This window comes from Cryobacterium sp. TMS1-20-1, assembly GCF_004402355.1.
Classification (GTDB): domain Bacteria; phylum Actinomycetota; class Actinomycetes; order Actinomycetales; family Microbacteriaceae; genus Cryobacterium; species Cryobacterium levicorallinum.
Window position 1 is genome coordinate 1 of record NZ_SOGF01000049.1, and the last position, 57,671, is coordinate 57,671.

A 57,671-nucleotide genomic window follows, 5' to 3' on the forward strand; every position below is an offset into this window, starting at 1 on the left:
CGCTTCGACTCCGAACGCGGCCAGCTGTGGCTGCTCGCGCAGGCTGCGTTTGAGTTCGGCAAATCCTGGGAAGCGTGCCAGAGCGACGACGTGGTCCCACAACTCGACTGCTGAGTCCTCGTGCGGCAGGCGGCTGATCACCGGTCCGAAGAAGGCCGCACCGGTGGGTGGCTCGAAGTGGATGATGGGCGTGCCCACGTCTTTTCCCGTCAGCGAGAGTGCCTCGTCCGTCTCCTGCTGGATCTCGATGTCCCATGATTCGTCGTCGAGAGCTTCCACCAGCTCGAGCGGTAGGCCCGCCTCGGCGAGGATCGGCTCCGCAAACGCACGCGTCCCGCGGAGCTCACGCACCTCGCCCTCGCTCCGATGATCGTCTGGACCGGGGGCGGTGTCGAAGATGTGGGCCCCGAAGGCTGCGTACAGCGGCGCCATCGCCTCGCGGCCGTGCTCGGCGCGCGCGCGGGCGGCTACCCGCAAAAGCCGGAGCCCGGCGGTATGTCCTGCTTCGTACTCGGGAGGGAAGTGCGCGTCATAGTCGACGTGGGCGTTGATCAGGCGTAACGAGATGAACCGCCAGTCCACGGTGTAGTCGCGCTGCGCCTGCACCTGTCGCACCCACTTGCTGGTCATCCAGGCGAAGGGGCAAACCGGGTCGAAGTAGAAGTTGATGTCAGCGCCCATGCGTCCACCCTAGGTCAATGCCGGAAGCACGCCCAAGATGGACCGGGCGAGGTGGGCTCGACGGGCGCCTCGGGATGACGGATCGCTCGTAGCCCGCATTCGTTGTCGTGGTGCCTACACGGTAAGCGACCCGCTCCTCCACCTCGGGGAATGTCGTGCGAATGCGTTGGCGATCAGTGCCGACTGTGTCGCTACGTTAGATGAGGACGGGTTCGGGGCAACCGGTAGACTGACCGGGTCAAGCATCCGCTATCTCGGGGAGAATTCCACACGTGACCGCTGTTTCCAACACCTCTTCCCACGGCGTCGCCGACACCGTTTCCAATGCCATTGCGACGCCAGGGAAGGAGCAGCCCTACGGCGCGCTCGGGCTCAAGGCCGATGAGTACGCGAAGATTCGCGAGATTCTGGGCCGCCGCCCCACGTCGGGCGAGCTCGCCATGTACTCGGTGATGTGGAGCGAGCACTGCTCCTATAAAAGCTCGAAGATGTACCTGCGCCAGTTCGGCGACAAGGTCACCCCCGCCATGAAGAAGAACCTCATGGTCGGCATGGGCGAAAACGCCGGTGTGCTCGACGTCGGCGAAGGCTGGGCGGTCACCTTCAAGATCGAATCGCACAACCACCCCTCCTACATTGAGCCGTTCCAGGGCGCCGCGACCGGCGTCGGCGGCATCGTGCGCGACATCATCTCGATGGGCGCCCGCCCGGTCGCCGTGATGGACGCCCTCCGCTTTGGCGATATCAACGATCCAGACACAGCCCGTGTCGTGCACGGCGTCGTCAGCGGCATCAGCTTCTACGGCAACTGCCTCGGCCTGCCCAACATCGGCGGCGAAACCGTGTTCGACCGGGTCTACCAGGGCAACCCGCTGGTCAACGCGCTCTCGGTCGGCGTGCTGCGCCACGAAGATCTGCACCTCGCCAACGCCCGCGGCGTCGGCAATCAGGTCGTATTGTTTGGAGCCCGCACCGGCGGCGACGGCATCGGCGGGGCATCCATTCTCGCCTCGGACACGTTCAGCGCCGGCGGACCGACCAAGCGCCCCGCGGTGCAGGTCGGCGACCCGTTCGCCGAGAAGGTACTCATCGAGTGCTGCCTCGAGCTGTTTGCGGGCAAGCTCGTCGAGGGTATTCAGGACCTCGGCGCGGCCGGCATCAGCTGCGCCACTTCTGAGCTCGCCTCGAACGGTGACGGCGGCATGTTCATCGAACTCGAGAAGGTTCTGCTGCGCGACCCGACGCTCACCGCCGAAGAGATTCTGATGAGCGAGAGTCAGGAACGCATGATGGCGATCGTCACTCCCGAGAAGCTCGCGGGTTTTCTCGCCGTCACGAAGAAGTGGGACGTCGAGACCAGCGTGCTCGGCGAGGTCACCGACACCGGCCGACTGATCATCAACTGGCACGGCGAAGAAATCGTCAACGTGCTGCCGCGCACCGTGGCCGTCGACGGCCCGGTCTACGAGCGCCCGCTCGCCTACCCCACCTGGATCGACGCCCTACAGGCCGACACCGCCTCCGTGCTGCCCCGTGCACTCGACGGCGAGACCCTGCGCGAGCAGTTCCTCGACCTGCTCGGCTCGCCCAACCTGGCCGACCCGAGCTGGATCACCGACCAGTACGACCACTACGTGCAGGGCAACACGGCGCTATCCTTTCCCGACGACGGCGGCATGATCCGCGTCGACGAAGAGTCGGGCCTCGGCTTCGCGATCGCCACCGACGCCAACGGCCGCTACTGCCAGCTCGACCCGTACCGCGGCGCGCAGCTCGCCCTCGCCGAGGCGTACCGCAACGTCGCCGCGACCGGCGCCGTTCCGGCCGGGGTCAGCGACTGCCTCAACTTCGGCTCGCCCGAGAACCCCGAGGTCATGTGGCAGTTCCGTGAGGCCGTCACCGCCCTCGCCGACGGATGCCTCGAGCTGGAGATTCCTGTCACCGGCGGCAATGTCTCGTTCTACAACCAGACCGGCGACCAGCCGATCCACCCGACGCCGGTCGTGGCCGTGCTCGGCGTGATCGACGACGTCGCCCGCCGCATCCCCAGCGGCTGGCAGGACGACGGCCACAACATCTACCTGCTCGGCGAAACCCGCCTCGAGCTGGACGGCTCGGCCTGGGCCGGCGTCGTGCACGACCACCTCGGCGGCCGTCCGCCCGTCGTTGACCTCGGCAAGGAGAAGGCCCTCGCCGGCCTGCTGCACGCCGCGTCGAAGGAAGCCCTGATCGACAGCGCGCACGACCTCAGCGAGGGCGGGCTCGCCCAGGCCCTCGCCGAAGCCGTCATGCGCTTCGGCGTGGGCGCACGGGTCTGGCTGGGTGACATCTGCGGGCGCGACGGGGTGGACGCATCCACTGCCCTGTTCTCGGAGTCAGCCGGGCGAGTCATCGTCAGCGTGCCGCGCGAAGACGACGTGAAGTTCCTCGGCCTGTGTGCCGGCCGCTACATTCCGGTGCTGCGCATCGGCGTGACGGACAATACCCTGCACGCCCTGGAGGTGCAAGACGTCTTCACCGCGACTCTCTCCGAGATGCGCAATCGTCACCAATCCCGTCTCCCCGCCGCCTTCGCCTAACTCCCCAGCTCGCGAGAGCGCAAAAAGTGCCCGATTGAGAGGTTCAATCGGGCACGTTTTGCGCTCTCGCGAACCTTGCCAGGGGCTTGGGGTGTGGATAACTCTTGGGACTCGTTGAAGTTGGGTCACACTGTGGGCATGAATCGGTCTCACAGACTTCCACCGGACTTTGACGGACGTCCATTCAGCACGGCCGAGGGCAGTGGCGCCGGCCTATCCAAGAAGCGGATGCGGGCGTCCGACTTGGCGCATCCCTATCCGGCAACGCGCACCCCGCGTGGAAAGAACAACTCGGTAGACCTGCTCATCCACACCTACGCCCACCGCATGTCCGAATCAGACTTTTTCAGCCATGTGACTGCTGCTCGCGTGCACGGGCTCCCACTGCCGGACGCCGTCGAACGCACCAAAACCATTCATGTCTCAACCGAAGCACCCGCGCTGCGCGACCGGGTACGCGGGGTTCGCGGCCACCACGTCGCCCCCCAGACAGTTACCGTGGTTGACGTTCAGGGCCTGCACGTCACGAGTGCGGTCGACACCTGGTGCCAGCTGTCCACCATGCTTGGACTCGACGACTTGATCCGGATCGGCGACGCACTCATGCGCCGCAAGCATCCGTTCGCAACGACGCGCGACTTGCTCACCGCCGTTCGTCGCTATTCTGGCCTTGCCCCCGGTTAGTGGACACGGGTTAAGCGGCGAGTTGAACTTCCGCGGTCTCTGACGAGTATTGCAGTTCGAAGGTGACGGGGCTGACATCGCCGATCGAGGNAGGGCAGACGGGGTCGAAGTAGAAGTTGATGTCGGCATCCATACGTCCACCCTAGGTCAGTGCTGAAAACACGACCGAGATCGAAGTTTGGTCATCGCCGTGCCGGTAATACGGGCTCTGAGAGTCGTCACACGCTTCCTGACACCGTAGCCCTGATTCGAGCCTGCTTGGCGCGGATTGCTGGCGCGGACCTTGGATCGCCGTGCCCGCAAGGGGGACGACCTCCAGGCATCCCCCCGGGAAGCTGGCGGTTCCGACCGGGCGGAATTGCAACGGTGCCCGTTTGACTGTCCCGACATTAAGCGCGATGACCGGGCGTCATACGCACGAGGTCGAGGACGGCGTATCTCCACCGACGCAGGCGGGAGCCCTACGCGTGCACTGGCCGCCATGGAGGCCTCGGCGAACTCACGTATTCGGGTGCCGTACTTGAGCAAACGCCGGTCGTAGCAGGGGCGCGAGACCGAGCCCGAAGAGTCATCCAAAGTCTATGATTCTCAGATGTTCGAGGTCAGCCCAAGTGAATCGAAATGGATCGAGCACCACAGTAACGGCCGACGGGAGCAATCAACCGCCGCGGAATAAACGTTGGATAAATGTTGGATAAATGTTGAGTGCATCAAGTCCTGGCTTTTCCGCGTGAATTAAAGTCTTGATCAAAACAATTTAAGAGCGCGGAAATGGGAATTGAACCCGAAACCTACCGCCTACAATCGCTCCCCCGCGGACCTAAGTACCGCAGAATTCCGGACGTCGAAGGTCGCGTTTCCAGGAGAATTGCTCATTAAACGGTGAATAAACGGATAGTGCGTCAAGTCTTGCCCTTTCGGTACAGACAAGAAACCCTGATCAGATCAAATTTACAGTAGGGCGGCCGGGACTTGAACCCGGGACCGACGGTCTACGCCGGGGCCTTTTTGGCGCGAACCAATCGCGGATCCATACCTCGGCTGATCTCGACTTATCTCGATCTGATCAGGACCTTCTTGTGTGAGATGTCTGCAACATTACCTCAACACCTCGGCCCATCTCGGTGTGTCTCGAGGCAATAAACGTTGAATAAGCGTGCGCGCGTCAAGTCTTGAACGACAGCTCCGTCCTTCCTGTCGCACAACTCAGGGCGACCGCAGCAATAGGTGCACCTGTTCAACCACCAGATCGAACGCGAAGTCGTCGACGATCACCAGATCGACGGCGGTCATGGCGATCCGCCCGGGGTCTCGCAGCTGCACGGTTCAACCACCCAACACACGAAGGATCCCCCATTCCCGGTTGCGAGACACCGCCCTTTACTCGGCACATACCGCCCCCGTCGCAACCCGTAGCAAGCACAGCGCTAGGCTCTCCCCGTGACTGACGCTCATGACACCACAGGAGTCGCCGCATTCAATTCCAAGGTTCCGCCGCCGATCTGTACCGAATGTGAGCTGCCGATGGAGGAAGTCATGCACGGCCGCATCCATGAGTGGGCCTGCGTGCGTGACACCTGCCCCAAGCGTTTCCACCCCACGTTTGAGGAGCTCATCGACCCCGACCTGCTGATCGTCATGGGCCGGCCGGACTGCTACCGCTGCCATCCGCGACATGGCGCGTGTCGGGAACCTCGTGCGCTTTGAGTGCTCGAACCCGAATTGCAACGAATTATTGCGCCTGATCAGCGCCAAGAACAAGCGCGCCCGAGCCATCGCTGCGCAGGGCGCAGCAGCCGCCGTACTGCCTGGGGGACCCCGGCGTCACAGGAAGAGTCCGAAGCACGACGACCGCCCCGCGATCGACGGTCGCATCTGCACGCCACCCTGCCGCTCGATGACCCGCCGCTTATCAATCGATTCTATCTAGCAATACAGGTTGATACGGAAAGCCTTTGGCACTTCCGAGGGCTTATCGCACCGACAGGGCACCGTCACGGATTCTCTACGGCAGTGTCGAGCTGAGGTGGCCCATGCAATCACTCTCCCCCATCTTTCCGCCGACGAAGGTTTCGTCACCACTCAGGTCGTCAGTCAACCCAGATATCCACTTGAGAACGCACACCATGCAGCCCCAACTGAACCTGCACGAAAGATCCCACCGCGGCCGCAGCGGACTAAGACGTTTCGGGCCCGATTGGCACCAGCAGCGATCTCCCACCGAGAGCGGAACGCGAGAACGTCCCGTGGTCAGCTTCCCTCTGCACTAGATGACGTGTCAACGCATTTGCCGCCCCCATTCTTGGGATGAAAGCTCGAGGGCGAGCCCGCACCGCATCCCCGTTCCAGTTTTTGGCCAACTGCGCGGCCATCCGCAGTAGCTCATCCCAGACATCCACGAGTGCCTCACCCGCAGCGACTACACGAGGCATGTCGGCATACTCCGTCCTATCTCCAGAAATGTACGCAGATGAGAGTCGGAGAGGTCTCTTCCGCTCCGCTATCCAGGCCGTTGTCAGAGGTGCGTAAACGCGGTGGACGCTCGGGACTAGAACGCCCACACTCAATTGCAAGTCGCCCGCAGAAGTCGCGACCGCCTCTTCTGGTTTGAAATCGCCGAGTAGAGCGCCACAGATGTTGGCGGCGACAACGAGAGCGTCGGATTCGCACCATCCCCAGCCGTACCTCGCAAAGCCAAGCCATTTTTGTTCGGGATGCCCGGGGTTGAGGCAATATTTTCTTACCTTCACCTCAGTAGCTAAGAGATCGGGGTACTGATACGTGAGGTTGGGCAGGGTATAGGACGCGGTTTCGGTCGCGACGTCATAGCCACTTCGTCTCAACACGGTAGTCGTTCCAACTGCTTCCACGATCCGTTGAAGGGGCGTGAAAGGGGGATCAACCATGATTGAGGGTACGAGGTCGACTGGTATCCGCAACGTGCTGAGCGCCGGCTCGACGTAAATATCGCCTCCCGCCTCGAAGAAGAACCCGTCTGCGGTCTCGGACGCGCGAGTAGGCGCCCACACGAATTGGTTTCCATCGAAATGTGCGTTGTCTGGAAACTCCTCGTAGTCAGTGAGCACACGACCGTCAGCAATGATCTTCTTGAGAGGAAGTTGCTTCCACAGCATCAATCCGGCATGGGCGTCGAGCAACCCCCACCGCCAGGCTCCGATCAGGGCGTCGTACGATTTGCATAAGGCGATGAGGCAGTGCGCGACGTCGTCGGTGATATCCGAGAGAGATGTGCATTCGGCGCGGAGCACGTCGACGTAACTCAGGGCTTCAATCCCATCGACGGCCCTCACCTCACTGATCAACCGCCGTAGCGTGAGCAACTCTTGCCCTGGCAGCGTGCTTCGTTGCTCTGATCGAAGGCTTCGCCCAAACTCATTGTCGAACTGGGACATCGAAATCGCAGACCGTCGGCCGTTGGCGCCGAGTACTAGCCCAACTCTGACTAAACTGTCGCTACCTGCAGCCCCGCATTCTCGAGCGATCTGATCAATAAGTTCCCAATAGTCGACCTTCGATAGATCCACGAGCAGGCTTAAAGGCTCGCTCTGCGCAGTCGATCCGGTCGCTTCGATTGCTGGCTCCAAAATATTAACCATCGCTGATTCCCCACGTGTCTCCGCCAGAGGATGAAGGCCTCTGAACGCGACCTTAGAGGATAATCTGATCCCCGGAAGGACTTCGCCGGCGCCGACCGCCTCGCCTCCTACGCCATACTCCGCGCCGCCGCGAGGCCGACCATCGTCTCGCGGCTTGAAACACCAGATGAGGGCACCCCCGAACTGGCTTCACTGCTTCTGGTCTCTCCGCTCATTACCGCATGCCCCTGCCCCCGTACGTCGATAGGCTCGATCAGACGGCAAAGCCGTCATATATTGGGGAGAGTCTGTGCATATCACAAAGGTCGCTATTTCTGGTTTTCGCGGGCTAGAAACCGCTGTGGAGCTTGCAGATCCCCTGAGCTTGGTCGTGGGTGCAAACAATGCTGGAAAGACATCGTTGATCGATGCGCTGCGCTCAGCGCTCCAACCGTTTGCCGACGGGCATGGGAACCGCTGGATTGTGCCGAGTGATTTCACCAGGGTTCCGGGCGGCCAATCGCCAGCGGAAATAAAGATCAGTATCCAGTTCGCTGGCATCGAGCCGGGTGATAGAGGCCGACTCATTTCTATCCTGGCCCCTTCTCTGGGCGTAGGTGCGGCACGATTAACTCTCAGGTCGACTCTCAAACCAGATGGACGTCCAGCGACGAGATGGCTCGGCGGCGACTTAGACGACAACGAGGTCGAGACAATCGCACGCGAGGCGATTCGCTTCATATATATGCCCGCACTTCGCGACGTTTCGTCAGATCTGCGACCGGGACAGAATAATCGCCTTGCCAATCTCGTTTCGGCAAATGCGCCCGCAGGTGACAAAGACCGCGACGAGCTGATTGACATCATGACCACTGCCAACATCGAACTCGGAAAGGTTGATTCCATTGTGAAATCAGCCGCAGCAATCCAGGCCCGACTATCAGGCGTAACCGGGGACGGACCCTACTCGCAAGTTTCAGCGCTCAAGTTTGCCGAGCCCAAATTCGAGAAGATTATCTCAGGTTTGCAAGCGCTCGCTGGCGGCACTGATCCGATGACGCTCGCTGAGAACGGGCTCGGATACAACAACCTTCTCTATGTGTCTGTGCTTCTCGCTGTGCTCGAGACAGACACCAACGTCCCATTAAACGTACTTCTTGTTGAAGAGCCCGAGTCTCACCTGCATCCTCAGCTGCAGGCGTTACTCCTCCAATACCTGCAGAGCCTCACGGACACGAGGACTCAGGTAGTGGCGACTACGCATTCCCCCCAGTTCGCATCGTCGTCAAAGGTTGAGCGAATTACAGTCATGCGGCGACCGCGTGGCGAGGATAGCCCCACAGCGCACCCGCTCAAGGATGCACCGTTGACTCCACTCGCATTCGGGCACCTCCGCCGTTTCCTCGACGCGACGAAATCAATGATGCTCTTTGCGGAATCTGTAATTCTCGTCGAAGGCGTTGCGGAGTTGCTCCTGATGCCAGCTCTGGCGGCAAAGGGCGGAGTCTCCTTGGCCACACAAGGAGTAACAGTCGTCAGCGTGGATGGGCTCGCGTTCGACCCTTTCATTTCGGTATTCGAAGAAGGAGGGCTTCCGATTCGATGCGCCGTGATTTCAGATTCTGACCGCAAACCGGTTGAGAATGAGCCACATGACCAATTGCACGCAGACGAAGCAGACGAAGCTGACGAAGCTGACGAAGCTGGCTGGAAGATTTCAAATACCGCCGCGTCCCTTCTGAAACGAGAGTCTGGCCGGATATCAATACACCTTGCGGAACAAACATTCGAATGGGATCTAGCTCTTGCAAATTTCGCAGCGCCCACGACATTGCTACGTGCAGTCAAGAAGGTGAAGCCAGTTCTCGGCAAACGAATAGAAAAAGGGACTTTCGTTGACGGCGCCAAATTCGCGGACGCGGTCCTCGCCGCGGTGAGAGATGTCAAGGGCAGATTTGCCCAGGAACTCGTTGCAATCCTTGACGAGGAACCAAATGCCATGTTCACGGTCCCGAAGTATATTTCCTCTGCCATAGAGAGCGTGACGGTACCCGCCGATGGTATCGACGAGGCTGACGCAGCCGTTGAGGCTATCGATGAGTGACCGCGAACCTGGCAAATCCGCACCCTTCACTCCTCGGTTGTCCAAGGAGCAGACGGAGGCTCTGATCGGCGGCTCTAACCTATTCCTCAAAGCGTGTCCTGGCTCAGGGAAGACTCGAACGGTGGCAGCGCGAGTCGCTGCCGAGCTCAGCAACGACAAGACTCTCGCGATGCTTTCCTACACGAACGTGGGCGCCAGGGAAGTAGCCGCTGCGGTAGTTATCGACCACTCTGTAGTGCTGAAGGTCGAAGATTTTGTTGGCACGGTCCACGCATTCCTGAACAAATTCGTTCTCCATCCATTCGGACACCTGGTCACTCGGTCAGACGTATCGATGAGCATCGACCCTGACGAGGCCCAGGCGCGTATGCCTGTCGGGGTCAAGTCAGCGATGTTTGAGTTTCGCATGGATGGAACTATTCGTCACACGAAAGACAAGTACGTAAGTGATGCCCAACGAATGGCCATTACCAAGGCAAAACGCAAAGCGGGGCGAGAAGGCTATGTCAACTACAGCGACAGCATTTTTGTCTGCCGGCTGGTTCTGTCCCGTTACCCTGCCATCGCGGAGGCATTAGCCAAGAGGTTCGACGAAATTATTGTCGACGAGGCCCAGGACACCAGCGCAATGCAGCTTGAATGCCTGCGGCTCATCGCCCGCGCTGGATTGAAATCGCTCGTTCTAGTCGGTGATTATGATCAGACAATCTACGAGTTCATTGGTTCAAGCCCCGGGGGCTGCGACGGCCTTGCAACTGAGCTTGGTCTCAAAACCGTGGCGCTAAGTGAGAACTACCGCTCCTCCCAACTGATATGCGACATGACGGCGCGAATCAGAGGAGGTGGCCCGGCCGACAGGGCCACCGGCGAACACGCCTCCCTGCAAGTTGCTCCTAAACTCTTGCTCTATAAGGAGGGAGGCGAACGCCAACTGGTAGAGCAATTTGAATCGATCATTGTTGCGGCGGGGATTGCTGCAGAGTCGAAAGCCATTCTGATACGAACGGGTGCTGCTGCGAGCAAGATCAAGGGAACAGCTATTCGAACACCACTCGACTCACCGTTCAAGGAGTTCATAGATGTCGGCGCTACCGAGTTGGTCACCTTTGAGCAATACAAGAGCTTGGAGAGAGTTTTGGTCAAGCGAAGCTTCGGTCGCAATCATGGGCTATCGCTGGATCGTTCGCTAGTCCGCTCGCATGTTGCCGAGTTTGTGGATGATCTCCCCGAGTTGGAAGGGGACTTATTCACCTGGCTCGCTGAAGCTTCACGCTCACTTGATGCGCACGCGCAGGCACTCTCTCCCGCTACCACGACCCCCGTATCCACAGTTGAACCTCCCGAATCTTCAAAAGGGGTGACCGCTGATTTGTGGGTGGTTCCAGAGAACCCTGCGATCGGCGTCGACACCATCCACTCAGCAAAAGGACTGTCTATTGATGCAGTTATGCTCGTGGGCATGCCGAGGATGTACCAGTGGCCGACCGATGCCGAGAACTGGGCGGCCGGAATCGACGCCGTCGTCGGATTTCGACCGAACGAGGCCCTGCGCGTCGGGTACGTCGCACTGACTCGGGCGCGGCAACTAAACGTTCTGGCGCTTCCCTCCGACACCGACGAAGGGCTCATTGCGAGGTACGAGAGCGCCGGTTTTGAACGAACCAAATTTTGAAGTGATCAGCGACAACTTGGTGACTCACGAGGCGGTATTCCTTAACTGATTGCCGTCGGCGCGGCCATGAACAGGCCTGCCGACGTTTGAGGCAGCAGGTATGCGCAGGATAATCTGGCCTGAGCAATCGATCAGGCTGGCGTGCAGGACGGGCCCGATCGATTACGTACTGAATGACAAGTCAGCACTCCCCCTGCGCCCGAGCGCTTCACCTTCTGGTGCTCCGTCGTCGCCCGAAACGGCGTGCCGGCGCCATGATTCCTAACTTCGTCAGGTTTGGTAGGGCACCGGTCGTCTAGCGAATGGACAGCCGGTGAGTTCTCACTATCGCGTCCGGAGGAGCTTGGCGTGACGGCGCAATGTGTGACGCCGCCGCTCGGAGAACCTTTCGAGCACCCTCGATCGTCAGACTGGTCGTGGGCAAGTCCTCGAGGACGTCCTGCAGCGCCAGCTGCACGACTATCGACTCGACTGGCTCACTCGTCCGTCCTCGACGAGCCCGTGCCCGGCTCTCCATCGCCGCGTCGAGGTCATAGCGCGCACTATTGCGGTGCACATACACAACGACCGTTTACACGAAATGGTCAAACTGGCGTTGGCGCTCGTCGCGCCGCATCTCGGCCTTCGTGCTTCGCACAGCGGCTGCGACGTCATGGCTGGTCAGGAGATCGATGCGGCGCATCCGTTCTGTGACGATCTCGACGCCTCGGGCGTACAAGATAGTCTCGACCGGAACGGGCGGGAGCCCAATGCGCGCCCGGGTCTCCACGTAGGCTTTGGCGAACTCGCGCATGCGAGCGCCGTTCTTGAGCATGTGCTCGGTCAGTGATTCGGCGAAAACCGTGAACTGCCGTAGGTGCTCGGGCCGCGACAGGTCATTGAAATAGACGTCGGCCTCGCGCTCGTGTACACGCCGCTCGGCGGCCGTCGTCGGATGGAGTCGCTTCGGCGGGAGGCCGGCCCGCCTCAGACTGCGCTTGAGTCGTCTCGCCGCGGCGTTGACTTCCAGTTCCGACTGGTAAGTCCCCGGGTCGCTACGCCGGGTGCGCTGCAACTCAGCACGGCGCTCCTTGTTGCGGGCGGCCCACTCCTTGCTGATCTGCTTCGTGCGGTCGGGGTCCGCATCCCGTCGGGCTGCGGCCCGGGCATTCACCTCGTCGCGGTGGGAGTCGTAGTAGCGGTTGTAATATTCCCTGACTTTTGCGCGGTTCTCATCCATCCACCGCTGCTGGTACTGGCGCCGGCGATCGGGGTGCGCTTCCCGCCAGCGTTTCGCCCGCTCTCTCCCCCGGGCACGCCGTTCCGACTCGCGGTGTCGCCGCGCCGTAGCCCGACGCACCGAGTCGCGATTGATCTGCCGAGCGCGCTCAAGGTGGTCCGCCCGCCACAGCCGATTCATCTCCCGGATCCGGTCCCGATTCGCTGCCACATACTGACGCCGCTTGTCAGCCTCGTCATCGACAGACGGATGCTCCGCCAGCGACTTCCTCGGTGCCGCGCCTTTCTCAGATAAGTCGTTCATGATCATCACTACGCATCAGGCGACGGGGCCAGCTCGATGACCAGAGCAAGGAGTTCCGAGCGATGCGCCGACGGATTCGTAATCACACGCCCGAGAACGACTCGAAGCCGTTCGGCGTCCTCGTCGGAGACCCCAGCAACCGGCTCCAGGCAATACGCGATGTCGTTCTCAAGGCTGTAGTCGCCATCGTCCACCGCGATCTCCGGATAGTAGAAGAGCGAAGCGAGCGCGGTGCGACTGAGCAGATCATCGAACTGTTCTTGGGGGATCGTCATGCTGAAGCCTCCTACTGGTCGACGTGTGTGAGCCAATACTGCCCGAACAAGAGGTACGCCGCTGGTGACTGGCCGAGCGAACCTGACCGAGTTCTGTGCCAGCTCAGGCTCGACGCGACGTGAGCACCGGCTCCTCAAATCGCTCCCGACCGACACCTTCGCCGAGAACCGCCCGCGCCGCCCGACGCCGCGCGTTGGCCTCGCGTCCAAGCACCCACAGCAGACGAATCAAGGTCACGGGTCCGGCGACGAGAAACTTCAGCGCGTTCCACACGAAGATCAGCACGAGCAAGTTGAACCAGCCGGAGCCGCCGTCTTCGGCCAGGCCGGTGCAGAACACGGCAGCGAGTGCATACGGCACCGCGAGAAGCATCGCCGGTACGCCCCACTTGAGACCGCGTCGAGTGCGGAGCGCGTCGAGCAGGATGTTGGTCGGCATCAACCCGCGCAGCGCGTAGTGAATGCGGGCAGTGACGCCCAAGATGAGTCCGAACATGATGCAGCCTTCCAGAAGTTCAGCAACAAGAAACTTGAAAGGACTGCCCGCCGAACGGGAGTCATGCCATCACACCGAGCGATGGCGCGAATAGAGGTTGCCTGACACCATTTTAGAACCGGATGCCCGCCCGCGGAAGCCCTAAATTGACGGCGGGTCGGGGCGCGTCTTGGGTGTGGCGTTTTTCCGTGACGCGCTGCGCAGCCTCGAGCGCCGCACGCGCATGGGCAGCGTCGAGTTTCTGTGCCGTCGATTCCGGTACCGCACCGAGCGGCCTGGCACCAACGATGCCGTAGCGATCCCGGTAGGCCGCGACCGCGCATCGGTTTTGGTGCCACGCGACGGCTGCCGCCCCCGCGTGGCAACCCGAGCGCTCGAGTCCACGGCTCCCCCGCGAGCAACGCCTCGTCAAGCACGGCGCTCGCTCGCGACTCGATCAGGTCGCTACGCTCAACCAACGCCTGGTGCATGGCGGCATCCATTGGCCCGATCGCACGAGGGATCAGCCCGGCGACCAGGCACGGCGCGCGACGCCACCGTCCCGAGACACGACCGCTGCTACTCGGGCTCGCAGGACCGCCGCGATGTCCTGGGCATCCTCAAACCCGTGCGCCTCAACCACTGTTGTCGCCGGGCTTCCTCCCTGCCAGCACACCCGCGTCGCGGAGCTTGCGCCATTCGGTGATCTGCGAGGAATAGATCCCCTGTTCCCGCAGATACGCCCCGCCCGGCTGTTCTGAATGGCGGCCTCGTGGGCGGCCAGATGATCAAGTTTCTGTGCCGGGGTGAATGACTTTCTCGAGGTCGGACCGCCGGCTCGGGGTCCGGGAGGACTCACATGACTATCGTCGCGCGCGGCGATCAAAGACGGGCTGGACATCGTGGGTGATTTCCTGGTTCACGCCCTTCGTCATGCGGCGGACTTGCTGTTAGCTACTGGCCTCACCCAACCCTGACGGAGGGGATGCGGGGACTCAGCCTCTCAACCGGACCGACCATCAGCCAGCGCACCCAGATTGACGCCAAGTGTCTCCTCGACAAACGCGATGGTCTTGGGCTGGGCATCAAGTGATGCCCGTACGAGCTGCGATGTGAAAAGCCCGCTTCGTGGTAGCCATTTGGCGCCCTGCCTGTCGACTGTTGCTACCCAATCCACTGCAACTAGGTACTCACAAATCGCGAAGTCACTGGCGTCGTGTGCAATATTCGGCTCAGCGAGTTCACATTCGGCAAGCAGGATGCCTTTGCTCCGATAATCGGCGTATGGAACTGCCGGTGACCGCACGACGCCCACACCCACGTAACCCGCACCTTTGAGATAGGCGACGACCACGTCACCTACTTCGAGCCCGCGAATTGGATCACTCCACTTTGGATCGCCACCGGCGGCAAGAAATCCGAACTGTCGGCAATCATCCCAGTTGCGGGTCTCACCCTCGCCAACATTGATGTAGTAAATACCGTTTTCGAAGTCGAAACGCGCGAGTCTCTTGTGGAACGTATCCGGTGGTCGAAATCGGCCAACATATCGACCAGACGCAACATTAGTAAGTGTCCGGCCCAACTTCCAAATAAGCGTGGTCTCAACCATCAGCGCTTCCTCCGAAGTGAGCCCTTTGGCGATAATCCGAATAATGGGCTCCAGCCCTTCTTTCTGGATCGCCTTGATACGGGCAACCTTTACAGAATCACCGACATCTTGAAGGTGCGCGTGGCTCCGAGACCCTGTTCCTTTGCCGTAGTAGAACTCTTCGAAGTTGCGCGGATCAATGTACACGTAGACGTAAAAGCGATCGGTCACATTCACAGTATTCACCCTTCCCGTTACAAGCCACGACATTGCATACATCCGATGAGGAAACTGACGCCGAGTGGTGATGAGGGGCTCGTTGCAGCTGTCACGTCCCCCGTCGTGGTGGAAATTCTCGACACCGTATATTCAACCAAACTCACGATCTGGTTACCCATTCCGTCGCCTGGGTCGTGAGAGTCGGCCTGGGTGCCTCGTAGACTCGGCCTTCTGCGGCGAGCCGTTGCGCTGCGGCGAGAGCGGCATGAGCGCGAGCGGCATCGAGCTTCTGTGCCGTCGATTCCGGTACCGCACCAAGCGGCCTGGCACCAACGATGCCGTAGCGGTCCCGGTATGCCGCGACAGCGCATCCGCTTCGGTGCCATGCGACAGCAGCTGATCCCCGCGGCGCGGTACCGAGGGCTCGAGTCCAGGGCTCCACCGCGAGCAGCGCTTGATCGAGCACAGCGCTCGCTCGCGACTCGATCAGGTCGGCGCGCTCAACCAACGCCTGATGCATTGCGGCGTCCATTGGCCCGATCGCACGAGGGATCAGCCCGGCGACAAGGCGCGGAGCGCGACGCGATCGCCCTGCTCCGCCGTCCCGAGACAGGACCGCTGCCACTCGGGCTCGCAGAACCGCCGCGATATCCTGGGCGTCGTCGAACCCGCGCGCCGCAACCACGCGCGGCAGCAGGTTCACAATGTCGACAAAGTGCGCCTCGGCTCGCCGGAGCTCCGCGGTGAACGGCCCGAAGGCATCCGAGCGGATGACCGCGTCGGCCTGGCCGGGTGAGAGCCCGCACGCGCGCACCACCGACACCCACCGGTCGTGCTGCGCAGCCGCCGCAATCGTCTCGTACTCCGCAGCGAGTTGCGCCACAGATCCCCACGCATCTTGCTCAGCAGCGATCGTCTCGTGCGCAGACATCTCGGCACCGACGTGCCGCAGAATGCCGAAGAGGATGCTGCGCACGGTCACGTCGCCATCGTCACCGCGGCGCGGCCCGACGTGGGCTACATCGGGCCGGTCAACGGCGACGTAGGCGGTGTTCGCCTCGCGACCCCGCGTCATCGAGACGTAGAGGTTCTCGCGCGGCATGCTCGACGCGACGACGACGTGCGCGGTATCAGTCGTGATTCCCTGCGCTCGGTGGGAGGTGACCGCGTAGCCAAGTTCGACGTGGTCTCTGACGTACTCGGCGGGAAGCCGCACCGTGCTCCCCCACCGACGACCGTGCCGCCGTACTTCAACCGACCCGTTCCGATGCACGTCGATAACGGCCCACCTGTCCCCGTTGCGCACCCAGGTTCGGGACGCATAGAGCCGGCGATCGTTCCGGCGGGTGATCACCGTGTCCCCGGCTGCGGCCCGGGTTCCGTCATGAAGCGCGACTTCGCGCAGCGCATCGACCTGACCCTCCAAAATAAGTTCCGTTCGAGCGCGCACATTCAGTGATGCAACCGCCTCGTTCGAGTCGCTGATCAGCACGGTCTCCTTGCCGGCCCGGGTGTCTGCGCGCCAGGCCTCGTAGGCGGCATCCGCCATCGCTTCGGTGGTGCCATCGCGCAGGCGGTCGTGCACGCCATAAAGGTCGATCACCTCGGGGTTGCCCTGACGCAGCCCGAGGGACGCCGTCTTCTCCCACTCGTGCACGAACCGGTGCACGTCAATGAGCTCGGGCGCATCCGGTCGATCATGCACCAGCATCGAAAACGCGCCGCCAGCATCGACCGACTGTAGTTGGGCGTAGTCGCCCACCAGCAAAACTTTCGCGCCGGCATTCGCGGCAAGCGCGGTGATTCGATCCAAGGGCAGCGTGCCCGCCAGCGATGCTTCGTCGATGATCACGAGCTGACCGGCTCGGAACGTCTCTCCGTGGTCGAGATGGGTCTGCCACCATTTCGCCAGGTTCTCAGTCGTGATTCCGAGGTCCGTCGCCAGTACGGTCGCGGCGGCAGCCGAGGGTGCAAGGCCGACCACAGAGCCCGCACTGTGCGCCTCCTCCCAGGCCAGCCGAAGCACGCACATGGCCGTCGTCTTGCCTGCGCCAGCCGGCCCCACGAGCACATCAATCACTCGACCCGAGCCGACGATCGACACCAGCGCCGTGAGCTGGTCGTCGGCGAGCACTCCCCCGCCCGGCAGCTTCGTGCGGGCGGCCGACCGTAGTGTCGTCGCCGCGACTCGTGGTCCGGTCGTCTCAGCGGCCCGCTCGAGCAGCCGAGACTCCGCGTCGAGCAACTCAGTCGAGGTGAACACGATGGAATGCTTCGGATGAAAGACAGACGTGAGGTCATCACGTTGGAAGGCGGCAGGGCTCGAGGCGAGCTCGGGTGGCGTAATGCGCAAGGATGCGCGCTCGGCGGCATCCGTTATGAGCCCGACGACAGCCTCTCGATCCGAAGCAGATGCGAAGCGGTACTGCATCGTTTGGCGCGCGGCCTCGGCCGTCAGGTTCCAGTGCCGCCAGGTGGCGCGCTTCTCACTGACGGCCGTCGTCACGCTCAACGCCAACGCATCAATCGCCTCGCGCGGCACGTCCTCTGCGCGCAGCACGCGCACGGGCGGGTGAGCGGATGCCGCACTCGCCAACGCCGACGCATCGCGCCCAAGCACGAGCCTGGCGCGTTCTCGCCACGCCGCCGTGAGCTCCGCCAGTGAGTGCACTTGCTTGACCGGTCGAGTGGAAAGTGTGGCCTGCGCGCGCAGCTTCATGATGGTTACCGGGTTCGGACGACGCCCGTGGCTCGCCACGTATGCCTCGATCAATCGGTCCGTCTCCACATCGATGTGCCGGGACCTCGACGAGAATTCCGCAACAAGCGCTTCCGGAACATAACGGATCGCCCACGCGGGGTGGCGATCCCGACCGCGCTCCCGCTTCTCCCACTGCACGCCGAGCGAACGCGTGAGCGCGTCGGCGAACAGGGTCTCGTGCAGTTCGGAGAGCGCAACCACGGCCTCATGCATCGGTCGACCATCGAGCGAGCGCCACTTGCCGTCGAGCACGGTCTGCACCTTGTTGCTGATCACCACGTGCGTGTGCAGATGAGGGTCGCCGGCCCGACTGTCGAAGTGGTCGAAGGCGGTCGCGATCAGGCCGGTCACATCGACTTGCGCAACGGCGCCGCCCTGCGCCGTCGTGCCGGTGCGCGTCGCCGCAACCTCGCGCTCCATGAACGCGATCACCTCCGCAACCGCCGCGTGGTGAGCCTCCGCGATCCGCGCCTGCGTGGGTGCGTCGGTAATACCCCAGAGCACGCTCGCCGACTTCGGAATCGAGAACGTGAAGTCGTAGCCGGCCACGGCGCGCCGCCGCCGACCCGCTGATTCCTCCGGGGCGCGTGAGGCGGAAGCTGATGTTCCCTCGCTGAGGTCCTGCTCGACACGGTCCTGACTCCGGCCGAGGGCGGCTCGATCTCCGGCGGTCCGATACACCGGGTACGCCCGCCCGAGAGCTTCACCTGTTACCGGGTCGCGGCCCAATCCGATTAGAAGCTGCAGCTGCTCTTCCGTGACGACGTCGCCCTCGATGACGAGACCGCCGCCGAGACCCGGAAGTCCACTGCCCATCCACCGGCCCGGCGGCGTTCCCTGCGCGGTGTAGTACCGAGTGAGCGGCGTCGATAGCGAGCGATTTCCGTCGCCGGCAGCCACGGTGCGCAGCAGATACTTGTACCCGTTGCCGGCACTCATTACCCGCATCGACACCGTCACCGCGCGCACCTCCGCTTTCGTCACGGAGGTGCGCCGCCTCGATCTGCAAGAGGCGTGGTGATTCAGGATTGGCAGATCACTCGTCTAGCGCCTTGAGAAGCGCGTCCTGGGCGTCGCTGTAGAAGATGAATGAGACCTTCGTCGCGACTTCGTCGCTGACGTCCAGGAGTTGACGGCGTGCGGACACCGGTAGCAGAAGAGCTGAGGCGCCCTTCTCCATCGCGTGCTCGGCGAGCGCCGCGGCGTTTAGTACCGTCTCGACCCCACCGCCGAGGGTCAGGTTGCCGACTGTAATCAGCCCGCCACGCACCGACCGCTGAAGCATCGCGGAGGCAAGCGCGAGGAGGATCGGGAGGCCGAGGCCGGCTCCGGTCTTGGCAGCATCGAGGGCTCGGACCTGAGCAGTGAGGTTGTGCTCTCGGGGGTCGCGATCGCCCACGAGTTGTCTCGCTTGGGCGACGAGGTTCTGCTCGGCGACCTTAAAGCTCTCGCGGAGCGTGGCAGGCGCGGCCTGGTTGAGCAGCCCGCGTGCGCCCGAGCCGGGCGTGTCAGCCGCCTCGATCCTGTAGAGCCCGGGGCCGGCATCGCCGCTGCCTTCGGAAATGGCCCAGACTTGACCTGGCGGCAGCGGGTCGATGCCGATCGAGTCGGGACTCGCCAGCTCGGGGGTCGAGACGAACTGCTCGACGCCCTCACCGAGGCGGTAGCCGAACTGCGTGTTCCGGAATTCGGCGGCACCGATACGCCGCTGCTGCTCCTTGACGCGACGACGGGACTCTAGCGCGATGCGCACCGCCCATTCGAGGTCTTCGTCGGAGATAGCGGACTCCGCGTCGGGATACAGTAGCTTGAGCAGCCCGTCGACGGTCTTGTTCACCGCCGAGAGGTCACGGCCAGACAACGCGTCGGAGTAGTTCACGCGACCTTGGATCGACGTAAGCCGCGACTGCTCCCGGAGTCGCGACCAGCACTCGGAGAGAAAGTCGCTCACGAGTCCGAAATGGTGGGTGAAGTACGTGGGATTGAGCTGCGGCACGTCCCAGCCCGGTAGGTAGGCGTGGATGCGGTCCATGAACGCTGTGTCGTCTCGCATCTCCGGCGGCAGGGGCGAGAGCAAATGGCCGATGCGCTGCTGATGAGCGACATCAACGTCGAAGTTGCCAACCAACACGATCGAGCCGTCAGCACGGATAGACTCACGGCCGCGGGAGAACTCGCCCGACTCCATGTAGCCCTTCATGATGTTGACGCCGTCCTTCTGATCGAAGGAGACGCCGGAGACCTCGTCGAAGCAGACCACGTCGTACTGCGCGACGAGGCCGCGCTGGCCCGTCGCGTTATTTACGAACATGCGGGCGACAGTCGCCTTGCCGCCTGAGATCAGATGCGCGTAAGGCGATACCTGCTGGAACAGGTGCGACTTGCCCGTGCCGCGCGGTCCCAGTTCCACCATGTTGAAGTTTCGCTGCACAAACGGAACCATCCGAAGCAGGAGCACGTCCTGCTCACGGTCGCTGAGCTGCGCGGGCTCGAATCCCACCGATCGAAGCAGCAGGTGCTTCCACTGCTGGGTCGTGAACCGTGAGCGGCCTTCGGCCATGCGCGAGAGCGTGTCACGAGTCGAGAGCTGGATGGGGCGCAGCGAGCCGATGGCGAAGGGTTTGCCGTTATTCTCCTCCGCGATCGCAGCGTCGTAGAACAGGTCGACCTCGGCGTAAAAGCCACCAGTAAGCATGCGCTCGTTGTCGCGGACGACGGCGTCGTCGATGCGCACGTCGCGGAGTCCGAGGCTCGGCAATTCGGCGACGTAGGCGTTCGACTTTGCGTCGAGCCGGGCCTTGACGAGATCGATGAGCTTGACGGTCATGCGCTCGCGAGCGCGTGACTTGAACAGTTCCTCCTCGCCCGCCCTCACTGTGCGGTCAGCGAGGAGCCGTCGCACGACCTGGAGTCCCTCTTCGATCTCCTCCGGATCAGTCGTGGCGCAGTAGCGCCCGATGAGGAACTCGCCCACGTAGGTTGGGACGGGATACGCCCCCTTGAACTGTTGCGCAAGATCCTTGCGGACGACGTACCCCTCGAACGCCGAACCTGCGATCTCATCGATCTCGTCTAGCGTGATCGCCTCGGTCATTCGGTGCCTCCCACCGTGGTTTGTCCTTGGGCTAGAACCCCACCGTCTGAGTCGAGAAGCACGACCCACGCGGCTGTCCCTCCGGGGGCCTGTTCTTCATCGACGAGCACTTTGACCTCGCCCGGCTCGGCGGGCGATTTCGGACCGCCCACGACGCTTGAAGCGTCGGCGGGGCGGAGCCGGATCTCGGCGACGATGTCGGCCTCCGCAGGGCTGTAGTCGAGGCGGCATCGCTGTCCGGTCCACCGGACGGCCTCAACCTTGACGGGCGTAACGGCCGTATCGCCGCGCGTCACCGTGACGACCGGAATCACACACTCTTGGAGGCTCAAACCACCGTGCTCGTAGAGGCGGCCCGCCTCGAACGCAGCGGCTCCTGGCGCGCTCGCCATGTCAACGGACGAGTCCCAGGTCCATGGCAGGGTCGGGAAGTCCGGGCGCGCCGCTGTGGCCTTCAACCGAGCCACACGCGGCTTGCGCGCCGCGTCCCCTTCCGTGACCTGCAACGGCAGAGTGACTTTCTGCGCAGCCTGGCCTGACAAGAGGAACCCGTGATCGGTGACTATGACGACCTTCCGCCACCCCGCGTCGAGCAGCCCGCGAACACGCTCCGCAACGAGGTCGAGCTGCCGATCGACGAGGTCCGCGAGTGCATGTCCGTGGGAATGGCCAAGCGAGTCGATCGAGTTTGTCTGTGTCCATGCCTTTCTGGTCGGATCTCCGACCTCGGCGGCGTCCCATTCGAGGAACTGAACACCCGCACTCGCGAGTGCCGAGCGCAGGACCGCGCCCTTGAGGGATCGGCCCTGGTCGTCGGCCGCGTCGAAAGCGGTTCCGCCGCTCACGGTGATTGCGATGGGGGCGACCGCCGGCTGCCCGGTCGGCGTCACGCTGGGGAATGCGGCCAACCGAGTCTCTACGGCGGCGTCGAGCGGTGACAGCCGCCGAGCGAGGCGTGTAGCCAGGTCGAAGCGAAGCGCGTCGACGTAGACGACGGCAGTTCCCGCTCCGATGTCGAGGCCGGTTCGCCCGTGATAATTGGTCACAGCCGCCTTCTGGAAGACCCGCGCGGACTCGTCGACCCAGGGGTCGTAGAGCGCGCCAAGCGCAGTGGCCACTGCGGCCCGGTCTTGCGCGGTCTTGGCCGCCGCGATCGCTCGCAGAGCGAGGTCGTCGATAACGTGCCCTTCATCGCAATACCATGCAACCTGAGCCTTGAGGTCTGACGACGACGCGGCGGTCGCTACACGATCAGCCAGTTCGGCGAGGTGTCCAACAGCCAGCGCGAGCGATGCCTGCCCGAGGGCCGCCCAGACGTTGTCTTCACGCGCCGAGTGTGCGGCAGTGAGTTCGACGATCCGGCCATGCGGGTCTTGATGAATCGCGAGCACTCCGAGCGCATTACGCAATGCCTCTTCCTGGTCGCGATTCCATGAGGGCCACGAGTCAGGATGCGGGTCGGTGTCTCCGAATAGCGGCACGACAGAGGGGCGTGTCTGGTCGAGCAGGCCGGGGATGTTCGGATAGCGCGCTGGGTTCTCCGCGAACCGCTGCCAGACAGCATTCCATTCGCCCGCCCGGCCTCCGAGCTGGCTGGCCGCGGTGAGCGCGCCGTCCTTCTCAGGGCTGAACCCGTAGACGGACTTGCAGGAAGCAATCAGAGCCTGCCATCGCGCGCCTTCGAGCGAGGCCTGCACCGCGTAAGGCTCATTCATCCATTCGAGGAGGGTACGCACCGAGTCATCGAGAACGAAGTGGTGCAGGCGCGACGAGTCGAGTCGGCCCATGCGCTTGAGGTCGTCGATGTCCTCGAAGAGGAACTTGTCCAGTACCTGCGTGAGGGCGGATCTCGTCGCGGCGTCGCCAGCGAGGTCGAGCCCTGCACCCTGCTTTGACGTGAGGAACGAGTGCGGCGTCCACGGCGTCTGGCCGTGGGCGGAGGGCCACCAGTTGGAGCGGATCGCGACCTCGGCGAGCGGCGCCAGTGAGTCATTGAGAGCCGATGCCTCGGCCACGGAACTTCGGCTGACACCAGGCAGGTAGATCACCCACGGGTTACGTTCGTCCCGTTCGGCGAGATGAGCCGGTAGTTCCGCTAACTCGGGCGAGGCAAGAACGGCTCGAAGCCAGAGCGCCGGGCCCTGCGCAGAGTCGGGGTCATACTCGCCGAGCACGAGGATGGGCACCGCCTCCTGAAGGCTGCGGATCACCGGTTCCCATGTGCGCTCGGGGTCGGCCCACAGAACGGCTGCAGGAGCGGAGTTCGCCCCCGCGTTGAAGGCTGCGGCATCACGCAGGGCTTTGGCGACCACGGCACGAACGAGCGTCATTCGGCAACCTCCGTCTGTCGCCGAGCTGCGCGACGCTCATCGAGCGTCGGGTGCAAGTCGTTGTCACGCTCTGAACCATCCGGGTTTGTTCCTCGGTCCTTCCGCCAGTGAACGTTGACCTTCGTGCGAAGCACATCAGCGGTCACAAACGGACGGATGTTCAGGCGGACTCCGTCGTCGACGTCGGGCTCCCACCCAAGAGTCTGCTCGGCCATCGCTTTCCATCGGACGTACACGTCGTAAGGCGGCGCTCCTTCGAGGATGAGTTTGAGCCTGCGCTGGAGGTCCTCAGCGGAGGCCAGGCGTGCATCGGCACCCGCCCTTTCTGCAAGGGCCTCATGCTTCTGTCGGTCGATCCACGCGCCGAGAGATGTGAAGGTCAACTTCTCCAGCATCCGTCGGTCGAGCTTGTGATAGTTGACGATCGCCGAGAATCCGTCCTTCCGACCATCCCAGATATGCCAAAGGAACGGACGGTTGTCGAAAACCTTGACGTGCTGGGCGAAGAACGAGTCTCGAAGCCAGTCTTCGAGCCGCCCGTTCTTGCCGCCCGCGTCGGTCGTGAGCTTTCGCTCGAGTGCACTCGACCAGTGACTGCCATACGCAACCGCAAGCAACTCGCGCAGACGAGTAGCGAGATCCGGTTCACTGGGCAGAGCTACCAGCGCGGCGATGCCATCTGAGTCAGCCAGGCGGTCTAGTGCATCGTCACCGGACTCGGGCCACCTGTACCCGAGAAGCCGGGCCACCGCGACCTGAAGCGGATGTGATGCGGTCGGGACATGTCCATCGAACAACCATTGCGCTGGGTTTTCCCATGAACTACTTGAGACGCCATCAGGGAACAACTCAACTGCCTCTGCTTGCCACTCCATCGGGTCAAACGGGAGTTGTAGCAGAGTCTGCGGCGAGGTCAACTTCCAGGTCGGGCTGATTTTCGCGAGTTCTGATTTCAGCCCACCCGACACCGCGAATGCAGCCAGCGGCAAGAGGTCTCGCTGGTTATTGGGAACGATCGCGAAGCAACTTGAGTCATACATCTCGCCTTGGTAAATGCCTGTTCGCGCTCCGATCTGACTTACGACAACACCACTTCTTCCCCATAGCGGCTTACCCCGTCGCCAGTTCTGAGCCGCGTGGTTGAGGTGCTTCACCGAATCGGCAAGTATAGCCATATCGCCAGTCTCGTTCTCCCAGAGAACAATCTTCTGTCGACCGGTGAAGGATCTATCTCCATTCGGTGAACTGAGCAGAAATTCCCACCTTTCGCCGACTTCAGCCACCTCCCAGAAGTACTTCTCGAATCGAGTCCCGTCGCCCACTGACATCCCGTTCCTTGCGTCGGCAAAGTCACCGATGGTGGAACTAGTCCCCTTCTCTCCGAAATCTTGGTTCGAGGCCACCGCGGCGATCCGACCGTCCACCGATGCCAACCACGCTGCTTGCGACTGGTAAGCGAGAGCGGATGTTCTCAATTGCGCAGGCTTATCCGTGAACGTGGATCCGGACGTATTCAAGATCGCGGCAGCAGTGCCACCCGCCCCCCCAAGAGAGCCAATCAAGAGTACCGGATTCACACGCAATGGGGTCGAAAAGCTGTTCACCCCCAGCAGCGCCAGAAAACTAATGGTGTGATTCAGTAGGAGATGCTGACGGAACCGACGGCCGGCTCGAATGTGCATCCACTCGCTCGGCAGCACCATCGCATAGCTGCCTCCCGGCGCCAATAACGCCTCAGAACGCCGGAGCATCACGAGCGCCAGTTCCCGCTTCGCCTCGTCAAAGTTGGCCTTTACGAAGGACTCTAAGAGCACGGACTGCTTCTCTAACCCGAGGAACGGCGGGTTTGTCGCAACCAGCGTGTACACCCCACCTAGGAGCGTCGCAGCGTTGACAACATCCTTTGCGGTGTGCCCGAGCACGGTTTCCGCCTCCGGGCGGACCGCAAGTGCCTTGAGAAGCGCGTCGTGAATCCGAGACCACTCAATACCTATAGCCAAGTCTCTGCCGAAGAGCGCGCCTTCGTAGGCAACCGGTCGAGGGTCAATCAACGAACCGAGCGTGTCAGCTTCCCGGAAGCTACTGTGCAACTGACCGAGGTGTCCACGGAGCGCTTCGTCGTCACCGGCAAGTGCCTCCCAATCTGAGCGCTTGTCACGAACTGGTACGCCAGCGCACGCAATCTGCGGTGCGGGGAGTGCACGGAACCCCCCTTGCTTCCAGGCCTCCAGTGCGACGTTGAAGGTGGCAATCTGGGTGCAGCGAGGGTCGAGTTCGAGGCCGTGGAGGTTGTCGCGGAGGACCGCGTCCTGTGCCTCGGCCGGCGTCATGCCCTCCTCCTCGGCGCGCATACGCCAGAGCATCCCGAACATGGCGACGAGGAAATGACCGGATCCGCAGCAAGGGTCCATTACCGTCACATCGGCGGCGCGCTTAGGCCAGTCGCTGAATGACCCCGCGGCCGGAGTGCCATCCTCATTGCAACGGAGGTACTCCCACGTGGCGACGAGCGGCGACTCGGGGTGCCGCGCTGCCCACCATGCGCCGAGCGAGTTCTCCAGCAGGAAGCGGACCATGTAGTTCTCGGTAAACAGCTGCGTGACGGGAGACAGATCGGAACCGCCGATTTTGACGCCGGAGTCGTTCACCCGCTTCTTCTCGGCCGTCTGCCAGAACTGATAGACCCAGCCCAGCGCATCTTCGGTCGTGAACACCTCGGCCGGGATTTCCAACAGGAGGCGCTCCAGCGCGTTCCGATGTTCGGCCGCGAACCGCACCTGCACCGCAGGATCCGTCAGGCGGAACACACCGGGCAGGATCTCCGACGCGAATCGAGCAGCGACCGCCCACGCGTCGGGTTCGCCGAGGTCGGGCGCAAAATCGCCGCAGTCCTCAAACGACAACGGGATGTCGCGGTACTCGGGGTGCCGCAGGAGTTCGTTGACCTCCAGGAAGCGCGCGAACAGCAAGCGGTGCCATTGCTCATAGGCGACATCATGAATGAGGTTTGTGAGGGGCGCGCCTGCTCGCGACGTGTCGTCGCCGAGTTGCCGGCCTTTGTCCCGGAGCGCCAGGCGAAGCCCGTTCTGCTCCTCGCTCAGGTAGGCAGGCCTGCTCGGCTCACCGACCGCGAGTGCGCGGAGGGCGTCCTCGGCTGCGCGCTGTGCCGCCTCGCGGGCGCGTTGCGTTTGGGCATCGAGGAAGCGCCGTTGGTCGGAGTTCAGGACGGTAATTGTGGCTTCGGTCATGATCAGCCCTTCACCACGACGGTGTCATTGCTGCTCAGGGCTTCGAGAAGCTGCGTCCGCAGTTCGTCGATGTACCGCTCGACCTCGTCCGAGCTGCTCAGGCTCGCCGTCGAGACGGTGACCGTGACGGTCGTCGCCGCAGGGGTCGTTAGCCGCAGGGCCGCTTCCAGAGCGCGCGAGGCACGCTGCGGGATCGCGTCCAGTTCGGCGGTCCACCCTTGGAGAGGGCGCCCCTGCGCCGTCGCCAGTACAGCCGATGGATCGGCCAGGTTGGGCTCCGGCTCCGCAGTGAGGTGGTGATCCGCGAGGAGCGACGCGCGTTGCGCCTGTTCAAGCGGCTTCCATGCGGACTGTGCTTCGAGGCTTTCGACGGCCTGCTTGCGGGCGTCCCTCAAAGCGCCCGCAGCTGAGTGGATCGCGTCGCGAAGCGCGTCGGCCAGGTCCTTGACGATCGGGGCGACAGGGTCGGCGTCAGCGAGCAGATCGCGGCTTGCGAGCAGTGCGTCGAGGCGGTTACGTACGGCCGACGCGGTCTCTAATCCGGCAGAGGAGGTGGCGAGCGACCGCGCGAGCGCCAAGGCTGTGGTTCGGCTCCTGGTGCGGCGCTCAAGCTCCCCGAGCCTGTCGCTGAAGCTCGTGAGTTCGTCTCTCGCGCGCAGCAAGGCGTGCACTCGGTCGTTGCCGGAACTGCTGATGATGATCTGGATGTTGCTCGGGACGCTGATGTCCGGGAGCGGCGCCGGTCCGCTAACGTTTTTCGCGCGTTGAACGAGCGACGTCACGGCCCGCTCGACCGCCGAGACGAGTCCATCGTTATCGGTCGGGAACCCGAGGGTGTTCAGCACCTGGCGCCCCTGAATCTTCTCGGCAGGTTTGAGAACTGTCACTTCACGGCGGAGCTGCACATTGCCGAGGCGGGTCTGCTTGAGCACGTCGGTAGTCGTTGCTTCGCTGCCGTTGAGCGTCGCTCGGATCAGCCCGGTGTCGAGGAGTACACCGAGGGCAGCCATGAGCGCGTCCCTCGGCCAGCCGAGCGGTTTCGAGGTGACGGCCTTCTCGACGTCGTTCGCGGAGGTTCCAGTCGAGCCGATGTGGCTGAGCACCTCTTTGATGACGCGATGCTGCTCAGGGTCGGCGTCGTGGTGGACGGCCTTGAGGGCATCAGCCGCCGACCCGCTCTTGATCCTGGCGATCACCTGCGGCCAGCGGTTGTCGTCTGCCTCGGCGAACCTCGGGAACAGCCGCGTCGCGGCGTCCTGTGCGCCAGCTTCGATCCGTTCGCGCAGGCTGACTCCGCTGGGCGCCGTCCCGCCGCCGAGGAGAACGTTCGCTTTGGAGGTGACGTCGCGGACATGAGCATTCACCTGGTCCGTCGCGCGGTTGAGGCGGGTCTGCATCGCACTCCTGGCTTGCTTGCCCTCATCGTCCTGCGGAATGCCCTGCTGGTCGATCACTCGCTGTGCAGCGAGCTTGTTGCGTACCGCCGCTGCGAACGCGGGGGCCTGGAGTCGGGGAACGTGGACGAGGATGATCGGCGAGTCGACGCCAAGGCTGCGGGCGGCCTCATCGAACTGCTTCGTCGTGATTCCTTCGTCCCACTCTGAGCGGAGCCATACCGGGATCGCCTCGGAGTCGGGCGGGAGCGACGCATCGGCATGCAGGGCAAGCTTGCGCGATTCCTTGGCACGCCCCTGCTGGATCGAAGCGGGCAGCGACCGACCGACTTCCGAGAGCAACAGCGAATCACGCTCAGTGCTCACCTCGCTGTCGGTGACCTGGGCGTGGTGCCTGCGGAACGCCTCGTCCCAATCGCGGCCCGCCTTCGTCTGAAGACGGAACTCCTCGCCGTCCTGCTGGATGATACCCTCCTCGGCGAGTGCTTCGAGCACGGCAGGCACTTCTTGCCGAAGCCTGTCGCCATCGTGGGCAAGGTCTTCGACGAGCAGGTCGACGAGATGGTCCGCCGAGGCGCGCACGCCAATATCCCCATGCCCCGAGGTCGGGAGCAGACCGATGAGATGGATCAGGCCGAGGACGCGCCCACGCAGGGCATTCTTCTGCCACTGCTCGTGGATCAGCGTCTGCGTCTCCTTGAGGAGCAGCCCCGCGCCGTTCAAGTCTTCATTCTTCTGGGAGTAGAGGAAGTCCGCACCAACCACGGTGCCCAGTGGCTCGGGCGCTACCTTGCGGTTCGCCTCGTGCACGATCCGGAGCTGGGAGCGCAGCTGTCCGGCGCGGCCGGCGTCGGCCTGGCGGAGCACGCTCTCCCAGAATCGACGCCGCACAGGAAGCAGCGGGTAGTCCTCGGCGAGATCCTTGTCGTCCTCCGCGGTGTGCTGAATCTTGCTTCCGATGAGCTGCCGGGAAATCTGCCCAGCGACCGACGCGAGCGTGCTGTCGAGACCCGGCTTCTTCGCGGGCTCTTTGCTCAGCAGCACACGACGGACGACGGCATCGACATCCTGATTCTTGAGCACGACCTTGACGGTGAAGCGGTCCTGGATCTTCTGGAGTGTCGAGTCCGCCGTCAACTCCTGCTGGCCCGTGGCGACGAGCAGCACGCGACCATTGAGTTCGCGGGATACCGACTCGACGAGGTTCTGCACCTCCATGGCGCGGCCGCCGTCGCCACTGATGTACTGCTGAACCTCGTCTAGAACGATCAACGACGGCGGGATCTGACCACCGCCGGCGTATTCAAGGATCTTCTTGAGCAGCGCGACGGTCTCGTCAGTGGAGAACGACCTTATGTCCGGCGGGAACTGGCTGCGAAGCGCGGCACGCACATCCTTCGCTGATGTGGCGAACTCCGCATCGGAGGCGAGGATAGCCTTCGCGAGCCGCGTGCTGAGGTTGTACTCGCCAAGTTCCTCGATGAAGTCGCCACCGTTGGCCGTGATGTGGTCGCGGACGGCGGCGAAGTGCCCGTTGCCTGCAAGCCAGAGAGCCACCTGGGCGGGCGCGACTCGCGTAGGCAGCCCGGCCGCCCCGAGGACGATGGAGAGGAACACCGAATTGAGGGTGTCGCCGCTCCGGTCGAGCGCACCTGCGGCTGCCCACGGTACGGCGCCATCCCGGCGGCCGAGCATGGTCAGCTCCGTCAGCTGGTCCTGGATGCCTTGCGGGATGTTGGTCAGGCCCCGCGCGGTCGCACCGTTCGGGAAGTTCGTGTCGGCCCACAGGTGCTGAAGCACACGGACGAGGTGGGACTTACCGCTGCCATAGAAGCCCGAGACCCACACGGCAGGCTGCGTCGTCCTGTTCCGGTGGCCGGCGTACGAGTCAAGGATGCGCTGAAGGCCGTGCTCGTACTCGCCCTCGCAGACGAAGCTCTCGAGCTCGTACTTGAGGACATCCCACTGGTTGGCGTCCTCGGGACGGTCGACGTTGGTGACACCGTCGTTCGGAATCTCGAAGCTCAGCGGGTGCCGAATAAACAGGTCGTTGTTGATCGTCACGTGAGGTCCTTCTGAGGATCGATGACGCGGGCGCGGTAGTTGAACCCGTCGCGCGCGTCGAGCAAGCGGAATGAGTGAGTTTCCGGGTCGTGAAGCCCCGGAAAGAGTACAAGGAGGCGGCCGGTGACAGCAGAATCGACCGACTTGATCACGCTCGACGCACGCAAGAACGGGAAGATCGAGCCGATACCGACGAGCGACACGACGGCGTCTGCGGGAGCCGCTTCGAGTGCCTTGCGGATGCGCGCGACCAGTGTCGTCTCGAACTGATCGAGGATCGACTGCATGAGGTCGCTCGGCTCCTCGTAGAACGCCTCCGCGTGCCGGTGTGTAGACAGCCAGTGCCCGAAGTCGTCGGTGACATCGAGGACGATCCAGTCGCGGCCTGCCTGGGTCGTCGCCAGCCCCAGGTTCGGCAGCGAGTGCCGCATTTGCCGCTCCAGGTCCGGCGGGTAGACGAGCATCCAGACGCGCTCACCGCCCGAAACGTTGTCCTTCCACGTCAAGGACAACTCGGCTCTGTAGGCATCAACGAGATCGGAGACACGGCTCATGCCACACCGCCCAAGGCAGGGAACGACACATCAACCACGTTGCCCGCTACGAGCAGGTCGAGGAGCCCCTGGGTGTGCGCGTAGCGCAGCGCATCCAAGGAACGCCCCGGAGCAATCTCGAGGATCTGTGACCACGGGTTATCGAGGACGCCAAGCCCGCGTCCGCCCGCCAGGTGCCCCAGGTAAGCGGCGTAGGCGATGGCTGCCGGTTGGGCGTTCAAGGCAGTGCGAATCTTCTTGGCGCGCCCGGCAAGATGGCCGGTTTGGGTCCAACAGGCACCGGTGTTGCGACCGGTCTTTCCGAGTGTTGACTCCGACAACTCGCTGCCGAACTGTGCTGTTATGGCTTCGGTGAGATCAGCCGAGGAAACACTCGCCCCCGCGGGCAGGTCAGCGATCGCACCAAAGGAAGCGCGGAACACCTCATCTCGGGTGAAAGCCAAGAGCCCGGCCAGGAGCGGGCGAGACGAGCGATCGAGATCCCAGAAGTGCCGCAGTGCAGTGAACTCCGTGCAACCCGGGTCGAGGAAGTACAGCTCGCGCAGGTGGCGGAACGATCGAAGCCTCCCCGCTTGTGTTGGGCGCCCGAGGACGTTGCCATCGACCACGGCCTCACGGTACCGCTCCGCGGGAGCGTCCAACGGCACTTCCTGCAGAAGCTCCACGAGATGGGAAACGCCGATTGTGTGGCTGGCGGTCGTCCGGAGCGTACCGAGGGCAAAGCTGTTCCCAGCAGTTTCGGAACTCGTCATCTCTCGGCATTCACCCCATCGCACACAGATAGTGGATCAATCTTCAACAGATTTGGGACTCCACCTTGCAACGTGGCACCCTTCTTCACAGATCCCATTGCATCAGGAGCCTCCGACAATCGAGCAATCACGAGTCGCTCTCTCCCGTTATTGCACCGCCGCGGCGAACCCAGTCGTCGATCTCGCTCGACTGGAACTTCCAGAGTCGTCCGATCTTGTGAGCGGGCATGTCTTTCTCGGCGATCCAGGTGTAGACGGTGTCTTTGGTGACGCCAAGATGAACGGCAATGTCGTCGGCTGAAAGCCACGGCTCGGTCACATCAGTCCTCCATCTCGGCCCGTGCGGGCCGACATTCCCGATGATAGCGGAGTTGTACCTTTTGAGCCTGGTTTATGCGGGTGTGATCGAGGACCCGCCGCGCGACTAGACGCAGACCTCAGCCGCCGTCAGAGTTGACGTGCGCTGAAAGCCACGCGGTGACCGTGGATCGCCAGCGTTTGGGGTCGGAGTTCCACGACAGGGTGTGGCCAGCTGTGAAGGCTTCGAGGTCAACGAGGTCGGGGCGCAGGTCGCGAAGTTCTTGCGATACCCGAATCGGAGAGGAGTCGTCTCCGGTCCCGTGGATGATCAGTGTGGGCACAGCGAGTTCTGCTGCGCGTGCGACCCAATCAAGACTTTGAAGAGGTAGGGTCGTTGGCAAACCCACCAGGTTAGACAGCGGGCGGAGCGCGAGCCACGGGATAGCAAGGATGCCTGTTGCCGCGGGCAGCCCGCTACGAACGCAATTGGCGTTGATCACTGCGACCCAGTCGAGCACGGGCGACTCGAGCACCAGCCCGACGACGACGCCGCGAAGTTTTGGGGCGGCCGCAAGTTGAAGTGCAATGGCCCCGCCCATCGACCACCCGAACAGGATGATGCTCTGGGCACCGTTCTCGCGGGCGTAGTCCACGGCCGCGCGCACGTCATCGACCTCTGCGGCACCGAGCTCGGACCTACCGGTCCCCACGCTGGGACCGTCACCGTCGTTCCGATACGTCACCACGAGCGACGTCAACCCGGCCTCCGAGGCGACTTGCACGCCGCGCAGGGTTCCGGCGCGCGTGCTTCCGAGTCCGTGGATGTGGATGGCCCATGTGGTCGATGGGGAGCCTGGGGGCGTGATGAGCCAGGCGGGCGCGGGGCCGACATCCGTTTGTATTTCGACATCCGTTGCATGGAGGCCGGCATCTGCTGGAGTCTGAAAGTAGATGCCACTCCAGGATGCTCGTTGGCCGGCGGCCACGCCGGGCAACAACTCCCCCACGACCTCGCGACCGACGAGATGCGGCCCGCGATCTTCGACTTTCGGGGACAGCCGAACCCAGCCGCCGTTCTCGACGATGAGGCAGTAGTCGCCGGGCGCGGCGGTGCGCGGCGAACGATCAAGGACGACGATGGGGTGCTCCCCCGTGTGATCCACGCCTCTAATTGTCAGGTCGTATCTTCGCCCACCTGCCGGGGCGGTCAGTCGCCTCGCGATCACGAAACCGAGCCCTCCGAGCGCCACGCTTGCGCCGACCAGCGTGCTAGCCAGGGCCCAGGCAGCCTTCATCGTTGGCGCAGCCCTTCTCCAGGGGAAACGATCGGCACCGAGCCGGTCGGCCCGGCTCCGAGCAGGTGGCATTCGGCGCGCTCGACGAGCTCCTTGTCATGATCGCTCACGTCGAATGACACCCGCGTATCGATCATCGCATCGCGAATCTCAACGACCTGGCGATGGAGCAGAGTCTCGTGCCCGCCGATATCGAACGCAACATGCTGGTTCTGGCTGATTCCCGGCCGTACGGTTGTCGCTTTGGCCCAGATCGGTTCGAGTTCGCCGAGGAGCCTCCGGGTCGTCCGTTCGCGAGATCTGGCCTGCAAGGACCGGGCTGCGGGCTGACTGGCGAACCCGAGGCAGAGGAGGAGGAAGGTCAGGATGTGTAGCGGTTCATACGCGACGGAGACTGCTGCCATCAGGAGGAGATCGCCGACCACGTGGGCGAGATCCATGATGATGACGACGACGCTCAGCGCGACCCCGAAAGCGCTTCCCAGGATCAGAGATACCGGCGGTAACCGCTGGGCACCCTCGCTGCTTCGGAGCTGCCGTGAAGCGAGCGCGGCCATCGCGGCGAGGACGATCCCGTAGTAGATGAATTGGATCATCGAGTAGGCGGCGGCAGCAGGTTGCTCGCCAAGCTCAAGCATGAAGCTGGTCGTGGTACCGCCACGATTAATAAGCAGGAACGTGGTGACCGCGCCGATGAGCGCGGCCACGAGCGTGAACCGGCCGAGCGCGAGCCGGACAGCCCACGTTTGATGCTCGGATGCTCTCATCACTCCGCGACCCAGGAAGAAGACGCCAACCATCAACGTCGCGTCCGCCACGAGGGATACCAGGTTGGCGCCGCCGGCGAGCGGGTCGAGCACCCAGTAGACCTGATCGGTATTCAGCGTCATCGCGATCGCGATCGTCAGCGCGGCGTAGCTGATGTTGCGCTCTGCACGACCCCGCCGAAGGATAAGCAAACTCGCGACGAGCAGCCACATGAGGGCGGAGACCAGGACGGCGATCATCCGAAGATCTCCAAGTATCGGGAGGAATGCAGTGTCGATCCCCTAATTGCCGCGGCGAGGTGGTCAGCGAGGGTCTCAGCTTGGACTTCTTTGTCGGTGTCGAGATCTTGGCGCTTGAGCAGTCGACGCCGAGTCTGCGGCGGGATGTCCGGCAGCAGATAGTCGCGCGTGTCAAGATCGTCGTCGACATCGTGACCCAGGATCAAGTGCGCCAATTCGTGCAGCACGAACTGCTGCCGATGCAGCGCCGAATCACTGTGCGCATGAAGAATCACGTCTTCGCCATCCCTCATGAGCGAAACGGCGCATAAGCCGTCGTGAACGCCGAGTCCCGCGAGTTCGACGATGCGCAGGCCACGCTGCCGACTGCGCTGCACCGCACCGACCAACTCATCGAACGTGAATGTCTCGCCCAGGGCGAGTTCGGCCAGCGCGGGCACGCTCACTTCGTTGTTCACTGCCTTGTCACTTCCCTCCGGACCTGTGTATGGCTCAATCTGCCTTGGAGCGCTCGCCTGCTTCTGCCAAGTCTTGCGAGATCTCCGCATCTAAGAATTTGCTGATCGCCTGAAGCGCGTTCGGGGAAATGTCGCCGAGGGTCCGGGCCGCATACGTTTTGACGCGCGCGGAGCGCATTGCCCGCACTAGATCGAGTTGAGCGCTCACCTTGGCAGGGATCTCGGCGCCGTCCGAGCCGACGAGGAACGCAGGGTCAACGTCGAAGAACGCGGCCAGCCCTTCGAAGAGTGGGCGGTCTTGCACGTACCGGTGACCGTTCACCACGTAGGTCCATCTCGACCGCGAGAGGTTCGTTCCGCGCTCTTGGAGGAACGCGGCAATCTGCGTAAACGTGGGCTCGCTGCCCGTCTCGGCTTCGGCGACGTCGAGCAGCAGCCGGAGGCGCTTTGCGAGATCCTCTGCGGCTGTCGTGCTGTCGTCTTCGATCATGTGCGGAACCATGGCTCCTCTGGCGATGAACGGATGCTCGGGTCGTTGAGAGTGCTCAATATACCCGTTGAGCATGATCAACGCAAGGGTTGCGCATGCTCAAATCTGGTGGTAAACCAATCCCTGAATCGTAAATTGAGCATGCTCAAACACGAGGCCCCTCGCTGAACGCGCTGGCACGGCGAGGTGCACCTCTCTGTCATCCACGTGGGCGTGGCATCCACTCGGGAAGGTGGTCATTGTGTCTTTGGAATCGCACTCGCGAGAGGAGCGAGAGCAGAAGCTCACCGAACTTCACGAACGTCTGGTCACCTCGGTCGATGCCCTTGTCACTGGCAACGAGTGGAAACAGGCGCTCGTGTTCGCCGCCCGCTTCCGCACACGCTCGTTCAACAACACTCTCCTGATCTGGGCGCAGCATTCCGCAGCGCACGAACGCGGACTCGTGTCGGCGGAGCTCCCCAGCTACGTCGCCGGCTTCCGACAGTGGAATGCGCTCGGGCGTCACGTGGTCGCCGGCCAGAAGGGCTACATGATCCTCGCGCCCGTCACCGCGCGCTTTGCATCTTCCTCCCCCGCCGACGTGCGTTCATGGCGGAGGCTCAAGCAAAACGAGCGACCTCGCGCCGGTGAGCTCGTGCGCCAGCAGATGGTCGGCACCCGACCGGCATACGTCTGGGACGTCTCGCAGACCGCGGGTGCGCCGATCCATGAACGTCCCGCGCCGAGACTCCTCAGCGGCGAGGCGCCCAACGGTCTCTGGGATGGCCTCTCCGCGTTGGTCCGGGACGCCGGGTTCACCCTGCTGCCGACAGCGAATGCCGCGTCGCTCGGCGGAGCAAACGGGCGCACCGAGTTCCACGACCGAACGGTCTCGGTGCGCGCCGACATGGATCCCGCCGCTCAGGTGAAGACACTCGCCCATGAGCTGGCTCACATTCGGATGCACCGGCCCGACGCCGATGCGCACGCTCACCGCGGAATCGGCGAGGTCGAAGCCGAGTCGGTCGCCCTGATGATCGGCGCGGTCCATGGCATGGATACGAGCGACTACACAATCCCGTACGTGTCCGCCTGGGCGAGTTTGGTGCCGGGCAAGACCGCTACCGAGGTCGCCCAGGAGACGGGCGAGCGCGTGCGTCGCGTGGCCGTGGCGATCCTCGACCAGCTCCAGACCGATCAGATGGGTGCCGTCGATCCCCTGGTGTTTGATCGTGAGAAGCCCACGCAGAATCTCGCGGTCGCGAGGGACTCCAGCGAGCTGTCGGGTGTGCGGCTCGGAGCCAGGAGTCTCTGATGGATATCGCCGAAGTGCTCATGAACTCGAACCGACTCACCACACGGGACGCCGCGCTCGTGTTCGCCCGGGCGGGCTTCCCGATCTTCCCCTGCGTGCGCGACGGCAAGCGCCCGCTGACCGCTGCGGGATTCATCGACGCGAGCTGCGACATCGACCAGGTAGGCGCGTGGTGGGCTCGCTGGCCCGGCGCGAACATCGGGATGCTCACCGGCAGCGTGTCGGGTGTCGACGTCGTCGATGTTGACGTGGCACAGACCATTTCGGGCTTCGACGCTTTCGAGCGTGCCAGCGCCGCCGGGCTCGTGGACGGAGATCTAGCCCGGGTGCGCACGCCATCCGGAGGCATGCACGTCTATTTCCCCGCATCCGCTGCCCATCCGCAGCGCTGCTGGCAGTCTGCGGCCGCGCACATCGATTTTCGTGGCAACGGCGGGTATGTGGTCGTGCCGCCCTCGACCTTAATGCGGCAGAACGGCCGAGTCGGCTACCGCCTCGTCACATTGTCCGCTGCCGGCTCCAAGCCAGTGGATGCCGCGGCCCTGCGCAGTCTCGTCGACCCGCACGCGCTTCGAACGGCATCACGGCCGGAGACAGCGGGCGTGCCCGAGTCGACCCGGCTGGCGCAGTGGGTGGGCAGGCTGCAGGAAGGCGAGCGGAACAGCGGATTGTTCTGGGCCGCCTGCCGCCTCGCCGAGGCCGGCTTCACACCCGCAGCTGTCCAAGCGGCGCTCGCCCCGGCGGCGCAGAGCGCCGGCCTCCCGGAGACGGAGATCACCGCCACGATCAGGTCCGCGAACCGACGGTCTGGCGAAGGCCCGCGCGATCGGCCAGAAAGCCAAAGGCGGGACCGACCATACCCGGGGAGCGGACGAGGCGACGGACCATGGCTGGCGTAACGAAGCATCCGTCGAGTCGATGCAACGCGCACCCATGCAGGGAAGCGTCGTCACTCCTGATGTACAGAACAACGATGTGAGGGAGAGCACAAGCCATGGACGAAGACGACTTCGAGGCGTCACACCGCGCACCGAGCCTCGCCATCGACGGTGAGGCCTCGCCTCACGTCGCGTTGACTCACGGCGGCATCGCCGATCCCCGGCGCACCCGCGCAACGATGCCCGAGAGGCGTGCTGCCCGCCTCGGCCTCGAATGGGTTCGAGCCTCGGATTTGCTCAGCATCGGCGGTGCCCGTGTTGCCGGTCGCGGCATGGATTTCGAGGCCGAGCTCGCTCGGCGGCTGCGGCGAGCGCCCTCCACCATCCGTCGGTCGATGCGCGAACGAGCCGACCGGCTCCCTCCCCTCTCCGAGTTCGGACAGTCGGGCGAGCGTCCACCAATGTCCCGGCACGGGCTTGGGCGGCGCTGACCATGAGCATCCTGTTGAGGACGGCAGCACACACCAATTTGACAGGAGGTAGCGCGATGGACTGGCAAACTCAGCGGGACAAGGAATCGAAGTCATTCCGCGAGTCGGAAGGCCTTCGAATCTTGCTCGCCCGACTTCAAGCCAACGGCGGCGTCAGGTGGCGAACGGACCCCGAGGCATCCGAACTCATGCGGTTCGCCGCCCGGCGCTACGCGGGGTTGGCACGAAAGCACGGTCTCGATCCTTGGGAGGCCGCCGCGGCTGCATACGATGCAATGCGGGCATCGTCGACACTCCGTGCCGACGACCCGTGGGCAATGGTCACCCGAGCAGTGCAGGTGACCTGCATCGCGGAGGAACGCGCCCAGGGTCTCCTGTGCTCCGTGCACCAGGCGCGCCGGCCCAAGGTCTCTGCCTTCCACGATGCCGAACGCTTCAGCGATCGCGCGCACGCCCTCACGGACTATCACCCCGCGTTCAGAACCAGTCCGGCCGACGCGCATGCTGACGATCCACCACGGGTCGAGGTCGCCGCGGCGGTCGAAGACGCGATCATGATGTTCACCCTGCTCGATTGGCCGGCCGACCGTGCGCGCAATGGCGTCGAGTATGTATGCGGCCGACTCGCGGACGCACCATCACGTGCCTCCGCGTACGAGTCCCTGCGCCGCGACTACCCCGCCCGTGCGCTCCTCGACGTTCCGCAGCGAGCGTGGATGGCAATGCTCCGAGCACTTCTGGGCAGCGGCAACCCCCTGCAGGCGCACACCAAAGCCAGCCACGGCATCCTGCTTCGTCTACTCCTCGGCGAGCCACTTCGCGCCTTGTTCCACGACGACGACCTGGTCGCCGACATCGTCAACAACGTTCCCGGGGCGCGGGTATGACCAGCACGCCCGGCCACATCGAACTCGAGCGGTCGATCGACTCCATCCGGATCGGATCGCGGCATCGCACCGACCTCGGCGACATCGACGCCCTCGCCGCCTCGATCGAGAAGCAGGGGCTCCTACAGCCGATCACCGTCACGCCCGACGGCACCCTCGTCTGCGGCGCCCGCCGCCTGGCCGCTCTCCGGCAGCTCGGGGTACGCAAGCTCAACGTGTGGGTTCGCTCCGGCATTTCGGATGGGCTGGCCCAACTGCTCGCAGAACAAGACGACAACGCCCTCCACAAGACCCTCAGCCCGACTGAAGCGGCCACCCTGTATCGCGAGGTGAAGCTGCTCCTCGCGGAGGACGCACGGCGGCGTCAAATAGCGTCACGATTCGGCGCGAAGCAGGGGAACCCCCTTTCAGACGGTGCTGCCACCGTGGCAGCACCGGTGACCTCCCTCGATGGCTACGCCCGGGCACGGGCCGCGCTACTCGTGACCGGGACACGCTCGTACACGACGCTCGAACGCATCGGCTACCTGCAGCGCATCGTCGACGATGAGAGTCTCGACGAGGCACTCCGCCGCCTCGCGACCACTGAGCTCGACTTGATTAGCAACGGCGGCTCGGTCACCGCTGCGCACCGCCGCATGAAGACTCAGCTGGCTTTCGCCGAACTCGAGCAGCTGGCAGCGGATGCCGCGCAGCCGGCGATCATCCGCAACGCCGCGTCGGCAGGAGCTTCACAAGTGCACGCCGCCAAGACCACCCAAACCGACATCGAGCTCGAACAGCTGGCCCGAGAAGCGCTCGCCCGCGCCAAGACGGCCTCGAAGGCCAAGAACAGCCGGCCGGCCACCTCCAACGACTCCAATCTGCCCGTGCGGTCGTTCGTCTTTCTCTGGAAGGACCTCCACGAATGGTGGCTCCACTACGACTACGCCGAGATCGTTTCCGAGCTCACCGAGGAGCAATGGGAGCAGTTCGAAGCGACACTTGCCGGGACCGTCGCGTTCGCCGAGCGGATGCGCTCCCTTCGTGACAGCTCACGCGGAGCGGCTCAGGTAGCCACACGATTACTTTCCCGCTGAGGCCCCGCCCTAACTCTGAGGAGATCACAATGCATTTCACCCACCGGCGTCGCCTGGTTATCGCGATCGTCAGCAGCGGCATCGCCCTGATTGTTCTCATCGTCGTCGGCTTGTTCGGGCTACTCCGTGGGCCCGACAAGCCGAGCGAGGCCGCGCGGCCGGCGCCCGCAGCATCCGCTTCACCGGTGCCCACGGCCCGCCCCGATCAGCCGCCGCCGATTCTTGCGACGACAGACCCCGAGAAGTTCACACGCAGCGTCGCGGGTGCGCTCTTCAACTGGGACACGCGTGACCGAGTCGGCCTCTCCGACTGGGCGCAGGTGGTGGTCGACGTCGCCAATACGGAGGAAGCACCCGCCGTGGCCTCCGATGTTCGGGACTATCTCCCCGCCGCTCAGATCTGGCAGCAACTCACCACGTACGGCACACGGCAATGGCTCGAAATCGAATCCGTCACCGTGCCCGAGGCGTGGTCAACCGCGCTCCAGCAAGCAGCGCCGGGGCAGATACCGCAGGGCGCCACGGCACGCACCGTCACGGGAACCCGTCATCGGGAAGGCACGTACAACACGCAGGCCCAGCAAACGGAGCGACCAGTGACGTTCACGGTCTTCGTAGTCTGCCCGGCCCACGAGACGTGCACACTGCTCCGGCTGTCCCAGCTCGACCACCCTTTGGAGTAAGGCCGAGTGATGAAGAAGCTCATCGGCCTCGTCGCGGTGCTTACGCTCGTCGGCCCACTCATCGGCCTGGTGGGCGTGGCCGCTCTCACCAATCCGGCCGCGACCTCCTGCGGATCGGGGTCGCTCGTCGTCAGCAGCATCCCCGAATCGCTATCCGCTCGAACGCGAGACGGCCGATCGATCACCCTGAATAGAGCCCAGCTGACCCATGCCGCCACGATCACGACCGTCGGCGCGCGGTATGCCGACGTGGGACAACCGGGAGTGGTCATCGCATTGATGGCCGCGCTCACCGAATCGACGCTGCGCATGCTCGCCAACCCCAGCGCATTTCCGGAGTCCGCGACGTACCCGAACGACGGGGTCAGCGCCGATCATGATTCCCTGGGCCTCTTCCAAATGCGGCCGGTCTCGGGCTGGGGAACAGTCGCCGAGCTCATGCGCCCGGAGTACCAGGCACAGGCTTTCTTCGGCGGACCCTCGGGCCCCAACGCCGGCTCGCCACGCGGGCTGCTCGACATCGCAGGCTGGCAGGCCTTCGACCCGGGTGCCGTTGCGCAGGCAGTCGAGGTCAGTGCCTATCCCGATCGGTACCAGAACTTCCAGCCCGTCGCCGAGTCGGTCCTCTCCGCGCTGACGCGGGCGCCGTTGGCGAGCGCAGTTGGCTCTGGGTTGACCATTGCCGAGACCTCGCGGGTGGTGTTCCCGCTTCCCGCCGGCACGTACACAAACACCGATAGCTTCGGGTGGCGCACCGACCCCTACAGCGGCGCCCGGAGGTTCCACGCGGGCAGCGACCTCGCGGCACCCCTGGGCACTCCGATCTTCGCTGTCGCCGACGGCGTCGTCAGCTTCGCCGGGCGACGTGGCACCTACGGCGGGCTGATCACCATCGAACACACGGTCGGCGGCCAGCGCGTCACCTCGTACTACGCCCACCTCTACGACTACGGCATCCACGTCGCGGACGGCGACACTGTGGCCGCCGGCCAGCACATCGGCGACGTCGGCTCCGCGGGCAAGTCAACCGGCCCGCACCTCCACCTCGAGATCCACCCCGGCGGCGCGAGCCAACCCGCAGTCAACGCCGTGGACTGGCTCACCCAGCACGGTGCCACCGGCCTGGCCGGTGCCGGGGTCGCCGCGGCCAGATGCGGAAAGGTGAACTGAGATGGACGTATTCCCCGACTTCGGAGCCGTCGGCGGCGCTTCGGAATTGAAAAGTATCGTCGGCGCGATGCTGACCTTCGTGCTGATCATGTCGGTGCTCATGATGCTCACAAGCGGGGTCACCTGGGCGCTCGCATCGGCGCATGGCAATTTCCAGACCGCCTCGCGAGCCCGGGTCGGACTCTGGGTCGCCTGCGGCGCAGCGGCCCTCGCGGGCGCGGGCGTCGCCTGGGTCAACTTCCTGCTCGGAGTCGGCGCCACGCTCTGACAAGCAAGTCCATTCCAAAGCGAGAGCGACCCGGACCCTTGTGTTTTCGTCGCATTGGGCGACTCACTACTAAAACGAGGAATACGGTCATTCCACCAGAGGTCAGCGATCTGAAAGTTGCGGGGAAGTCAAGAGCGGCAAAGTCAAGTGGTCAGGGCAACGCGGGGGTTTTTGCTTCGAGAAGTAGCTGGTTGAGGCGGTAGGCGGGGGTTTCGAGGTTGAGGGTGGGGCGTGGGCGGCGGTTCAGCTTCGCCGCGACGCGCTGGAGGTCGTCGGGGGTGTGGGTCGAGAGGTCGGAGCCCTTCTCGAACCAGAACCGCAGGAGACGGTTGGTGTTCTCGTTGCTGCCGCGCTGCCAGGGAGAGTGCGGGTCGCAAAAGTAGAGCGTCAGATCGAGGGCGGTCTGGATCTGGGCGTACTCGGCCAGCTCCGTTCCGCGGTCCCAGGTGACGGAGCGACGCAGGTGCTCGGGAAGCTTACCCATCTCGCGGATCATCGCCGCAGCGACCGTGTCAGCGCTGTGATCGCCGGGCAGGTGGAGCAGGATCACGAACCGGGTCGAGCGCTCCACAAGGGTGCCAATCGCGGTCCCGTCACAACCGATGATGAGGTCCCCTTCCCAATGGCCGGGGATGGCTCGATCGGCTATTTCGGGCGGCCGGTCACTGATCTTGAGTGCTTCTTTGTAAGGGCTGTTTTTGTGCCGGTCAGCGCTGTGCGACACCCGCTTCTTCCGCTTCAAACTGAGTTTCTCAGCCAGGTCTGCCCGCAGACTTCCGCGGGTTTGCACATATAACGCCTGATAGATCGTCTAGTGGCTCACCTGCATAGTCTCATCCTCGGGACAGTAGAACGCCAACATGCTGGAGATCAGTTTCGGGCTCCAGCCGTCGTCCATCCACACCGCGATCAGGCTGCACAGCGGCTCGTTCAGGGCCAGCTTCAACGGCTTGGGCCGATGCCGCGCCTGATGCGCTTTGGTATGCGCCGCCGACGCGTAATACACCCCGTCCGCACCCATATTCCGGTTCACCTCCCGCCAGACCACAGACTTGTTTCGACCGATCGATTTCCCGATCTCGGCATAGCTGAGCCCGCTGCGCCGGCCCATCTGAATCATGCCTCGATCAAACGCGGTCAACGTCCGGTCGCCGGCAATATCCACGTCCGGCGCTGGATCGACGAGGCCACCGTGCATGCCCATATTGATGCTCATCCGCCCAGACTGCGACCACCACGCCGTCCCGGTCGCACCTGCCGCTCCGACACGCCGGGCAGCACGATCGATCGACATCCCCGCACACACGAGATCAATGAACTCAGTGCGAGTATTCGGCGGAAACAACTTGACCATAAAACGCTCCAATCACTAGAGCGTTGCTACGACCATATGACTTTGCCAGCGATTGATGCCTCGAATCTTTAGACTGCCTAGGACACCGGCAGCGTCTTTGACCCATAGCCAACAGTCGACTGCCATGGACAGCGTTGGCCAATCCTGGGCGGCGGAGCATGTGTAGAGTGAACGCAGCGGGATTGAGCTAATACAAAGGCTGGCAATGCCAGGGTTTTCTCAATTGGTCGCTCACTGCGTTAGGGGAACAGCGTGAAATTGCCTGGATGGTTGCGTCGCAAACCGAAGCCAGCAGAGATGGTGAGCGCATATGCAGTCTTCACTCCTGGGGCACCCGCTGTTCTGAACTTCGTTCCTCGAGTAACTCCGGTTTCCCTGTTGGAAGCCGCGATGGCTACGCCTGGTATCCAGGTCATTGTCTACGGGGAAAGTGGCTCCGGTAAATCCACACTATTGAAGAATGAGCTCGCAAAACACTACAGCAGTCCCATTACGACCAGGTGTACTGCGACTTCCTCCTTCGATGGCATGCTGTTGCAGGCCTTCGACGCTCTTGACCACTGGGTCATAAGCGAAAAGACTAGTGGTTCACTGTCGGAATCGTCGGCGGAGCTGGCCGCCTCTATCAAAGGTATCCGAGCCAGTGTCGGGCATCGAGAAAGCACGTCGGACGGTGACACGAGGACGCCGCTGCTGCCACCGCAGCTAACTCCTCAGAAGCTGGGCGAGCTTATCGGCCAATCTGGCCAATGTTGGCTCATCGAGGATTTTCACAAGGTCCCTGAGGCTGAAAAGGTTTTCTTGGCGCAGACGATGAAGGTGTTTTCTGACCTTGGAGGAGATCATGAACGACTGAAAGTCATCGTGGTTGGGGCCACAATCTCTGCTCGGGATGTGGTGGCATATGACCCCGAAATGCGGTCTCGGATCTCGGAAATCTTTGTGCCTCCACTCAGCGATGCCGAAATTCGGACCCTCATTTCACACGGCGGCCAATTAATGAATGTCGATTTCGGAGAAGTGACCGAAGGAATCATAAGGAACTCGTTGGGGAGTGGAAGCGTGGCTCATCAATTGGCCCTCAACTGCTTGCTGGCAAGAAATATTAAACGACGGCAGTTTGAGAAGATCACGCTTCAAGAATCTGATCTGCGGGATGCCGGCACCCGTTACGTCCAAGCTTCGTCGGCGACGCTGCGTTCGCGTTTCGACAAAGCTGTCTACCGGGCACAATCGACGGGTTACGACAATTGCCGACTCATCCTTAGCGGACTAGCGTTTTCGGACGTATCCGGGTCGCTTCATGGCGATCTTCTTTCAACAATTCATCATCAGGAACCAAAATATCCATCCGGAAACCTAACCACCTACCTGCGACAACTAGCTACGGACGATCGCGGACGCGTAGTCCGAAGGAATCAGGATGGGCGAATCAGCTTCTCGGAGCCCCTACTCCACACCTACGCACGATTGATGCTGCTCCCAGCTGGGTCAACCGACGAAGGTGACATTTTTGCCAGTGATCTGCGAAGAATGTCCATCACGATCCAGGGGGCAAAAGTCGACTTTTACTAGTGTCTGCGTCGGAAGTTCCGTAGGAGTGACCCTATGAGATCTCGCGGAGACCTAGGATCTTGGCTAACGTGATGCGGATGTCGTAGGTCGGCTCCCAGACCAGTGCGACTAGATCGTCGTACTCGGCCGCAGTCCGCAGGAGGTCCAGTACATCACCCTCGAAGACATAGAACGAAGTTGCAACGGCGCGCGCCGCCTGGCTGAAGCGCTCGTACTCGTCACTCGATCGGAAGTGAATCGAGTAGCTTCCGTCGTCCCGTGCTCCGGTGGACACATTCCAGCGGTTTTCAAAAACATCGAGTATGTGCGCGATGGATTCGGCATCGTGTGGCTTGTCGAAGAGATCGGCACCAAGGGCGGTCCGGGCGGAGTCCTCCAGGCAAGTTCCTTCCCAGATGACCTCTACATGGCGCTCGAACTCGAGCTGTTCCAGGTGCCATTCTGTCACTTCGAAAAGATCCGTTTTGAGGTACCTTCTCGCATTCCTGGCGAGCCGAATGATGGGGGCATCGAGGAGATCTGATCGGAGCGAACCTGCACCCGAGTCCGAAACCATTTGACGGATGCTCTGGATGAGCTCTTTGCAGTGGTAGTCCTTGATGAATCGGAAGTAGTAGGAGGCCACGCGCGGCAACCCACCCCAGATCGAGTCCTGCGACAGCGCGTAGAGATGTTGAATGGATTCGAATTCGTCAATAAGCTTCGCCTTAGTTGGGGAGACAACCAGATTCAGATCCGTCGGGCTCCAACTCCCGTGAGCTTCGTACTCGAACTTCTTCTTGCACATCGAGTAAATCGTCGACTGGACGCAGGCGTTGTAGAGCTCGGTGCTCGCACAGTAGCCAATCTCACAGTGGTAATTCAGGTTGTAGCGCGAGAGCTCGTCGTCGGCGGTTCGCTCGAATATGTACTTGGCAGACAGCACATCTTTCCCAGCTCGCTCGAGGATCAAGTCTGTCTCCGGAGATTCCCCAGTCGTCGGCGCGTCAGCACGTCGTAGTTCCTCCACAACCTCTTCGATCCTGGATTCGACCTGCCGGCTGATCAGGTAGAGCGAGTCTCGTACTGCTTCTATTCCGATGCGCTGCGTCTCGTCCTGAAGCATCATTCTGTCGACAAGCCGGTCGAGGTCAGAGAGAAACGGGTAAATATCACTCACCCGCTTATGCCGCGCGCCGCGGGAGTTCTGCTTGGTGAAGGCCTCGGTCATGATGAGTCCGAGCGCGAAGATGTCCGCTGGCTTCCCGATTCCTCTTGCATTGTTTTTCGTCATCTGCTCAGGGGCCAGGTAGTTGCGGTTGACTAGGAGGTCACCTCGTTTGGTGAGAGACGAGTCTTTGAAATGAGCGATTCCGAAATCCGCGAGGACGAGCCGTCGGTTGTCGCTGTCGACGAGGATATTCTCGGGCTTGATATCGCGGTGCACGACGTCCTTAGCATGCACGTAGGCGAGGCCATCGCAGAGCTGCGTGAGGTAGTTGAGAAGCACCTCGTAGTTGGTCTCCTCATCAATGATCTCGCGTAGGTTTTTCGAGTAAAAGTCCATGGTGTAGTTGAAGTAATCCGCGTCCTCGTTTTGCGCGTGGATTTTCACGACGTTTTGGTGCCTCGCTGCAATGCCGAAGGTGATCTCATTGCGGAATCGCTCGTGCCGTTCACTCGATCCCTCGGCCTTTGCGATTCGCTTGAGGGCGTAGATCAGTCCATCGGCCGAGGAACGCACCCGCCAGACCTTGGCCGCCCCGCCTTGTCCGAGGAGTGACTCGAGGGTATAGACGACATCGTCGATCTCAAGAACTTCGCGCTTCTTCATGGTGATCAAGCTACATGGCCCTGCGACGAGGCGCGGTGCGCACCTGGCTGTCATCATCACGTCAATGACAGAAACCATTGTGATCGACAGTGTTGGGCGTCTCTGAACGACACCAACTGTGGCTCTAAACGACACGGTTCATGGTTCGCGGCAGTGGCCTTCACTCGCACCGTACGTGGCCACCACGTAATCGGGGCAGTAACGGCGATCAGACGGTCCACTCTGTGCCTGCGCGAACGCGGTTGCGCCTGCGCACCTCCCAGTCGTACGCATCAACCGACTGAGGGAGCCACCGATGATCGACATCACACCTAACGGGACGGGCCTTCCCGGCATCGAGCAACTGCGCATCATTGTCGGCGCCGTGATGACCGTCGGACTGATCCTGAGCGTGCTCGCGCTGATCATCGCGGCGATCGTGTGGGGCTTCGGCGCCAATTCGTCCAACCCGCACCTCGCCTCGCGCGGCAAGGTGGGCGTGCTGGTCGCCTGCGGCGCCGCCATCATCTGCGGCTCAGCCGTCACATTGGTGAACTTCTTCTGGACCGTCGGCCAAGCCGTCTGACCCCGATTCCCACCTGAACGGGGCTCCAGATGAGCGTGTGCGACGTGCCGGTAATCGCCGACGTCTGCAGGACTGCGGGTGAAGGCGCCGCTGCATTGGTCGCGGCGCCGTTCGATTGGCTTGCGCATGCGATGGGCTCAGCCGCAGCCTGGCTGTTCGAGTCCGTCTGGGCAGCTTTTGATTCCACCACGCTCGTCGACGTCACCGACCCGGCGTACATCGACGTCTACAACGTGCTCTTCGGCGTGGCCGTCTTCGTCACCCTGGTGTTGTTCTGCCTTCAACTTCTCACCGGCCTCGTTCACCGCGACCCGACAGCGCTCTCCCGAGCCGCGATCGGCGTCGCTAAGTCGGTACTCGGATCATTTGTCATCATCACCATCACCGGCCTGCTCCTCGAAATCACGGATCAGCTCACGATCGGAGTCGTCGTCGCGAGCGGCAACACGATGGAAGGCATGGGCGACCGCATCGCCCTCCTCGCCACCGGCCTCACAGCCATCAGCCTCGGAGCCCCCGGCGTCGGCGCGATCGTCACCATCTTCCTGTCCTCACTCGCGATCACAGGCGCGGCCATCGTCTGGTTCTCCCTCCTCATCCGCAAAGCCCTGCTGCTTGTGGCGATCGTCTTCGGGCCCATCGCGCTCGCCGGCGCGACCTGGGATGCCGCCAAAGGATGGTTCTCGAAATGGGTCGCGTTCGTGATGGCCCTCATCCTCTCGAAACTCGTGCTTGTCGTGATCTTCTTGGTGGCGGTCGCGCAAGTCTCGGCACCGATCGATGCCGACCTGGCCTCCGTCAGCGATCCGATCGCCGGAATCGTCTTGATGTTCATCGCAGCCTTCGCCCCATACATCACCTACAAATTCCTCAACTTCTTGGGGGTCGACATGTACCACGCGATGTCCAGCGAACAGGAAGCGAAGTCGGCGATGAACCGCCCCGTCCCGGTACCGAAAGCACCGATGGTCGACGACCCGAAGAAGATCCTCGAGCCCAGCGGTGACGGCGGAAACGGAAAGGCACCACAAGGCGGCCCCGCCCCGACAACCTCATCGAGCGGTGGAGGGCCTGGTCCCACATCGTCGGGCAATGGATCGGGCGGTGGCGGCGCTGCCGCCAAGGGCGCATCCGCCAAGGCTGGAACGGCCGGCGCAGGCGCAGCAGCAGGGGCGGCGACCGCGGGCGTCTCCGTCGTCGCGGAAGTCGTCAAGGCCGCGGCCCAAGCCGGCCCGAACATGGCCAGCACGGTCGGACAGGCAGCGGATGCCCACAGCCAGTCCTCGAGTAACACCGCCACACCCAGCACATCACGGCCATCACCCGGGACCTTCTCCCCACCAGGCAAGGACGTGTAACCATGGACACCGAAAATACCCGCACCGAATACCCACTGCCAGCAGTTCAGTTTTCACGCCTCACCAAACGAGGCATCATGCTCGGCCTATCGGTCCCGCAATTGATCGCCCTGTCCATCGGCACGCTCACCATCGTCACCGTGCTCTACACGACTGGCGCCTCCGGCATTCCCTGGACTGCTCCCCTGTGGGGCACCGCCGCGTTGATCGCCCTCATTCCCCTCGGGGGTCGAAAGATCGTCGAGTGGGTGCCAATCGTCAGCCGATGGATGCTGCGCGCCGGCACAGAGCAGCTCACGTACCGGCGTCGAATCGTGCACCCACGCCCGGTCGGCACGCTGTCGCTGCCGGGCGACGCATCCGCTCTGCGCGAATGGAACGACCCCGAGTCAGGCGCGGTCATGATCCACGACCCTCACGCGCGCACTCTCACCGCGGTCGTGGTGGTATCGCACCCGGCCTTCGCCCTGCTCGACCCCGGGGAGCAGCATCGCCGAGTGGCCGGGTGGGGACGAGTGCTCGCCAGTGCCTGCAGGTCCGGGCGAATCGCGCGCCTGCAGGTCTCGGAACGCACGCTGCCCGATTCCGGCACCGGACTGGCCGAGTGGTGGGAACGGCACGGCAGCAACGACGACAGTTGGGCCGCCGCCACCTACCGCGAACTCATCGCGCGCGCCGGCCCCACCAACGAACGCCATGCGACGACGATCAGCGTCTCCCTAGACCTCACCGCTGCCTCACGTCAGGTCCGCACGCAAGGCGGCGGCATGCGCGGCGCGGCGGCCGTGCTGCGCCAGGAAATGACCGCCCTCACCGCGTCCCTGCGCGCAGCGGACCTCACCGTCGGCACTTGGCTCGCTGCTGACGAGCTCGCAAGAATACTCCGCACGGCATACGACCCCGACGTCGGCGTCGACTTAGAACGCCACCCGGATATCGGGTGCTCGCTGGAAACCGCCGGCCCTGTCGCCGTCGCTGAAAGCTGGGATCACCTCCGCACCGACAGCGCCTTCCACGCCGTGCTCTGGATCAGCGAATGGCCCAGGTCACAGGTGTTCCCCGGATTCCTCTCCCCCATGGTCTTCACCAACGGCATCCTCCGAACAGTCGCGCTGCACTACCTGCCCGTCCGCACCGATCAGGCGGCGCGCGACCTGCGCAAGAAGAAGACCGAACTGATCAGCGACGCCCACCAACGCACCCGCATCGGCCAAATAGCGGATGCCGGAGCCACCGCCGAATACGACGACCTCCTGCACCAGGAGGCCGACCTCACCGCCGGCCACGGCGTACTGCGCACGACCGGACTCGTATGCGTGACCGCGCCCACCCTCGACGAGCTTGACGCCGCCGTGGCGTCGATCGAGCAGGCCGCCATCCAGGCATCCTGCGAAACCCGCCGACTCGTCGGCCAACAGGCCCAGGCCTTCACCGCCGCAGCGCTCCCCCTGTGCCGCAGCGTGTAGTCCTGATGAGAGTGGATCAATACCCCAAGCCGGGCCTAACGCTCAAGTTGAGCTCAGGTGCACGGCCCCCTATCTGACATTGATATAGGCACGAATAATCCGACCGTCATGCAGTTCGCCGTAGATGGGGTAGGCCCCGTCTCCCCAGGCCGTGTGGAACACCACCCCGGCACCCGCGTGCCCCATCTTGAAGCCGAGTTCTCCATATCCATCGGGATTCGTCGTCTCACAGGCTCCTCTGAAGGAGTACGGAGGAAGGGCCTGGGCATTGTCATCTGCGGGATCTGACCTGACTTGACGGGACGGGGTGTCTCCCGGGGTGCCATCGTGTGCCAATCTGCCCTGCCATTCGTCATCGATGTAACACGGATCGGTGATCATGAGCATCCCGCTATCGACGCCCACTTCGCCCAAAAAGACGACTTGAATTTCGTGGTCCTGCGGCATGTCGTCATCCTCTTCCCGTTCCTCGAGAGCGAGCATCAGCCTGAAACCACGCGTTCGAAGGAGGTCAGATTCTATGTTCGCCTTCTCGCGTTGCAGGGCAGTGAGGGACTCCGCATTAATTTCTTTGTCGTCCTTGAGGCGGATGATCTCGCTTTCACGGGTCTGTATGCGTTCCTCCAGCGTGCGCTCCATGAACTCTGGAGATCGCTTCTCTAACTCCTGTGCCTTGTCCTTCCAGAAATCTCGGTTTTTCTCGACACTCGATATCTCCGCAGCTCGTGCGGTCAGGGCAGCTTTCAAATTGCCGACGTACAGCCTCCAGATAAATGCGCCAGCAACCAACGCTGCCGTGTTCATGGCGAGCTGTAGAACGTCCACTACTGAACTGACCCATGGTGGCATAACTGCCCCTTTCTTCCCAGATACTGGTAGCCAACCAGTGAAATTACCGATGGCTGACAACGCGGACCAACTCTTGGCCTAAGCGTCCAACCTGCTCCCCGGTTTCGCAAACGGGTAGCGGCGGGAATCGAGCTCGCGGAACGCCGAACTCGCGCAGGATGGTGCACAAGCTGCTGGGCGGGGAGCTGCTCGGCACACGGGCCGGGGCATCACGCGAACCGCCTCGAAACCTATGTGTCTCACCCATGGATTTTGACACAGGGATTCGAGACACCTCGCCCATGAATCGGCAACCCGCCGGAGGGATGCGCGGAATCAAAGGCACGGAGCGCGTTCCCCTGACGGGTTTCCGCTCAGCGAGAAAGCCGATGCCGATCGCACCGCGGGCGATGATGACTCCCCCCTGCGCCGCAGCGTGTGAACGGTGCACACCTGTCGTGTGAAGCACTCAGATTGGAGCCGACATGTTCGACCAACATCCACAACCACCAGACTCCCGATGGATAAGCGTCATCTTTCTGCAGGGAGAGCAAGCCGAGGAACTTCTGGGCATGATCGATCGCAACGGACCCGCTGTCGCACGCCAGTTTCTCCAACAGTGGGACTACGGCGAGCAGACCACCGATGCCGCCCTCACGAACGGGTATGTCTACGACCACATTCCGGCCGGAACGACCGACCGAACCATCGAAGATGCCGCCTCCCCGTACGCGCTGACCTACAGCACGCAATTCCGGTACGTCTCGCTGCTGCGGCGGTATCCGGTCGCACCTGAATGGGAACCCGCGCTGGCACCGGCAAGCACGCCTGGGATTCGAGCACGCCACGCCGCCGACATCTGGGCCCCGACCCGAGACCGGACGACGAACATGGCAGGGCACACGGTCGCGCTGTGAGAAACGCCGACACAGACGAGCGGATGCACACAGCCTCGCTGGTCGAACCGCACGGCGAGCCACGCCGCGACCGCCACGCCCGACGGAGATCCGCGGCGAAGATCGAAGCGGATGCCCGCAAGGCCAAGCGACTCGAGGCACGCACCCGCTGGCGCGCCGAGCGGGACGAAGCACGATCGAGGACCTACCTGGCCGCGAGCGGAGAATCGGGTCCCGCCCAATTGCGGATGCCCGGGCTTCTCCGGCTCCCCAAACACCAGGACACGTCAGCGACGCTCTCGGGTCACTACCCGTTTCTGGCCGAGGCGGGGCTCGGCTCGGCTGGCGTCTTCGTCGGGCAAGACCTCTACTCGGGCGGTTCGTTCGTCTACGACCCCTGGGTGCTCTACCAACGCGGCCTGATCACCGCCCCGAACATCGTGCTGGCCGGCATCGTCGGCTCTGGAAAATCCTCCCTGGCGAAGTCCCTCTACACCCGCTCGCTCCCCTTCGGCCGCCGCGTCTACGTGCCCGGCGATCCCAAGGGCGAGCACACCGCCGTCGCCGAAGCCGTCGGCGGCAAGGCCATCATCCTCGGCCACGGACTCAGTAACCGACTCAACCCACTCGACGAAGGACACCGGGCAGCATCCTCATCCAATGCCGAATGGTCGGCACAACTGACCGCGCGGCGCCGCGACCTGATCGGCGCCCTCGCCGAAACGGTGCTCGATCGACCCCTCAGCCCCCTCGAACACACGGCCATCGACCTCGCGTTAGCGGATGCTGTGCGGAGCGCCAAGGTACCAATCCTGCCGATGGTCGTTGATCGCATCCTTGCCCCGAACCCCACGGACGACGAGGGCCGGCTCGCGGAGGACGGACGCCTTGTTGGCCATGCGCTGCGACGGCTGGTGGCCGGTGACCTCGCCGGGCTCTTCGACGGACCGTCCACCGTGCGCTTTGACCCCTCTCTTCCGATGGTGTCGCTCGACCTGTCGCGGGTGGCGGAGAACTCGACGCTTATTTCGGTGCTGATGACGTGCTCGTCGGCGTGGATGGAGTCCGCACTTGCGGATCCGGACGGCGGCCAGCGGTGGGTCATCTACGACGAGGCCTGGCGGCTCATGGCCTATCCGGCGCTACTGCGCAGGATGGACGCCCAGTGGCGCCTGGCCCGCCACTTCGGGATCGCGAACATGCTCATCTTCCACAAGCTCAGCGACCTCGACAATGTCGGCGACTCGGGCTCCGCCATGCGCGCGCTCGCGTCGTCACTGCTGGCCAACGCGGAGACTCGCATCGTTTACCGCCAGGAACCGGACCAGCTCGGATCCACAGCATCCGCTCTCGGTCTCACCCGAACCGAACAAAATCTGCTCCCCACGCTTGGCACCGGGCAAGGGCTCTGGCGTATCAAGGGCCGCAGCTTTGTTGTGCAACATCAACTCCACCCCGACGAGCTCGCGGCCTTCGACACGACCGCCCGGATGACAGGCGAGTCCACAATGCGGGGCACGCAACGCACATCTCATACAAATTGAGGAGGGACTGCCATGACCGAGAGCGTGATGCACGACGAGCGAGAAGCAAGAATAATGCTCGCGGCGCTGTCCGAGCCCGGCGATGTCATCACAGGAACGTTGATCGCTCGGCTTGGCCCGGCGGAGACGGTGCAGCTGATCACCTCGGGCGTTCGCCTTCCGAACGGCGTTGACCCCGCAGAGGGCGAACTGTGGCGACGCCGGCTGGCTCCGCGCCTCAACCCCGGCCAGGTCGATCGCATCCGCGCCGACATGGAGCGCCACCATCTGCGACTGCTGACGCCAGAGGACATCGACTGGCCCGGTGAGCTGCAACAGCTCAGTACCAGCGCGCCGATCGCGCTCTGGCTCAAGGGCGACCCGAATCAACTCGCGGCGCCGCTGCCCGCCCGAGTTGCCATCGTCGGCGCCCATGCCGCAACTGCTTATGGCAGCCAGGTCGCCACCGAACTCGCCTCCGATCTCGCTTCGCAAGGCCGCTCGATCGTGTCTGGGGGTGCCTACGGCATCGACGAATCAGCGCATCGAGCAGCTACCGTGTCCTATCCAGGTTCGACGATCGCCGTCCTCGCCGGCGGCCTCGACCGGCTCTACCCGACCGGCCACGAGCAGCTCTTCGAACGCATCGAACAGAGCGGCGGACTGTTCGTCAGCGAACTACCGCCCGGATCCGCCCCAACACGGTGGCGGTTCCTGCAACGCAACCGCATCCTGGCTGCCCTCACGGGCGCGACCGTCGTTGTGGAGGCGGGGCATCGATCCGGCTCGCTGAACGTCGCAGCTCAGGCCCACGCCCTGGGGCGACCCGTCGGCGCCGTTCCCGGCCCGGTGACGAGCCCGGCGAGTGCCGGCTGCCATCGGTTGATCCAGGAAGGGATCGCAAGCCTTATCACCGATGCACAGGATGTGACTGACCTGCTGGACTCGACCGTCGGCTTCTCCGGAGACCGGACCTTCGCATACTCCCCCACGAGACGGTTCACCCGAACCGGCCCTCACCTAACGTTCTAACACTTCCGCCGAACGGGGACACGACCGATGAACACTCCGCGACCGCACGCTGCGCTTGGCGATGAGCTTGCCAACCTGGGCATCGGACTGCTGATCAGTACGGCGGGCTTCGCCCTCCTCCTTCGTGCCGCGGGTGCTGTCACCTCCTGGGCGACCAGCACCCGGCAACCTGCCGGCGGGCCGGCGACCGGGCTTGCCGTGCTGCTCGACCCGGGTCATCCGTCGGCGGCTCTGCAGGCACCCGGCCTGAACCCCGTCGCCTACTGGCTTACTACGATCTTGATGCTCGGTCTGGCGGTGACGGCGGCATTCTGGTTATGGCGGGTGTTCCGAGGCACGGGCCACACGGCCAAGGTCGACCCTCACCACATCCTGGGAATAGCGACGAGCGCCGAGGTATCGCGGGCCGCGTCACACTCGGCGCTTATGAAGCGCGCGGCGCACCTTCGACCTTCCCTCAAGAACGCCGGCCCCGGCGACGTCGGCTACCGAATCGGCCGATCCCGCAACACCACCGTCTGGGCGAGCGTCGAGGACTCCATCCTGGTCATCGGTCCGCCGCGCTCCGGCAAAGGGGCGCACATCGTGATCAATGCCATCCTCGACGCCCCCGGTCCGGTCGTGACCACGTCCACTCGCCCCGACAACCTGACGACAACTCTTCGCGCACGGCAGCGGATGGGCCCCGTCGCGGTATTCGATCCCCAACGGCTCGCAGCGGGCGTGCCTGTAGGACTTCGGTGGTCGCCGATCCGGGGCTGCGAAGACCCACTCACGGCGATGATCCGCGCGTCAGGACTCGCCGCCGGCACCGGACTCGCTGCAGGCGGAGTCGACGGAGGCGGATTCTGGGAAGCCAAAACCCGAACCGCCCTGCAATGCCTGCTGCACGCGGCAGCGCTAGACAGCTGCCAGCCCGCCGAGCTGTTCCGCTGGACCCTCGATCCGGCCGCAGCCCACGACGCGGTCTCCATCCTGATGAGCACCCTGGCCGCGGCCACCGGCTGGGGCGACTCCCTCCAAGCCATGCTCGAAGCCGACCCCCGCACGCGCGACTCCATCTGGCAGGGCGTTTCACTGTCGTTGGGTGCGCTGGCCGACCCGCGCGTGCTGGATGCCGTCTCACCGAGCGAGGGCGAGGGGTTCGACCCCGAAGGGTTCTTGCGTAGCAATGGCACCCTGTATCTCCTCGCCACCGGAGCGGGCTCGAACAACTCCGCCGCGCTCGTGTCCGCGTTCGTCGAGGACCTGGTCGAGACCGCACGCCGCATCGCCGCACGAAGCGCGGGTGCGCGCCTCGACCCACCGTTGTTGCTTGCGCTCGACGAGATCGGCAACCTCGCACCACTCCCCTCCCTCCCGAACCTCATGGCCGAAGGCGGCGGGACCGGCATCACGACCATGCCGGTGCTCCAGTCACTCTCCCAGGCACGCACAAAATGGAGCGACAACGCGGCCGGCACTATCTGGGACTCATCGATCGTCAAGATCGTGCTCGGCGGAGGATCAAACTCAAAAGACCTCCACGACCTCTCGACCCTCATCGGCGACCGCGACGAGGCCACTGACTCCACGACCATCGGTGACCGCGGTTCACGCTCAGCTCAGCGTTCCATTCGCCGCGTCCCGATCATGCCGCCCGACACCATCCGCACCCTGCCGTTCGGCACCGGTCTCATCATGCTCCGCGCGGCCCCACCCATCATCGCGAGCTTGCACATGTGGACCGCACGCCCCGACGCAAAGATGCTGCGTGCCAACCGGGAGGAAATCGAAGGATTGATGCGCGAACCCAATTTCGACCAGCCCGCGGAGCAACCTGCCGGCCAAGCGGAATAGCGGTTCTTCGGCCGCGATCGCCCAGCCTAAGCAAGATCAGGACGGCCGACGGTCGACGGTCAGCGGGTAGCCGCGTCTGATTGGCGATGAAGTCCACTTAGCTGCGACCTGAACCCCAAAGGTGAGGGCTCGATTCTGGATGCCGCTTTACGCGATGGTGATAATCGGTGACGAGGATAGCGATCGCGAGGATATCGATCGCGACGAGATCGATGAGTAGCTCGCGATCGTAAAACCGCCGCATTGAGATTTCAGTGTCTGCTCGTCGAGGGAGTCCGTCGATGACACAAGGATGGTGCGTGATGCCTTGCGAGCAAGTAGCTGACGCTAACCACGAAGCACGAGCGCGATCCTTACAAACCTCCGGCCGAGGTCCTTTCTATGACAGCGATGCCGGTCCCGATGCGAGGATTCGACACAGCCCCCGAAGCTCATCGAGCTCGACCAGAGCTCGCGGGTTGCCGTCGAGATTGAGTAACGGCGCTTGGTCGAGGATGAGCGCCGCTTCGGTCGCCCGGACGTCGGCTTCAGGGAGAACTACCCAATTGACCTCAAGATTCGCGTTGATCCACCCGACGATGGCCTCTCGGTCCTGCTTCTGGAAGCTGAAGTTGTATTTGTTCGCCTTGGAGGCCAGCGATCCGGCCAGCGGACGATACCCGAGCACCGCCCCGACGCTTCTAAAGAAAGTGCCGTGGCCGCGTCCGCGAAGCTCGTTACCGAGCATGCGCTTCTTGAGCGACGTCCCTTTACCGATGTAGATCAAGCGGGTCCGGCGGACAGAAAGTAATGTCTCGAACGGTTCGGGCAGTTCCACGCCGCCCGCAAGCCGAATGGCGTAAACACCGAACGCATCCGGCACATCCTTGTCAATCTCGCCTGCAGGCCTGAATGACGCGTCTTCGAGCAGTGTGACGCTCACCTGTCGTTCCTCACGCCTCGACCGCCGCACGCTCCTGCAGGCGCTCCCGAATGATCTCGAAGATGTTGTCGGGGAAGCGCGGCTTCACCCGGTGCTTTGTTCCGGTCTTCATTTCCTTGACCAGCTTCTCGATGGATTCGGCGTGGTGGAAGTTGCCACCGGCCGCGAAATAGGCTCGGAGCCAGACATCGACCTCGATCGTGTAGCCGTCCGTTGAGAACGCGCGGACGAGCTGCACAACGGCGTCCTTGCCGGGTCCAGAGCTCAGCCCGTTGTACTGATGATCGATCATCATGCGACAGGCCTCGACCATGAGTGGGGCTGGCGCCGTCAAGGCCTCGCCGGTGTGAAGATTGAGCGCACCTGAGCCGTCAAGCCAGGTCCGTACGACGTCGCGCGGTGACCAGACGAGCACGAACAGGCGACTGACAGAGCCAGTCTCCACAGCTTCGCGAATGAGCTCGAGGTCCCGTTGCTCGAACGGATGAAGCACCGCAATGGCATGGTCGATGACCTTGTCATCGCGCTTTAGCATGCCGACCTCTCGGATATTGAACAAGGTGCGCGTCGTCCGGTCGGGCGCGACAAACTCGGCGGCCTCG

General features: G+C 63.3%; 42 protein-coding genes and 4 pseudogenes (1 of these 46 running past the window's edge). 22 read left to right on the forward strand and 24 right to left on the reverse strand.

The genetic code is table 11. The features are described from left to right. Nucleotides 1-681, reverse strand: a 681-nt coding sequence (locus tag E3O45_RS10110) for a hypothetical protein (RefSeq protein ID WP_134443292.1), incomplete at its 3' end; no start/stop codon positions are given. Between the two features lie 272 nt (nucleotides 682-953). Between E3O45_RS10110 and purL the strand changes: the two genes are divergently transcribed. From purL to E3O45_RS10125, 3 genes are all read left to right on the forward strand, one after another. Next, the gene (gene purL, locus E3O45_RS10115) at nucleotides 954-3,260 is read left to right on the forward strand and encodes a phosphoribosylformylglycinamidine synthase subunit PurL (RefSeq protein WP_134443293.1); all 2,307 of its coding nucleotides are present in this window, start codon (nucleotides 954-956) and stop codon (nucleotides 3,258-3,260) included. Nucleotides 3,261-3,398: 138 nt separating this feature from the next. After that, the gene (locus tag E3O45_RS10120; protein WP_134443294.1) at nucleotides 3,399-3,944 is read left to right on the forward strand and encodes a hypothetical protein; all 546 of its coding nucleotides are present in this window, start codon (nucleotides 3,399-3,401) and stop codon (nucleotides 3,942-3,944) included. 1,440 nt (nucleotides 3,945-5,384) lie between these two features. Beyond that, nucleotides 5,385-5,651, forward strand: coding sequence for a hypothetical protein (locus E3O45_RS10125; protein ID WP_134443295.1), 267 nt, complete (start codon nucleotides 5,385-5,387; stop codon nucleotides 5,649-5,651). 470 nt (nucleotides 5,652-6,121) lie between these two features. Here the strand turns inward: E3O45_RS10125 and E3O45_RS10130 are convergent, their stop codons facing one another. Continuing rightward, on the reverse strand, nucleotides 6,122-7,267 hold the full coding sequence (locus E3O45_RS10130; RefSeq protein ID WP_134443296.1) for a hypothetical protein: 1,146 nt from the start codon (nucleotides 7,265-7,267) through the stop codon (nucleotides 6,122-6,124). 583 nt (nucleotides 7,268-7,850) lie between these two features. Here E3O45_RS10130 and E3O45_RS18420 point away from each other — a divergent pair. The 3 genes and pseudogenes from E3O45_RS18420 to E3O45_RS10140 form a co-directional block, all read left to right on the forward strand. Continuing rightward, nucleotides 7,851-8,759 (forward strand): annotated as a pseudogene (locus E3O45_RS18420) (ATP-dependent endonuclease); the annotation flags it as partial. 219 nt (nucleotides 8,760-8,978) lie between these two features. Beyond that, nucleotides 8,979-9,644 (forward strand): annotated as a pseudogene (locus tag E3O45_RS18425) (ATP-dependent endonuclease); the annotation flags it as partial. Next, entirely contained in the window at nucleotides 9,637-11,316 is a 1,680-nt protein-coding gene (locus E3O45_RS10140; protein WP_166789457.1) for a UvrD-helicase domain-containing protein, read from the forward strand. The pseudogene E3O45_RS18425 and the gene E3O45_RS10140, both read left to right, overlap by 8 nt. Before the next feature lie 571 nt (nucleotides 11,317-11,887). Here E3O45_RS10140 and E3O45_RS10145 read toward each other — a convergent pair. The 17 genes and pseudogenes from E3O45_RS10145 to E3O45_RS10220 all read right to left on the reverse strand — a co-directional run bounded on the left by E3O45_RS10145 (nucleotide 11,888) and on the right by E3O45_RS10220 (nucleotide 35,145). After that, nucleotides 11,888-12,844, reverse strand: coding sequence for a hypothetical protein (locus E3O45_RS10145; protein ID WP_134443299.1), 957 nt, complete (start codon nucleotides 12,842-12,844; stop codon nucleotides 11,888-11,890). Between the two features lie 2 nt (nucleotides 12,845-12,846). After that, on the reverse strand, nucleotides 12,847-13,113 hold the full coding sequence (locus E3O45_RS10150; RefSeq protein ID WP_134443300.1) for a hypothetical protein: 267 nt from the start codon (nucleotides 13,111-13,113) through the stop codon (nucleotides 12,847-12,849). A 103-nt stretch (nucleotides 13,114-13,216) separates the two neighbouring features. Next, the gene (locus tag E3O45_RS10155) at nucleotides 13,217-13,609 is read right to left on the reverse strand and encodes a sulfate permease (protein ID WP_241985312.1); all 393 of its coding nucleotides are present in this window, start codon (nucleotides 13,607-13,609) and stop codon (nucleotides 13,217-13,219) included. Nucleotides 13,610-14,226: 617 nt separating this feature from the next. Next, nucleotides 14,227-14,447 (reverse strand): annotated as a pseudogene (locus tag E3O45_RS18040) (IS3 family transposase); the annotation flags it as partial. A gap of 144 nt (nucleotides 14,448-14,591) precedes the next feature. Beyond that, nucleotides 14,592-15,416, reverse strand: a complete 825-nt coding sequence (locus E3O45_RS10160) for a GIY-YIG nuclease family protein (protein ID WP_198418248.1) — start codon at nucleotides 15,414-15,416, stop codon at nucleotides 14,592-14,594. Between the two features lie 142 nt (nucleotides 15,417-15,558). Beyond that, a complete protein-coding gene (gene mobF / locus E3O45_RS10165; RefSeq protein ID WP_134443354.1) occupies nucleotides 15,559-19,107 on the reverse strand; it encodes a MobF family relaxase in 3,549 nt (1,182 codons plus the stop codon). Nucleotides 19,108-19,195: 88 nt separating this feature from the next. Beyond that, the gene (gene brxL / locus E3O45_RS10170; protein WP_166789458.1) at nucleotides 19,196-21,253 is read right to left on the reverse strand and encodes a protease Lon-related BREX system protein BrxL; all 2,058 of its coding nucleotides are present in this window, start codon (nucleotides 21,251-21,253) and stop codon (nucleotides 19,196-19,198) included. Continuing rightward, the gene (gene pglZ / locus E3O45_RS10175) at nucleotides 21,250-23,583 is read right to left on the reverse strand and encodes a BREX-1 system phosphatase PglZ type B (RefSeq protein ID WP_134443301.1); all 2,334 of its coding nucleotides are present in this window, start codon (nucleotides 23,581-23,583) and stop codon (nucleotides 21,250-21,252) included. The genes brxL and pglZ overlap by 4 nt, the downstream gene beginning before the upstream one ends. Continuing rightward, complete coding sequence (locus E3O45_RS10180) at nucleotides 23,580-26,831, reverse strand: hypothetical protein (RefSeq protein WP_134443302.1); 3,252 nt, start codon at nucleotides 26,829-26,831, stop codon at nucleotides 23,580-23,582. Before E3O45_RS10180 ends, pglZ begins: the two co-directional genes overlap by 4 nt. Nucleotides 26,832-26,833: 2 nt before the next feature. Continuing rightward, nucleotides 26,834-30,289 carry a BREX system P-loop protein BrxC gene (brxC, locus tag E3O45_RS10185; RefSeq protein ID WP_166789459.1) on the reverse strand — a complete coding sequence of 1,152 codons (3,456 nt, stop codon included), beginning with the start codon at nucleotides 30,287-30,289 and terminating at the stop codon, nucleotides 26,834-26,836. Next, on the reverse strand, nucleotides 30,286-30,843 hold the full coding sequence (locus E3O45_RS10190) for a BREX protein BrxB domain-containing protein (protein ID WP_134443304.1): 558 nt from the start codon (nucleotides 30,841-30,843) through the stop codon (nucleotides 30,286-30,288). The genes brxC and E3O45_RS10190 overlap by 4 nt, the downstream gene beginning before the upstream one ends. Continuing rightward, the gene (locus E3O45_RS10195; protein ID WP_134443305.1) at nucleotides 30,840-31,595 is read right to left on the reverse strand and encodes a hypothetical protein; all 756 of its coding nucleotides are present in this window, start codon (nucleotides 31,593-31,595) and stop codon (nucleotides 30,840-30,842) included. The genes E3O45_RS10190 and E3O45_RS10195 overlap by 4 nt, the downstream gene beginning before the upstream one ends. Nucleotides 31,596-31,722: 127 nt before the next feature. Next, on the reverse strand, nucleotides 31,723-31,914 hold the full coding sequence (locus E3O45_RS10200) for a helix-turn-helix domain-containing protein (RefSeq protein ID WP_134443306.1): 192 nt from the start codon (nucleotides 31,912-31,914) through the stop codon (nucleotides 31,723-31,725). Between the two features lie 118 nt (nucleotides 31,915-32,032). Then, a complete protein-coding gene (locus tag E3O45_RS10205; protein WP_241985313.1) occupies nucleotides 32,033-33,058 on the reverse strand; it encodes a S9 family peptidase in 1,026 nt (341 codons plus the stop codon). Nucleotides 33,059-33,186: 128 nt separating this feature from the next. Then, the gene (locus E3O45_RS10210) at nucleotides 33,187-34,197 is read right to left on the reverse strand and encodes a DUF6545 domain-containing protein (RefSeq protein WP_134443308.1); all 1,011 of its coding nucleotides are present in this window, start codon (nucleotides 34,195-34,197) and stop codon (nucleotides 33,187-33,189) included. After that, nucleotides 34,194-34,655 carry an ImmA/IrrE family metallo-endopeptidase gene (locus E3O45_RS10215; RefSeq protein WP_241985314.1) on the reverse strand — a complete coding sequence of 154 codons (462 nt, stop codon included), beginning with the start codon at nucleotides 34,653-34,655 and terminating at the stop codon, nucleotides 34,194-34,196. Before E3O45_RS10215 ends, E3O45_RS10210 begins: the two co-directional genes overlap by 4 nt. Before the next feature lie 34 nt (nucleotides 34,656-34,689). Beyond that, nucleotides 34,690-35,145, reverse strand: coding sequence for a hypothetical protein (locus E3O45_RS10220; protein WP_134443310.1), 456 nt, complete (start codon nucleotides 35,143-35,145; stop codon nucleotides 34,690-34,692). A gap of 241 nt (nucleotides 35,146-35,386) precedes the next feature. Here E3O45_RS10220 and E3O45_RS10225 point away from each other — a divergent pair, with 241 nt between their 5' ends. The 8 genes from E3O45_RS10225 to E3O45_RS10260 all read left to right on the forward strand — a co-directional run bounded on the left by E3O45_RS10225 (nucleotide 35,387) and on the right by E3O45_RS10260 (nucleotide 41,898). Then, entirely contained in the window at nucleotides 35,387-36,442 is a 1,056-nt protein-coding gene (locus E3O45_RS10225; protein WP_134443311.1) for an ArdC-like ssDNA-binding domain-containing protein, read from the forward strand. After that, complete coding sequence (locus tag E3O45_RS10230; protein ID WP_134443312.1) at nucleotides 36,442-37,341, forward strand: bifunctional DNA primase/polymerase; 900 nt, start codon at nucleotides 36,442-36,444, stop codon at nucleotides 37,339-37,341. Before E3O45_RS10225 ends, E3O45_RS10230 begins: the two co-directional genes overlap by 1 nt. A 95-nt stretch (nucleotides 37,342-37,436) precedes the next feature. Then, nucleotides 37,437-37,811, forward strand: coding sequence for a hypothetical protein (locus E3O45_RS10235; RefSeq protein WP_134443313.1), 375 nt, complete (start codon nucleotides 37,437-37,439; stop codon nucleotides 37,809-37,811). A gap of 56 nt (nucleotides 37,812-37,867) precedes the next feature. Then, nucleotides 37,868-38,698 carry a hypothetical protein gene (locus E3O45_RS10240; protein WP_134443314.1) on the forward strand — a complete coding sequence of 277 codons (831 nt, stop codon included), beginning with the start codon at nucleotides 37,868-37,870 and terminating at the stop codon, nucleotides 38,696-38,698. Continuing rightward, complete coding sequence (locus E3O45_RS10245; protein WP_134443315.1) at nucleotides 38,695-39,777, forward strand: ParB N-terminal domain-containing protein; 1,083 nt, start codon at nucleotides 38,695-38,697, stop codon at nucleotides 39,775-39,777. The genes E3O45_RS10240 and E3O45_RS10245 overlap by 4 nt, the downstream gene beginning before the upstream one ends. A gap of 29 nt (nucleotides 39,778-39,806) precedes the next feature. Beyond that, entirely contained in the window at nucleotides 39,807-40,460 is a 654-nt protein-coding gene (locus E3O45_RS10250; RefSeq protein ID WP_134443316.1) for a hypothetical protein, read from the forward strand. A 9-nt stretch (nucleotides 40,461-40,469) separates the two neighbouring features. Next, entirely contained in the window at nucleotides 40,470-41,630 is a 1,161-nt protein-coding gene (locus E3O45_RS10255) for a M23 family metallopeptidase (protein WP_134443317.1), read from the forward strand. 1 nt (nucleotide 41,631) lies between these two features. Further along, nucleotides 41,632-41,898, forward strand: coding sequence for a DUF6112 family protein (locus E3O45_RS10260; RefSeq protein ID WP_134443318.1), 267 nt, complete (start codon nucleotides 41,632-41,634; stop codon nucleotides 41,896-41,898). 151 nt (nucleotides 41,899-42,049) lie between these two features. Here E3O45_RS10260 and E3O45_RS18430 read toward each other — a convergent pair. Beyond that, nucleotides 42,050-43,252: pseudogene (locus E3O45_RS18430) on the reverse strand (IS30 family transposase). Nucleotides 43,253-43,504: 252 nt separating this feature from the next. Between E3O45_RS18430 and E3O45_RS10270 the strand changes: the two are divergent. Beyond that, the gene (locus E3O45_RS10270) at nucleotides 43,505-44,827 is read left to right on the forward strand and encodes a hypothetical protein (protein ID WP_134443319.1); all 1,323 of its coding nucleotides are present in this window, start codon (nucleotides 43,505-43,507) and stop codon (nucleotides 44,825-44,827) included. A 31-nt stretch (nucleotides 44,828-44,858) separates the two neighbouring features. Here the strand turns inward: E3O45_RS10270 and E3O45_RS10275 are convergent, their stop codons facing one another. Beyond that, nucleotides 44,859-46,640, reverse strand: coding sequence for a serine/threonine-protein kinase (locus E3O45_RS10275; protein ID WP_166789460.1), 1,782 nt, complete (start codon nucleotides 46,638-46,640; stop codon nucleotides 44,859-44,861). 295 nt (nucleotides 46,641-46,935) lie between these two features. Between E3O45_RS10275 and E3O45_RS10280 the strand changes: the two genes are divergently transcribed. Genes E3O45_RS10280 through E3O45_RS10290 form a run of 3 tightly spaced genes read left to right on the forward strand, consistent with a single transcriptional unit; the run spans nucleotide 46,936 to nucleotide 50,029 of the window. Then, a complete protein-coding gene (locus E3O45_RS10280) occupies nucleotides 46,936-47,205 on the forward strand; it encodes a DUF6112 family protein (protein WP_134443321.1) in 270 nt (89 codons plus the stop codon). A gap of 29 nt (nucleotides 47,206-47,234) precedes the next feature. Continuing rightward, the gene (locus E3O45_RS10285; protein WP_134443322.1) at nucleotides 47,235-48,563 is read left to right on the forward strand and encodes a conjugal transfer protein TrbL; all 1,329 of its coding nucleotides are present in this window, start codon (nucleotides 47,235-47,237) and stop codon (nucleotides 48,561-48,563) included. A gap of 2 nt (nucleotides 48,564-48,565) precedes the next feature. Further along, nucleotides 48,566-50,029, forward strand: coding sequence for an SCO6880 family protein (locus E3O45_RS10290; RefSeq protein WP_134443323.1), 1,464 nt, complete (start codon nucleotides 48,566-48,568; stop codon nucleotides 50,027-50,029). A 69-nt stretch (nucleotides 50,030-50,098) separates the two neighbouring features. On the opposite strand, the gene E3O45_RS10295 is transcribed toward E3O45_RS10290, so the two are convergent. Further along, nucleotides 50,099-50,854 (reverse strand): DUF4241 domain-containing protein, encoded by a 756-nt coding sequence (locus tag E3O45_RS10295; RefSeq protein ID WP_166789461.1) that lies wholly within the window; start codon nucleotides 50,852-50,854, stop codon nucleotides 50,099-50,101. Between the two features lie 488 nt (nucleotides 50,855-51,342). Between E3O45_RS10295 and E3O45_RS10300 the strand changes: the two genes are divergently transcribed. The 4 genes from E3O45_RS10300 to E3O45_RS10315 are packed head-to-tail and all read left to right on the forward strand — an operon-like array spanning nucleotide 51,343 to nucleotide 56,147. Further along, complete coding sequence (locus tag E3O45_RS10300; protein WP_134443325.1) at nucleotides 51,343-51,774, forward strand: hypothetical protein; 432 nt, start codon at nucleotides 51,343-51,345, stop codon at nucleotides 51,772-51,774. A gap of 23 nt (nucleotides 51,775-51,797) precedes the next feature. Continuing rightward, nucleotides 51,798-53,297, forward strand: a complete 1,500-nt coding sequence (locus E3O45_RS10305; protein WP_134443356.1) for an ATP-binding protein — start codon at nucleotides 51,798-51,800, stop codon at nucleotides 53,295-53,297. 12 nt (nucleotides 53,298-53,309) lie between these two features. Continuing rightward, nucleotides 53,310-54,308 carry a DNA-processing protein DprA gene (gene dprA / locus E3O45_RS10310; RefSeq protein WP_134443326.1) on the forward strand — a complete coding sequence of 333 codons (999 nt, stop codon included), beginning with the start codon at nucleotides 53,310-53,312 and terminating at the stop codon, nucleotides 54,306-54,308. A gap of 27 nt (nucleotides 54,309-54,335) precedes the next feature. Next, nucleotides 54,336-56,147, forward strand: a complete 1,812-nt coding sequence (locus E3O45_RS10315) for a type IV secretory system conjugative DNA transfer family protein (protein ID WP_134443327.1) — start codon at nucleotides 54,336-54,338, stop codon at nucleotides 56,145-56,147. A gap of 379 nt (nucleotides 56,148-56,526) precedes the next feature. On the opposite strand, the gene E3O45_RS10320 is transcribed toward E3O45_RS10315, so the two are convergent. Both E3O45_RS10320 and E3O45_RS10325 read right to left on the reverse strand, forming a co-directional pair. Further along, a complete protein-coding gene (locus tag E3O45_RS10320) occupies nucleotides 56,527-57,069 on the reverse strand; it encodes a GIY-YIG nuclease family protein (protein WP_134443328.1) in 543 nt (180 codons plus the stop codon). Between the two features lie 10 nt (nucleotides 57,070-57,079). Next, on the reverse strand, nucleotides 57,080-57,671 hold the 3' portion of the coding sequence (locus E3O45_RS10325) for a hypothetical protein (protein ID WP_241985315.1). The gene runs 143 nt beyond the window's last position; 592 of the gene's 735 nt are visible here — the last part of the coding sequence; its start codon lies off the right edge, out of view — the gene reads right to left on this strand; it ends in the stop codon at nucleotides 57,080-57,082.

Excerpts from the sequence above, each read along its gene's own strand:
- E3O45_RS10190 (WP_134443304.1), bottom strand. The coding sequence starts at position 30,843 with ATGAGCCGTGTCTCCGATCTCGTTGATGCCTACAGAGCCGAGTTGTCC.
- E3O45_RS10275 (WP_166789460.1), bottom strand. The coding sequence starts at position 46,640 with ATGAAGAAGCGCGAAGTTCTTGAGATCGACGATGTCGTCTATACCCTC.
- E3O45_RS10145 (WP_134443299.1), bottom strand. The coding sequence starts at position 12,844 with ATGATCATGAACGACTTATCTGAGAAAGGCGCGGCACCGAGGAAGTCG.
- E3O45_RS10250 (WP_134443316.1), top strand. The coding sequence starts at position 39,807 with ATGCATTTCACCCACCGGCGTCGCCTGGTTATCGCGATCGTCAGCAGC.
- E3O45_RS10150 (WP_134443300.1), bottom strand. The coding sequence starts at position 13,113 with ATGACGATCCCCCAAGAACAGTTCGATGATCTGCTCAGTCGCACCGCG.
- E3O45_RS10120 (WP_134443294.1), top strand. The coding sequence starts at position 3,399 with ATGAATCGGTCTCACAGACTTCCACCGGACTTTGACGGACGTCCATTC.
- E3O45_RS10280 (WP_134443321.1), top strand. The coding sequence starts at position 46,936 with ATGATCGACATCACACCTAACGGGACGGGCCTTCCCGGCATCGAGCAA.
- E3O45_RS10305 (WP_134443356.1), top strand. The coding sequence starts at position 51,798 with ATGCACACAGCCTCGCTGGTCGAACCGCACGGCGAGCCACGCCGCGAC.
- E3O45_RS10140 (WP_166789457.1), top strand. The coding sequence starts at position 9,637 with ATGAGTGACCGCGAACCTGGCAAATCCGCACCCTTCACTCCTCGGTTG.
- pglZ (WP_134443301.1), bottom strand. The coding sequence starts at position 23,583 with ATGACGCTCGTTCGTGCCGTGGTCGCCAAAGCCCTGCGTGATGCCGCA.
- brxL (WP_166789458.1), bottom strand. The coding sequence starts at position 21,253 with ATGACCGAGGCGATCACGCTAGACGAGATCGATGAGATCGCAGGTTCG.
- E3O45_RS10155 (WP_241985312.1), bottom strand. The coding sequence starts at position 13,609 with ATGTTCGGACTCATCTTGGGCGTCACTGCCCGCATTCACTACGCGCTG.
- E3O45_RS10300 (WP_134443325.1), top strand. The coding sequence starts at position 51,343 with ATGTTCGACCAACATCCACAACCACCAGACTCCCGATGGATAAGCGTC.
- E3O45_RS10255 (WP_134443317.1), top strand. The coding sequence starts at position 40,470 with ATGAAGAAGCTCATCGGCCTCGTCGCGGTGCTTACGCTCGTCGGCCCA.
- E3O45_RS10260 (WP_134443318.1), top strand. The coding sequence starts at position 41,632 with ATGGACGTATTCCCCGACTTCGGAGCCGTCGGCGGCGCTTCGGAATTG.
- E3O45_RS10210 (WP_134443308.1), bottom strand. The coding sequence starts at position 34,197 with ATGATCGCCGTCCTGGTCTCCGCCCTCATGTGGCTGCTCGTCGCGAGT.
- E3O45_RS10195 (WP_134443305.1), bottom strand. The coding sequence starts at position 31,595 with ATGACGAGTTCCGAAACTGCTGGGAACAGCTTTGCCCTCGGTACGCTC.
- E3O45_RS10180 (WP_134443302.1), bottom strand. The coding sequence starts at position 26,831 with ATGACCGAAGCCACAATTACCGTCCTGAACTCCGACCAACGGCGCTTC.
- E3O45_RS10285 (WP_134443322.1), top strand. The coding sequence starts at position 47,235 with ATGAGCGTGTGCGACGTGCCGGTAATCGCCGACGTCTGCAGGACTGCG.
- dprA (WP_134443326.1), top strand. The coding sequence starts at position 53,310 with ATGACCGAGAGCGTGATGCACGACGAGCGAGAAGCAAGAATAATGCTC.
- mobF (WP_134443354.1), bottom strand. The coding sequence starts at position 19,107 with ATGCGGGTAATGAGTGCCGGCAACGGGTACAAGTATCTGCTGCGCACC.
- E3O45_RS10315 (WP_134443327.1), top strand. The coding sequence starts at position 54,336 with ATGAACACTCCGCGACCGCACGCTGCGCTTGGCGATGAGCTTGCCAAC.
- E3O45_RS10290 (WP_134443323.1), top strand. The coding sequence starts at position 48,566 with ATGGACACCGAAAATACCCGCACCGAATACCCACTGCCAGCAGTTCAG.
- E3O45_RS10220 (WP_134443310.1), bottom strand. The coding sequence starts at position 35,145 with ATGATCGAAGACGACAGCACGACAGCCGCAGAGGATCTCGCAAAGCGC.
- E3O45_RS10230 (WP_134443312.1), top strand. The coding sequence starts at position 36,442 with ATGGATATCGCCGAAGTGCTCATGAACTCGAACCGACTCACCACACGG.
- E3O45_RS10245 (WP_134443315.1), top strand. The coding sequence starts at position 38,695 with ATGACCAGCACGCCCGGCCACATCGAACTCGAGCGGTCGATCGACTCC.
- E3O45_RS10240 (WP_134443314.1), top strand. The coding sequence starts at position 37,868 with ATGGACTGGCAAACTCAGCGGGACAAGGAATCGAAGTCATTCCGCGAG.
- E3O45_RS10235 (WP_134443313.1), top strand. The coding sequence starts at position 37,437 with ATGGACGAAGACGACTTCGAGGCGTCACACCGCGCACCGAGCCTCGCC.